We start from the raw sequence: 57,671 nt of genomic DNA, 5'->3' as shown, positions 1-57,671 counted from the left end.
CCCCTGATTCATATAGTGTCGTCGGTTTGATAGATACTGATAATCATTCTCATACCGTTCGCTAGCATTATATCAAGCTACTATTTTCCCCACAATGCACTTTTGGATACTGTCCTTTGCACAAATGCGCTATCGCGCACGCCAAAACGTCCGCGAAGGCATGGCGCTCCCTCCGCGGACGTCGGTACTCGACTCTCGACCAGCGTACCTCTGCGACAAAACAAACTCTGTCAGGAATGTATAATCAGCAGCCACAGCCACAGACTGCTCAGGGTGACCGCCAAGGTCGGTATGGTCAACAGCAAGCCGACCTTGAAGTAGTAGCCCCAGGTAATCTTGACGCCCTTGCGCGCCAGCACATGCAGCCAGAGCAGCGTCGCCAGCGAGCCGATCGGCGTAATCTTCGGCCCGAGATCCGAGCCGATGACATTAGCATAGATCAGCGCCTCGCGAATCGCGCCCTCCGTCCCGCTGCCCTGGATCGCTAATGCGCCTATCATGACAGTCGGCAGATTATTCATCACGGAGGAGAGGATCGCAGCTACGAAGCCCATCCCCATCGTGGCGACATAGAGTCCCTGATCTGCCAGCCAATCGAGCAGTCCGGTGAGCTGATCGGTCAGTCCGACGTTGCGCAGTCCGTAGACGACGACATACATGCCGATGGAGAAGACGACGATCGTCCATGGCGCCTCTCGCATGATCGCTCTCGTGTTGACCGCAGGACTGCCCTTGGCTGCGACGATGAACAGCAGCGCGACCAGCATAGCGACCATCGATACCGGGATGCCCGCGAACTCGCTCACAAGGTACGCGACGAGCAGGATGCCAAGGATGTACCACGAGAGGCGGAACAGCCGCCGATCCTTGATCGCTTCTGCCGGATGCTCAAGATCGCTCGTATCGTAGGCGTCCGGGATGCTGCGGCGGAACAGCAGGTAGAGCACGCCCAGGCTGGCCAGAATCGAGAATACATTGGGAATCGCCATCCGTCCGGCATACTCCAGGAAGCCGATGCCGAAGTAGTCGGCGGAGACGATATTGACGAGATTGCTGACGACGAGCGGCAGCGACGCCGTATCGGCGATAAAGCCGCAGGCGACGACAAACGGCAAGATCATTCGCATATCGAACCGCAGCGCCCGCACCATCGACAGTACGATCGGCGTCAGGATAAGCGCTGCCCCGTCGTTGGCGAACAACGCCGAGACGACAGCTCCGAGCAGGATGATATAGACGAACATGAGCCGTCCGCTGCCGCGCGCCAGCCGGGCCATATGCAGCGCAGCCCACTCAAAAAAGCCGATCTCGTCGAGGATCAGCGAGATCAGAATAATCGCCACGAACGTCAGGGTGGCATTCCAGACCATCAGGGTGACGTCCTGCACATCCTGGAAGCTGACGACCCCCAGCGCAAGCGCGAGTAGCGCTCCGCCGGCGGCCGGCCAGCCGATGCTCAACCCCTTGGGCTGCCAGATGACGATAGCGAGGGTGACGATAAATAAAAGCGACGCAACGATAAACATGATGCCTCCTGTACGTGTTAAGCAGCGGTCAATCGCAGACGGAAGCTGCCAGATGATGATCAAGCCAAGTTATTTTTGCTGCTTGCGAAGGCATGCGGGCAATTTGGAATAGAAATATTGGTCACCTATTCGAATACTAATCGGTGCCCATCAAAAAAGCCAGCTTTTTCTTTGCGTTGCGACAATAGCTAGGGTGATCCCCAGAAGAGCAAAAGAAGAGCCCTCCCTTAACGGACGGCCCTTCTTACGCTAACGGTCAGATATGATGCTTAGCGGGCAGAATCGGCTGATCTCCAATTCTAAAGGTCATTTGCGACACTTAGCCGATGAAAATCGACGGATGCCAGCTCTTTTGAGCTTCTAAGCAGCAAAATTGTTCCCCTCTCCCTATCTGCGACGCAACAGCAGCAATCCCGTAATAAGCGTGAACGCTACGAACGCCAGGAACGGAATTGTAATGAAGCCCAGCCAGTTGATGTACTGGGTGTTGCACGGCACGCCCTGCGCGCAGGGCTTGATCTCGGCCAGCCCCGGCACCTTCTGATGCAGATAGTGGTAGACGGATACGAGCATGCCGAGGATCGAGAGCGGCAATACGTAACGGCGCTGCCGGATATCGTCGCTGTAAGCGGCGATGCCCAGCACGAGCGCCAGCGGGTACATCAGGATTCGCTGATACCAACAGAGCTCGCAAGGAATATACCCGCGCACCTCGCTGAAGTATAGACTGCCGAGCATCGCCACCAGCGCGACGAGCCAGGCTAGATAGAGATTGTATGCTCTCATGCTCCTGCCTCCTACTGCTTCAGCTCATGCTCGATGGCTGTCTTGATCGCTTCGTAGTCAAAAGGGCTGCTGATAATAATGTTATTGATCATCACCGTTGGCGTCAGGCGGATATCGAAGCTGTCCACCAACGTCATATCGGTCTCCACGCGAGCGATCATCTCCGTCGAGCTCAGGTCACCGGCTAATTGGTTGGGATCGATGCCAGGCACCGTCGCCTCCGCCACCTCCAGCAGCTTCGCCTCGGTGATCCATTCGCTGTCGTGATCGGCTCCCGGCTGCTCGTCGAACAGCTTTTTGTGGAAGGCCCAGAACTGCTCCGGGTTCGACTGCCAGACCGACTCGCTCGCCAGAGCGCCGAGCAGCGACTCCTCGCCGTGGAACAACACATTGACATACGAGAAGTTGGCTTGTCCGCTCTCGATATAGTCCTCGAGCAGCTTGGGCCATACGCTCTCGCCCCACGCCTTGCAGGAAGGACACTTGTAATCGCCGAATTCGACGATCGTTACCTGGGCACTGGGATCGCCATAGACCGGCTGTCCTTCGATTGAGGGGGCTTCCTCGGCTCTCACGAAGTCGGCGCCGTTGTTGCTATTGGACTGGGCGATCACGAACCAGGCGACTGCAATGATGACGGCGAGCGCCGTGATGATGACTAATGCACGGGATTTTGGGGGCGTATTGGTGCGACTCATAATGCACTCCTTCCAAATGTTCACAAAGCTTCGTACTTCCTACCCTTTACATTAACATATGAGCATGAATTCATGCTACTATTGCTACTATCGAGCCCATAAAAAGACTCCTGCCCGCAGGCAGGAGCTAAAACCGATTATCCATGGAGCAAATGGCTCATCGTCTGCAGGAAGATCTGTTTGACATGCTCGTCGTCGAGCGAGTAATAGACCGTCTTGCCGTCCTTGCGCCGCTTGACGATCCTGACGTTGCGCAGATAGCGGAGCTGGTGCGACACGGCGGATTGCGCCATGCCCAGCACCTCGCACAGATCGTGCACGCACAGCTCGCGATCCAGCAGCGCATGGATCATCTTGACTCGCGTCGGATCGCCCAGCGCCTTGAACAGATCGGCCAGCTCCGTCGCCGTTTGCTCCTCTAGACGCTGCTCGCGCAGCGCCTCCAGGTTCGCTTCCGTACCCGAGCAAGCGGCCTCGCACTGTTCATCGATCGCCTTGTTCATCGCTCACACCACCTTCATAGTTCGTCTTCCTATTATATCAGAAAGATTACACTTAAGGCAGCGCCGCGTCAACCTCATACGACGCTAAGCATGAAACCGTAATAGAGCAATGCGGCAGCCAGCAGCGACCAGAGGAGCGCGCTGACCGCCTGCTTGCGCTTGACGGACAGGACGGCGGTCCAGACCAGCAGCGCGGCAGCCGCCCAGACCACAATAGACAAGAGACCAGGCGTCACGGCCAACTGAGCCTCTCTATCCATCGAACCGCCGCTAAACCACAGGTACAGACTCGATGCCGGTGTCGATTGCAGCGTATCGGAGACGTCGTGAGGCGCGGCTTGCTGGTTCATGAAGCCGGTCACAGTGAAGATGAGCAGCACGACGATACCCTCGACGCGCGCCCAGATCCGCGGCCGGAACGCAGCATCCGTCTGGAGGCGGCGCTTCACCCAGAAGCCATTGACGATGGCCATGAACGCTAACGGGAGGATGAGCACATGCTTGATCAGCAATGCTTGACCGTAAGGGATCTGCCAGGCGTTCACGTACTCCGGGGCGACGCCGAACATCAACACGAAGCCCGAGGCGAGGATGATTGCCATGCAGGCAGCCGCAAGCGGGTGATACCACTGGACGAAGCGCAGCCATCGGTCCGTCCCCGTCGCCCCAGCCCAGCCGGCCAGCAGCAGCGGACCCGCCCAGAGCGCGATCCCGATCAGATGCAGCGTCTGCGCGAGGATTCCCCATGTCCCATACAGCGATGCGACGTGGCTTGACCAGCCCTGGACGGTGATGAGGGTAAAGACGAGCAGCAGGATGAACTGCCGCAGTCCCGGACCAGGCTTCTTTTCATTGCGCAGGATCAAGATGGTGAGCAGCAGCGACAGGACGACGGTAATCAGATACGCCTTGCCCTCCGTGAAGCCGCTCAATACTTGTCTGAACGTCTCCCAGTACCCAACATCCTCGGCGAAAAAGCCGACAATCCGCAGTACCGGAAACAATGCGAAAAAACCAATGCCCAGCGACGCTCCCGCAATCAGACGAACGGGCAAACGGTCGATCGGCCGATCCCGCTCGGGCACGACGCCGAGCAGAACGTACCCGGCCACGATGGCTAGACAGGTGTAGAGGAACGGCTCTGCAATCCAGTACCACATCTATTGTTTCCTCCCGTTGCCTCCGTTGCGTTTGGCTCTGACGACGGAGAGAGTGCCCGCGATGATGCCGATGAGTGCGGCGCCGAGTCCAATCCATACCGCAGGGTTACTGCCCGAGGACTCTTTTTCCTTGTCTGCCTCTGCACCTTGGGACGGCTGTGTCTCATTGTTCGCAGGGGCAGCGTCTTGAGACGGCTCCGTGTCATGGTTCCCAGGGACCGCCTCCTCCTTCGTTTCCGGAGTCTGCTCTGCCGTCGTCGTATCCGGGGCCTGCTCTGCCGCAGGCGCTTCTTCCCGGACAGGCTCCTCAGCCGGCGCTTGTACTGGAGCATTCAGTGTAAAGCTATATTGGCTCTCGATCGGATGGCCGTCCTCGCCGACGATCTTCCAGGCCACGGTGTAGTCTCCGTTCGGCAGCGGATCGCTGAGCCCGCTGCGCAAATATTGGCCGTCGACCTCGATTGGTCCGATCGGCTGCTCCTCGCCGTTCAGCAGCAGCTTAAACGTGCTCAATGGCTCAACATCCGTGTTGAACTTCAGCTCGATGGCCGTGAGCTCCTCCGTCACCGTCGAATCCGGCTCCGGCGTGGCCGACGACAGTGTCGTATGCGCTTGCGCCATACCGAGCCCGAACAGTCCGCCCAGTAGGATCGTTACCGCGAAGAGCGCAAACATACGATAGGTTCGTTTCATTTCCTGATCTCACTCCTTCTTGGGTAAGCAACGCGTTTTATTATAGCAGATTTTAAGAGAGATGAACTACGACGATATTTCGAACATTCCAACACATGAACATTCGTTCACGCATTCGCATATGCTGTGCCAGGAAGCAGTCCGCTTCTCCGTCTTGGCTTGGACGCTTTATAGCCTACGGGCTGCCGGGGCAAGATAGAATTTGACAAGTTTTGCAGATGGGTATATCATATGAGCAAATGTTCATGTATTAATCGAAAGAAGGTGACTCGGGTGAACCAGTATCGCATCAAGGGCCTCTCCTGCGCCGGCTGCGCCCAACGCATCGAGGACGAGATCAAAGAGCTGGAGCATGGCGACGATACACGACTGAGCTACAACTCTGGCCGACTCACGGTCAATCCCCAAGTGTCGATGAAAGAAGTGAAACGCATCCTGAAGTCGGATGGCGCCTACATCGCAGCCACCCTCTCGCTCGACGAGTCCGCAGCAGCCAGCGAACATGGACATGCTGCATCTGGCACAGGTCATGGCCATAGCCACACTGACGATCATAACCACGCTCCTGGCAACGAGGACGGCGGACACTCGCATGGGAACGCCGGACATACTCATGGACACGCGCACGGGAACGCCGGACACTCGCACGCCCGTGCGCATGATGGGCACTCACACGGACACGCTCATACGCATGATAAAGGCGGACGCGCGCATGCCCATACACATGATGATGACGATGGGCACGGGCATGACCACAGCCATGAAGAAGGCGGCAACAACCGCATGCTGTGGCTGCTCGTCGCCTCCTCGGTCATCTACGTTGCCGCCTTGTTGCTCGACGGGACGCTCGAGCGCTGGGCCGTCATCCCGCTCTATCTCGCAGCGACCGCGATTAGCGGCTATACGACGTTCTGGCGCGGGCTGAAGAACCTGGCCCGCTTCAAGTTCACTATCGATACGCTGATGACGATCGCCCTGATCGGCGCGGTGGCGATCGGCGAGTGGAAGGAAGCGACGCTCGTCGCCATCCTGTTCGGACTGAATGAGCTGCTCGAGGGCTACGGCATGGAGCGCGCCCGCCGTTCGATGGAGTCGCTGCTGCAGGTCGCTCCCAAGGAAGCGATCCGCGTCGAGGATGGCCGCGAATCGGTCGTGCCGATCGCCTCTCTGCAGGCAGGCGATCTGGTGAAGATCAAGCCCGGCGAGAAGATCCCCTCCGACGGTGTAGTCGAGGACGGCAAGAGCTCGGTTAATGAGGCTGCCATCACCGGCGAGTCGCTGCCCGTCGAGAAGTCGGCAGGCGAGAGCGTCTACGGCGGCGCGATCAACAATGAAGGTCTGCTGTTCGTACGGATCACAAAGGCGTATGAGGACTCTTCGCTGGCCAAGATTCTGCATCTTGTACAGGAGGCGCAGGAGACCAAGACGCCGACCGAGCTGTTCATCAACCGCTTTGCCAGATACTACACGCCGCTCATCATGCTTGTAGCCCTGCTGGTCACTCTGGCCCCTCCTCTCCTATTCGACGGGGACTGGCAGACTTGGCTGTACCAAGGGTTGTCCGTCCTCATTGTCGGTTGCCCGTGCGCCCTTATCCTCTCCTCGCCAATCGCGATCGTCTCCGGGATTACCCGCAACGCGCGCAACGGCGTGCTCGTCAAGGGCGGCGTCTTCCTGGAGCAGCTCGGCAAGATCGATACGCTCGCATTCGACAAGACCGGCACGCTGACCAAGGGCGAGCCGCATGTCGCACGTACCGAGAGCTATGACGACGCCCGCTTCCTGACGATCGCCGGATCGATCGAGCAATCATCCTCGCATCCGCTCGCCAGGGCGATCATGCGCGAGGTATCTGCCCGTCAGACGAAGCTGTTCGCTCCGGAGGAACTGGAGACGCTGGGAGGTCGCGGCATCCGGGCCCGCGTCGACGGCGAGACCTACTGGCTCGGCAACGAGGAGAGCATCGCCCACATCGACATCCCGACTGAGGTGCGGAGCGCGATCGAGAGCTTCAAGCAGGAAGGCTTGACGCTCGTGCTGCTGGCGGATGAGCATCGCATACTCGGCATGTTCGGCATCGCCGACGAGATCCGGCCGGAGAGCCGCGGCGTCATCGCAGCCCTGCACAAGCTGGGCATCCGACGCACGGTCATGCTGACTGGCGACCATCGTCGCACCGCCGAGAAGGTTGCAGGCGCGGTCGGTGTCACCGACTACTATGGCAATCTGCTGCCTGAGGACAAGGTGACCCGGATCAAGGAGCTGGCTGCCAGCGGCCGCGTCGCCATGATCGGCGACGGCATCAATGACGCCCCGGCTCTCGCATCGGCGCAGCTCGGCATCGCGATGGGCAAGGGCACCGACAGCGCGATCGAGACAGCAGACATCGTGCTCATGCAGGACCATCTCGGCAAGCTGCCCGAGGCGGTATCGATCGCCCGTCGAGTCAATCGGATCATCCGCTTCAACATCGGCGTCTCGCTCGGACTGAAGCTGATCGCGTTGCTGCTGACGATCCCCGGCTGGCTTACACTCTGGATCGCCATCCTCTCGGATATGGGCGCGACCATCTTCGTCACGCTGGTCAGCCTGACGATCCTGATCCAGCTACGGCGGCCGGATGAACAGCGACATCTGGCCTGAGCTTGATGTCCGGTTCTCCCTACGCTCATCTGCAACAGCCCCGCCTTGGAGCGGGGCTGTTGCCTGTCTGACGGTTTACAGCAACGTCCATCCTGTGCTACATTTTGGACAACGAAATTAATTTAGAGGGAGGGCAAAAGGACATGTGGCATCATTATAACCTTGCAAGTCGTGAGCTTCGCTCCATGCAAAGTCTGTAGAATGAATACAGTGGTTCTTTGTATGGAGCGGCTTTCCTAACCGCTGAGCCTGGACGAGAAGCGTTCAACGTTCATTTATGCAGACTTTGCATCCTGTTCATCGAATTCAGGTGAAGGAGCGAAGTCTATGAAATATGTATCCGCAAACGATATCCTGCCGGAAGAGCTGCTGCTCGAGGTACAAAAATATGTCCAAGGCACCACCCTTTACATCCCCTCCCCCAAGCAACGCAAAAAAAAGTGGGGCGAGATGTCCGGGCAACGGGCTTATTTGAAGGAACGGAACGAACAGATTCGTCAGCAATTTCAACAAGGCAAGGATGTTGAAAAGCTGGCCGAAGCCTTTTTCCTGTCCCTGGACAGCATCAAAAAGATCGTCTACCGCAAACAGGTATGACGCAAAAGCCCGCGTGTGTCACGCGGGTTTGTTTCTTTTGTATTAAATTTTCATTAAATGAAATATTATCCAAGTGTTTACGTCTAATTAGTCTGAAGGAAAAATGATGCTGGCAAGAACCTGAAACCATCGTTTGGGAAGGAGAATGAATAATGAATAACACCATTCCAATGAAACACACTATGGTAATCCTCATGACAATTTCGATCTTGATGTTGCTAATCGGCTGTAAAACCAACAATGTGCCTGCTGAATCTATGGATCCAACACAAAACGGAGAAACGAAAACATTTAGTTATGATGGACTCAAACTTGAGGTAACAAACGTCTACGAAGTTCGAACCGAAAGCATGAACGATGATGGAGGCAATTCACTAGAATACAGTGTTTTTGTCTGCTATACCAGCGCAACGGTTACCGTAATATCCGCCGATATGAGCGATAGTAATCTCTCTGCCGATGGAAAGTCTCATCCAAATTGGGGGGTGCTTTTGGCATCTGGTGAACGTAAGGATATCGTGGACAACATGGATTCATTTCCTATCACCCCAGATATGCTCGGCATTTACAACCTCGAATCGAGCATGTATGTTTTGAAATTTGAGAACAAAAATGACTGAAAAACCTAACGAAAACTAGGGCGTGTTTGCATACTCGGAGGGTAGCAGATTGGGCTGAATTTTCGTTCCATGCAAGGAACTTTTGTGAAGGCGTACCGGGGGTACGGCAAGCAAAAGTGACGCCGCAGGGGGCGGAAAGGCGGTCTAAGATGCCCCTGAGCGGGTGTGCAAACACGCCCTAGGGTTATAATTGTTCTTTGCCTAGCATCACGCCCGTCATGCATTTAAACTTAGCCTAAAGAACAGGTCACCCTCAAAATGCCGTGACCGCGGGCTTTATTTGAGGGTAGCCTGATAGGAGGCAGAACATGAACACCCACTTAACATCGATTCAGCAACTATTCGAGGAGACCTTGCAGGACAACATGCTTGGCCTATATGTATACGGCTCGGTAGCGATGGACTGCTTCAATCCTGCACGCAGCGATATCGATCTGCTGATCGTCGTCAAGGAGCGTTTGAAGGATCACGATATAACCTCCTTGACGCAGCGACTGCTGGGGTTGCGCGACACGATGACGCCAGGCATCGAATGCAGCGTGATGCTTGAAGAGCACCTTTTCCGTCTCGTCCACCCGACGCCGTGCGAATATCACTTCTCGGACTATCACCTCGAACGGTATCGCTCCAATCCCGACTACCGTATCGTTCGTTACGAGGACCCCGATCTAGCGTCGCAGGTGACGATGGCCTATGTCAGAGGCCTGCCATTGTACGGCAAGCCTCTGGCCGAACGCTACCCTGCGCCGGATGAGCGGGCGTATCTCGCATCGATCCTCCACGACATCGAGGATGCCGACTCCGCGATCCTATCGAATTCGTTATACACCGTGCTGAATCTATGCCGCGTCCTTTATTATATAAGGGAAGGCGCGTTCGCCTCCAAAAAAGAAGGCGGCGAGTGGGCGCTGACGATGCTGCCCGCCAACTATCGCCCGATGGTGCAGATGTACGTAGATGCCTATACAGGCGCCAGTCCCGAGGAGAAGGCTGATCCCGCCCAGCTTACGGAGTTTGCTGCTTATATGCGTCGAGAGATCGATCATGCGCTGGAGTCGCGACGGTGACGCCCAGGTCAGTCCAGCCGCAATACACCTTGGGCTCCTTAACCTCCACCTGGCGCAGAATAGCCAAGTCGATGCGTTCTCCTTCTATCAATGTAACCTCTGTGATGATCGACGAGACGCCGCCCTTGAGCGAGCGCTCGCCTATGATCGTCGCCCCCCGGGGCAACCGACTCGAGGACCGATTGTCGGGTTGTTTCATTAAGCGTCGTTCGGGATGGATTGCTCAGCTGGCTCGCTCCTTTCCCTCGTCAGATCGCTGCGATCGCATCGCCGATCGACTGCTTGCCCGAGAGCAGGTCGTATGCCTGCCGATAGGTCGCAGGCGCTTCGAGGACGGCGGCGATCACGCCTGCCACATCCTCGCGCGGGATCGTGCCTCCAGCCGTCGCTGGCTCGATGCTGATCATCCCCGTGCCCGGCTCATCGGTCAGGCCGCCGGGGCGCAGGATCGTGTAGTCCAGCTTGCTGGCGGTCAGCAATCGGTCGGCATAATGCTTGGCGACGTAGTAAGGCCGGATCGACTCATGCCAGCGCTCGCGCTGCTCGGCTCCAAGCGCGCTCACCATGACGAAGCGCCGCACATCGGCTTGCTCGGCCGCCTCGATCAGCTTCACAGCGCCGTCGAGATCGATGAGCAACGTCTTGTCGTAGCCGGTCTTGGCCCCGGAGCCTGCCGTGAAGACGAGCGCGTCGCAGCCGCGAACCGCAGCAGCCAGCTCATCCACGCTAGCTTCGAGATCGGCGATGATACTCTCGACGCCCGACGCCCGATATCGCTCGGCCTGCTCCGGCTTGCGCACCATCGCGATCGGCGTATGCTTCCCGCCGGTTTTCAGCATCTCGATGAGCAGACGGCCGATCTGGCCGTTCGCCCCCGCTACTAGCACCTTCATGTACACCACAGCCCTTCATAGATTTTGGTACCGAAACCGAGGAAGTCCTCGGTGACTAATCCTGCCGCTCCATCCGTTAGCGCTGGCCGACAATTTCCCGGAAGAACGCATCTGTCGCCGCAATCGCCTGCTCCAGCGCATCCGTCGTCTCCGTAAAGGGGTGTCTGGCGCCGAAGGTGTGATCCGCTCCCTCCAGCTCCAGGAAGCGTTGCTGTGGGGCCGCCGCGCGCAGCGCTTCGAAGCCGTCGCGCAGACGCTGGGCGTCGCCCTTGCCCTGGATGAAGAGCATCGGCGTCGCCGCCTCCGCTGCCCGGGCAGGAATATCGAAGCGCTCCCGATGCCGGTCCAGATCCTCATAGAACACCGCTTCGATCGGCATCTCCTGCTTGGTGCGCGCATTGGCCACATATCCGACGCCCTCGCGCAGCACCTGCTCCCGGAATGCAGGTCCGAACAGATCGGCATGGCCGATCCCGTTCCAGGCGACGACACCGCGCAGTCGATCCGGGTGGTCCGCTGCGAAGATGACGCTGTTGCCGCCGCCCCGACTATGTCCCACGAGCAGCAGCTCCTCGCGTACCATCCGCTCGCTCAACGGCAGACGTCCGGCTGCAACTGCATCAACGACCGATGCCAGGTCCGCTTGTTCGCGGGAGTATGTGTTGCGACCGAATCGCTGGAGCTCGTCAAAATCCCGCGCTGCCACCCCGTTATGCGAGAAGTTGAAGGTCACCGCGACATAACCCAACGCCGCAAAACGCTTCGCGGTATAAGGGAAAAATCCCCAATCCTTGAAGCCCTTAAAACCGTGGACTAGAATGATGACGGGAAGCGGCTCGCTCGCACCTGCGGGCGTACCAGCATCACTTTCGGACGCGTACACATCTCCTCTAATGAGGACGTTTGGTTCGACTTGCAGCTCGAAGCGCCTCCGCTCCACCTTAGGCTCCTCCATCGTCTCCTCCTCCTCCTCCTCTGTCTTCTCTGGACTCGTCTGTCCTCCTGCTAGGTTACCATATTCCCCCAGGCCAAGCATAGCAATATGCAGGCGCATCTGACCTATCCGCTCGCCCCGTCCGCGCGCGCCACACTGCCGAGAGAGACGGTCCGGGTCGCGATATGCTCGCAGAACGTCGCGTCATGCTCTACGAACAGCAGCGTCGGCTGGTGCTCGAGCAGCAGCTCCTCGATCTGCATGCGGGAGATGACGTCGATATAGTTGAGCGGCTCATCCCACAGATGCAGATGCGCTTGCTCGCACAGACTGCCGGCGATCAGCACTTTTTTCTTCTGCCCTGCGCTTAGCTGGCGCATATCCTTTTCGAACTGGACGCGGGCAAAATCCAGCTTGCGCAAAATCGCCTTGAACAGACTCTCGTCGATGCCGAGACTACGCGCATAGTCCGTCAAATCTCCTGCCAGATGCGACGTATCTTGCGGCACATACGAGATGCGCAGCCGACTGCCGATATTCACTGTGCCGCTATGGTTGATTGGTTCGCCGAGGAGCAGCTTCAGCAGACTCGACTTGCCCGAGCCGTTCGGCCCCGTGAGCGCGATGCGATCGCCCTGCTGGATATCGAAGCGGATGTCCTCGCAGACGACTCGATCGCCGTAACGGATCGAGACGTCCAGCAGCTCGAGCAGCTGCGGCTTGTGATAGACGAGCTGCGTCAGCTTCAGACTGTCGGCGGTCTCAAGATTTTTGAGCAGCGACGACTTCTCCTCCAGCGCTGTCTGCTGGCGTCGCTCGATTGACTTGGAGCGCTTCATCATTTTGGCCGCCTTATGGCCGACATAGCCCTTATCGACCTTTATGCCGGAGTTGCGAGTGCCGTTTTTGGTCTTCTCGACCTCATGCGACCATTGATTGGTCCGCTTCGCCGCCTCCGACAGCCGCTTGACGTCCTTGCGGAGCCGCTCGTTTTCAGTCAGCTCGTACTGATCCTGTCGCTGCTTGTTGTCCCACCATGAGGAGAAATTACCCCGTTGCACGTCAATCGACGCGCGATTGATCGATAACACATGATCGACGCAGTTGTCCAGGAAGGCGCGGTCGTGCGAGACGAGGATAAAGCCGCGCTTGCTCCTCAAATAATCGCTGACGAGTCGTCGAGCGTGCAGATCGAGATGGTTGGTCGGCTCGTCGATCAGCAGGAATCGATGCTCCTGCAGGAACAGCGCCGCCAGCATCACCTTGGTCTGCTCGCCGCTCGAGAGTGTCTCAAACGGCCGGTAGAGGACATCGTCCGCGACCTGCAGCAGCGATAGCTCCCGCTCGAGCTGCCACTGCTGCGCCTCGGGGACGCGATCCAGCGCGACGTCGATGGTCAAGTATTCGGGATGCGGGATCGGATAAGGGAAATAATCGAACCCCGCGTCGGCACTGATCGTGCCGCTATATTCCAACTCGCCGAGCAGCAGCTTCAGGAACGTCGTTTTGCCGCGCCCGTTGCGGCCGACGAACCCGAGCTTCCAGTCCGTGTCGAGCTGAAAGCTCGCGTCCTCGAAGATCAGATCGTAGCTGCCGTCATAAGCAAAGGTTAAGTTGTTCACCTGGATTAAAGCCATACCTACCGCCTCCTGTTCCGAAATAAAAAGAGCCGCAAGAAGGCAAATACCTTCCTACAGCTCTATCCGGACACAGCAATGCAGAGACGACAGCTACACATCCTCAGTCGAGATGCCGACATGCGGCAATCGACGCAGACACAGAGCTATCAATGCAAAACTGACGGTTACGGTAGGAAGAAGACGTACCTTTCCTGCTTGCGGCATAACAAAACAGAGCCATGCTCTGTTAAGTAGCTGTCTTAGCAAGAAAGGTTTGACATCCGCTTCCACTCCGTTTCCTTTAAGTTAATGGTATCTTAACATAGGCTTAGGCTCATTTCAAGTCGATCACGGACCGCCGACAGCCTGGCACCCGACCAGGTTCATGCGCTCCATGGCCTAGTCCCTGTCTCACGCCCGATCCTGCAGCCAGCGCATCCGGTAGGCGTGCATGCCGACCTGCCCCAGCTCCTCCAGCAGGCCATAGTTGGCCCATGCGCCGATGACGGCGCCGATGCCCGGGAGCAGCTGCAGCATTTTGCGGAAGTCGATCGTATCCCGGTACTCCTGCTGCAGCTGACGCCAGTCGATCGCGTCCGCGCCGGCCTCGCCCTTGGGCAGCGCCTCTCGCCGGGCGGGCCACTCGCGGATTACCTCCAGCAGCCGCCGCTGCTTCTCCGGAGAGGAGAATGCGAGCTGGAACACATAGAGCACGAACAGCCGCTCCCGATAATCGCGCGTCGAATAGCCATACACATGAGCCAGCTCGAACAAGAACTTCACCTTGATGCCGATCAGCACCGGGAAGTCGACGAGTCCGAGCAGGATGCCTCCTGCACCGGTGCCTGCACCCTCGGCGGCGGCGATCTTCTTGTAGCGCGAGAGGAGCGCCTCGGCTTGCGTATCGCGGTCGGCCAGGCTGATGCGCCGCAGCGGCTCCTGCTTCGGGATATACTCCGCGGTGAACAGGCTCGTCTTGACGATGCCGCGCACCGAGGCGGTGAGCGCATCATGCACCCGCTCGGGGATGAGCCGGTTGATCCGCGTCGACAGCGACTTGGACGCCCGCTCAAAGACGCCGTGCGGCTTCAGCAGCTCTCGCTCCCAACGCTTGAGACGTTTGGCCGTCTGCTCCTCGTACAGTGTGTAAGCCATCGCAGCGGCACCTCCGTCGGGTTAACTGTGTGCGCCGGGGACGAGCAGCAGCTCCTCCAGCTCGCGCCGCTCCGGTCCGCTCGTCTCCATCATCCCGCCGAGCACTGTGGCCAGCCGCTCCCGACTCGCCGACTCGAGGAGCAGATCGAGCATGCGGACGAGCGCCCGCTTCTGCTCGGGATTGAGCCGGGTGAACATCCGCGGCTCGATGCGGTAGAGTGTCTTGATCACCTGCTCCAGCTCAGGCTTGCGCGACGCAGCCTCCGGCTCTTGAGTCTCATCCGGGAATGCCCCGGCCTCGGCCAGATCGGCGATGACCGCATCCGCCGAGCTGCGCAGGAACGGCTTGCGCTTGTCATGGATGAGCTGATTGATCGCCTCCATCAAGTACGTATACGGCTCGCTCTTGCGGCTGAGTCCAAAGCTTAGCTCCTGCTGACCGTACTGGTCTTGACTCATGAAGTCGAAGTGATCGAACAGCTTACTGCGGATATAGACGCTATGGTAGAAGGCATCGCCCTTGTTGTTGAACGTCGTCGGCTGCTTGTGTCGCTCCTGACGCGCCGAATCGAGAAAGTAGAGCCGCGAATACTCCTGGTTGATCCGCTCCTGCCAGCGAATAAAGGTGACATGGAACCGCGTCCGGCTCGGCTCATGCTCGAGCTCCATCCGCACTCGCTCGGCGACCAGCCGACTATAGTCGAGCGGTTCGCCATTCAACAGCAGCTCGAAGCCGCTGGCGGCATGCAGCTCCAGGAACCAGCCGAACTCGCGCGACAGATAATGCGCCAGATCCTCGGGCTCCAGCTCGCGGTGCAGATGCTCGAAGATAACCTCCGTCCCGGTCTGTGCCTCGGTTGCCGTCGGCTCGGTCGCCTCGTACGTGTCCAGTGTATCGGAGGCGATGCGGATCGTGTAGTTCATGTGCGTCAAGCCGTCGCTATACGTCGTCTTCCACGTCGCCTGCGAGGCGAAGCTATGGAACGTCAGACGGCCAATGCCGTTTTTGCCATGCATCGTCGAGCTTTTGCGGGGGCGGCTGCCGGGGTCGATCTGTTTCTCCGACTCGTAAAATATTTTGAACTTGTGCGCAAGCCCGGATCGCGGAATGCCATAGCCATTATCCTTGACGACGAGGCTCTCCGCCCCGCCCAGTTCATTGCGTCCGATCGACAGCTCGACCCGAGTGGCGCCGGCATCGAAGCCGTTCCAGACATACTCTGCTACCGACTGCAAGGCGTCGAACTTTTGCAACGTCCGTTTGATCCCTCTCGGCGTAATCTGCACCTTTTCCACTTTACGCCACTCCCCTCGATGGATATGTATTCGTACGTATAGTTTACCATACCAGGAAGGCGAATACCCCTAGTGAAAACGGGGAATTGCCGACAATTCGGCTGCGGGACGGCGTGGCGCCAAAGAGGGGCAGATTCAAGGCGAAACAGCCAGCATGGACAGCCGCGTAGATCAGGCGAATACAAAAAAACAGCCGCCAAGCTCGCGATAATAGCGGGCTTGGCGGCCGAATGCTGCTGATGCTTACTGCTCGTTTGCGAGCGTATCGCTGAGCACCATGCTCTCTGTACGCTCCAGCACATCCTCCAGCGTCAGGTCGGGATGATCGATCAGGATACCGTACCGGAGTCCGTCCTCATCCCAGCTCAAGTTGCGGATGACGTCCATATATTCCGCCTGATGGCCGCGTACGAGCTGCTGGTTGTCCAGCTTCGCATCCTCCGGCGTCGGAAACACGGTCAGCGTCAGCTCCGGGATGCCATCCTCTCCGATATAAGAGATCGAGACCTCTGTCCGCGTCAGCGCGCCGTCATAGACATGCCACTCGGCGATCGCGCTCTCCGCATCGGTCCCTTCCAGGACGAGGAACGGGCGTCCCAGCGCTGCCTCGGCTTCGGCGAGTGTGCCGGTGTAGGTCGGGAATTCGTCGCCGAGCGGCGTGACGACCACGTGCTCCGGCAGATCGACGACGAAGACCGACTCATCGAACTTGGGCTCCATCTCCAGCTTGGTATAGACAGTCTCCGAGCGAACATCGCCAGTCTGCGAGATCGCCTTGACGACAAACCAGCTCTTCGGATCGACCCAGAACTCCATATCTCCGAACAACGAGCCTGTATCGTTAGCCGTTACCTTCAGATGATGCGTAGCGAAGCCCGCGACCTTCTCCTCGCCGACGATCTGGTAGGTGTGGGTCTCCTTCAACCGCTCCAGCATGTGCAGCAGTTGCTCCCGCTGCGTCTGACCGCCCAGCCCTTCCAGGCCAGCCATATCTATAGCGTGTGCCTTATCGCTGCCTTCCTCGTAGCTGATCACTTGCTTGCCATCGTTCCAGGTGAACGATTTGCGACCGTCCTTATTCAGATCGGACATGACTATCGCGCGTCTGCCATCGGCATGGACATATTCCTCGAAGGCCATGTTCTCTGTCATCTCATCATTCATATAGAGCTTCATCTCGCCTTCGCCGATGTAGCTCAGCTTTTGCTCCTCCGACTGCATGACATGACCGATGATTTCCTCCGGTGTCGCACTCAGCTTATTCGTACATCCCGTCAGCAACAGCACCGCTGTCACAGGGATTAACAACCATTGGTTTAGATTCATAACGTATCGTCTCCTTTTCGTTCGGGTAATCGGCACGCGATTAGCGTACCGCGATTTTCGGCCGACCACAGTCGGATCGCGCCGCCGTGGCGCTCCACTAACAGCTTGGCAATGCTAAGACCAAGTCCCGAGCTGCCGCCCATCGTCCGCGAAGCCTCGCCTTGCACGAAGGGCTCGAAGATTGGCTGCTGCAGCGCCTCCGGGATGCCCTCGCCCTCGTTCTGGACGAGGATGACCGTGTTGCCAGCGCGCCATTGCTCAACCTCCGCACGATATACGGACCAGAGCGCCTCAGGCAAAGGCTGACCAGCAGCGCAGGCCGACAGCAGGATCTGGCCGCCGTTCGGCGTGTGGCGGATCGCATTGCTTGCGAGATTGTCCATGACGCGCATCATCTGCGTGACGTCGACGTCGTAGCTGCTCCCGTCCACGCGCTGATCGACCGTCAGCCGGATGCCCTTGCGGACGCTTGGTTCATCATAGCTCGACAGCAGCATCTCGAACAGCTCCTCGCCATCCGCCTCGACCAGATTTAGCCGATATCGATCCGCTTGCAGCGCAGCGTAGAGCGACAAGTCGTCGATCATCTGCTTCATGTGCCGCAGCTTGTCGCCGATAACCGCGCGATAGTCGGCCCGCTCCTCGGCAGACAGCGTGTCGTCAGCGAGCAGACGCTCGGCATAAGCCTGGATGGCCGCCAGCGGCGTCTTCAGGTCATGCGAGAGCGCAGCCAGCATCGTCTCCTTTTCCTGCTGCTGCTCGCGGACCGCCTGCTGCGACTGCTCAATCTTGTCTTGCATCGCTTCGAATCGTCGTTGCAGCTCGCCGATCTCGTCGCCTCGCGGTCGCTCGGAGACGAGCCGCCGCCCTTCGGCGAAGGCGTCCATCTGACGTTGCAGCTTGAGCAGCGGCAGGTTAAGCTTGCGATGCAGCAGTGCGTAGGCGCCGCCGAACAGTAGCAGCACGAAGGCTGTCAGCGATGCAGCGATCAGGACTGTCCTTTCCTGGACGCCGCTAAGCCAGACATCTCTGCGCAGAGTAACCTCATAAAATCCGGCCAGTTCGCCGCCCTTCTGCATGACGGGATGCTTGACCGTGTAGGTGGTCAAGTTTTTTTGGACTCGATTGACATCCCGATACAGCTGCGTCGCATCGAGTCGGGTGAGCCGGCCGGTGCTCTGATCCAGCGAGGAATAGAGCAGGATGCCGTCATAGCGGTACAGCCGTATACCGAGCGACGAGCTGGTGAGCGCCTCGACCGCCGCGTAGCGATCCTGCGATTGCAGGGTGTAATACCCGGGGTCCTCCAGCACGCCCGCCATCTCGTGCACCGTCTGCAGCAACTCCAGATGCTCCAGCAGGTCGCGCTCCTGGTCATAGGAGGAGATCAGGCTGTACAGCGCATAGAGGGCGAGCAGCGGCAACACCATGACGACGATGTAGCTGACGACGAGCCAATGCTTGATCTTCATAACGGCTCTCCGATAAACCGATAGCCCTCGCCCCACACCGTCTGGATAAAACGCGGCTGCCTCGTACTGTCCCTCAGCTTGGTGCGCAATGCCTGGATGTGGACCGTAACCGTGTGGTTGCCGGGTTCGTCCGTCTGCTGCCAGAGCTGCTCGTACAAGTTGCGCTTGGCGAAGATCTCAAACGGATGCTTCGCCATCAGCTGCAACACCTCCCATTCCTTGGGCGTCAACTGCACCTGCTCACCCGAGAGGGAGACGCTGCGTCGATTGAAGTCGATGCTCAGGCCATGCGCATACCGGATCGGCTCCAGCCCGCTCTGCTCGTGGCGGTACCGCCGATAACGCCGCAGGTGCGAGGCGATCCGGGCACTGAGCTCCTCCAGACTAAACGGCTTGGTCACGTAATCGTCGGCACCCAGCTCCAGCCCGCGTATCTTGCTCTCCTCCTCGGCCCGGGCGCTAAGGATGAGCAGCGGCACATCGGAGACCATCCGGATGCTCCGACAGAGCGAGTAACCATCGATCTCGGGCAGCATCAAGTCGACCAGCACCAGGTCGTATTCGGCCAGCTTGAAGTCCTCCCAGCCTTCCCGCCCCGTAGAAGCCCAAGCTACGCCATAGCCTTCCTTGCGCAGATGGTCGCACACGACTCGCGCGATATCCCGATCGTCCTCGACGAGCAGCAGTTTCGCCTGATCTGTCTCTCTCTCTTTCATAAGCGCCTCCCTCTCACATGCTTTATTCTAACGGCTCGCAGCCGTACGCTTCGAAACTTTATATTCCCTTGATACCTTGAGCGCCCTATGACGACCGAACCATTATTATCTTCCCTCAAAAGTATAGTCAAGGCGCCCCAAAAAGTGAAATGTGCCGGCACGCAACAAAAAAAGATACCCTCGCGCGGAGGGTATCCGTAGGTGTGGCTGTATGTGTGATCGAGATAAGCGTTGAGTCAGCGCTTAAGCGCGCAACGTCTTCAAAGCGCCGCTCCAGGCCAAAACCTGATCCAGCATGAGCGTAATATTCGTCTGATGCAGCTCTGCCGGCTTGAACACGCTGAAATTCTCGAAATCGGTGAAAAGCGACAGCGTCGGATGAACCCGGACATCGGCGACAAGCAGCTCGCCGAGGATGCCGCGCAGATGCTCTGCCGCGCGAGCGCCGCCGGTGCTGCCATAGCTGACGATGCCGGCTGCTTTGTTATGCCATGGCTCGCGGAGATAATCCAGCGCGTTTTTGAGAGCGCCAGTGATGCTGTGGTTGTACTCGGCGACGACGAAGACGAAGCCATCGAGGCTGTTGATCTTGTCGCTCCAGGCCGCGATGCCGGCTTCTTCGCCCGTTCCCTCGCCTAACAGCGGCAGCTTGTACTCTGCGATGTCGACAATCTCATAGTTAGCGTCGCCGCGTTGATCTGCGAGCGATTTGACCCATTCTCCTACCTGCGGGCTTACTCTTCCCTGACGGGTACTGCCGAGGATAATACCGATGTTCAGCTTTTGATCTGCCATAACGTATTCCACCCTTCTTAAAGTGTATGAATCGCCTGCGCATGTTCGCTTGCTGTCTAGTCACTGGTAATTATATCGCTAAGCAGTTGTCATGAGAAGTAGGCACATCTACCGACCTTAGTATACTAAGAGGTACCTTGGAGGCCTTGGAGTGCTTTTACGTGTCAGCATCGTTAGGCAGCATAATGCGGAAGCATGTGACAGATGCCACCTCTGTTGCCATGCTATCCGTGTCTACGCCCCATGAATGACAATATTGACGCTGCGGCTCTCTGGCCACCATTTGACCTCGAGGTTAAAGGCAGCGGTGAGCGTGCGAATCGGCACATAGGTTACATTGTCCCGCAGCACCGGCTCGTAGGCCGCGCCTGCCAGCTCGCCGTCGATCCACAGTCGCACCTGATCCGCATGACGAGGCTCGACCGCCTGCGGCTTCGTGCGAATAAGCACGCTCTTCGTCGCCGCGTCCCAGACGACCGGCTGCTTCGTCAACGCCGCGATCGCGCGGATCGGCACATGGACGCGGCCGTCGATCATGAGCGCCTTCATCGCCGGGTCCGACGCTGGCAGACCATTAATCGAGATGAGCGGCGTCGAGGCGGGCAACACCTCTAGCTCTCTCCCCGATCCACCTGCATCTAAATTTACGAAGAATAACGTTCCTTTTCCCGGTGGTATTGGCTGCAAGCTGCCATCTCTTTTCTTGCCAAAAGCAGGCATTGTGAACTGCAAGTCAAATCGACCAAATTGCGTTTTCCCTCTATGTACAACAAAGGCGAGATCGTCTGAGCTTGAGGCACTCTCTACCTCGGGGCTCCAAAGCAACTCGATTTCTTCCTCCTCTTCAAAGCTGACGTCTACCCCGACTGCCCGGACGGTTTGGCCAATCTGGACGTTTTTCGCCTCCAGTGTCAAGGTAGATTCAACGAATGGCAGGGACTTGAACTTCTCAAACATTCCTGTACTTGGCATGAGCAAATAGCCATCCTCTGAGCTAACGAGCATTTTGTGATCCCGAAACGATAGCGATAATTGATATTCTGAAGTCGTAATAATATCAAGACCACTAAAGAAAGTATCTATGTTACCCTTAGGAATAGGCTCGACAACGCCCTCCTCGGCAATCTCTTTCAGCATGGAACAAACCGCTTCAATGGACGTGTTGTCGGCCTCCCTAATACCGAACAACGGTTGAAACAGACGGTCGCTAATTGATTTAACTACAATTTGAATCGTATCCGGGCCACATTCCGTTAAAACCTTCTTTAACCGTTCTCCCCCTTCCGTGCTTTCAGCCGTATTCGATGCGTGCATGTTTGATAAAGGATAGGCAGTAAAAATAACAAGCACTAACAGTAATATAACCCTTGAACACCATCGACTGTTTTCTTGAACCCCTGTTCGTCTCATTTGGTTGGCTCCTTTGCTCGTGCTTCGGTCGCGCTATTTACGCCCCATGGATAACAATATTGACGCTGCGGCTCTCCGGCCACCATTTGACCTCAAGGTTAAAGGCGGCGGTAAGCGTGCGGATCGGCACGAAGGTTACATTATCCCGCAGCACCGGCTTGTAGGCCGCGCCTGCCAGCTCGCCGTCGATCCACAATCGCACCTGATCCGCATGACGAGGCTCGACCGCCTGCGGCTTCGTGCGGATAAGCACGCTCTTCGTCGCCGCGTCCCAGACGACCGGCTGCTTCGTCAGCGCTGCGATCGCGCGGATCGGCACATGGACGCGACCGTCGATCATGAGCGCCTTCATCGCCGGGTCCGACGCCGGCAGGCCATTGATCGAGATGAGCGGCGTCGAGGCGGGCTTCAGAGGGATAAGCTTTTGCCCGCTATAGGTGTAGGGAATGTTGTACTCGAACTGTCCCTCACCCGGCAGGATCGGCTGCAATACACCCGTCTCATCTTTGCCAAAAGCCGGCATAACGAACGTCGTATCCAGTCGACCATACCGTGTTTCTGTTTTGTGCACAACAAAGCTTTTTGCAACCGTCAATCCTGAGGCGTCTGTTTGTGTGGTGAGCCATATGAGCTCGACCGGCTGCGTCGCCTCCTCGTTAATGTTGACGCCTGTGAGACGAATCGTCTTGCCGATCTCCAATTGATCGTTATCGACTGTCAGCGACTGCTCGGGGAATTCCAGTCCGGACAAAGACTCCGAGATCGACGGGTCAGCCACCACTAGACGAGTGTGATCCTCCTTGTTGACCGCCAACTCTCCCTTGTTCGTCCACGTGATCTCGAAATAAAAGCCAGACGCCATCTCGATGGCGTAGCCCCAGAAAAATCGGTCCTTTATCTCCGGCGGCAGATGCACTTCTTTGGCTGTATTGGAAATTTGCTTTAAATAGCTGCAAACCAGGCGAAGCTGCTCGCGGTCCTCGGCGCGTTTTTGCAGCAGGGGCTGAAACAACCGGTCTCCCTGTCGTTTATTGACATATGTGATCCGGTTCGGCTCGCAAGCCGCAGCTTCCTCCTTGAATTGCCGGACAAACCCGTCGCTTTGGTCTCCACTTTCCTGTGCATGCACCGGTATGCCCACGAAGCTAAGTAGCATCAATCCTGTAGCGATGAGCATTTTGGTTCGAGTAAAGCGGGATGCATGCTCCATTTTACAACTCCTCCGCTATTTTCCATTGTTCTCCCCAGTTATACAACGCAATCGCGACGAAAAAGTTGCGGTGGCGATCTAACGGACATATTTGCACCATAAAAGGCCGATATTCGTCGTTTGTGATTTTTAACGGACAAATGTGCACCATACAAAAAAAGAAGCGGATCGCATCAAGATGCGCCGCTTCGAAAGGAACTGCAAAGCCATTGCAGTTAGTGCTTACCCAAAATGCTCAACAATGCTCAACTACATCCAACTAAAAACAACCGCACTACTAAAACCGTACAACTACAATTACTACTACAACCCAACCGTGCTACTCAACTTGCTAGAAAACAAGTGTTGCCGTCGATTACTGAACGGCCTTCTTCCAGTCGGCGGCGAACTTCTCCAGTCCCTGATCGGTGAGCGGGTGTTTGGAGATTTGCTCAATGACCGAGAATGGAATGGTGGCGATGTGCGCGCCTGCCATAGCGACACGCGTCACATGGTCCGGATGACGGACGGAAGCGGCGATGATCTGCGTATCCAGGTTATGTACCCGGAACAGCTCCGCTACCTTGCTCACCAGTTGCACGCCATCCTCGGAGATGTCGTCGAGGCGACCGAGGAACGGCGATACGTAGGTAGCGCCGGCACGCGCTGCGAGCAGCGCCTGGTTGACGGTGAAGATAAGCGTAACGTTTGTTTTGACGCCTTTCTTGGCAAGGTAGCGGCAAGCCTCCAGCCCGGCCAGCGTCATTGGCAGCTTGATCGTGATGTTGTTGTCGTGGTTGTTGATCTTGATCAGCTCATCCGCTTGGGCGATCATCTCCTCCGCCGTCTCGGCGTCAGGCGTTACCTCGGCGGAGACGGACTCGACGTCCGGCACGGCCTGCAGGATCTCCTCGATGCGATCCTCGAATTTGATGCCCTCCTTGGCGACCAGCGAAGGGTTCGTGGTTACGCCAGAGAGCACGCCGATTTTGTGAGCCTTCTGAATGTCTGTCAGGTTAGCCGAATCGATAAAAAATTTCACGCGCAACAACCTCCATAGATGTGAGTGATGGTACGATACTTGAAGCGAAATCTTCTAAACGGTATTGCCTTGCCAGAGCTGCGTCAGACTAGGTTCGTCAGGCCAACTGTCCAGCCGCGACCGGCAGAGACGCCTGCTCCTCCTCGATCTCGCCCGGCCACCAGCGGAAGCCGTCAGCCGCCAGCAGCGCATGCGCCGCCTCCGGTCCGGTAGAGCCTGCCGGATACTGGTGCAACGGCACCTCGTCGGCAGCAAAAGCTTCAAGGATCGGCTGCACCCATTGCCAGGACAGCTCGACCTCGTCCCAGTGGGCGAAGAAGGTCGGATCGCCTGCGATCGCATCATGAATCAGGCTCTCGTAAGCCTCCGGCAGCTCGGCCGATTGCTCGTGGAAGTTGATGCGGATCGGCTTCTGCTCGCTCTTCTCCTTCGGATCGCGGGTGTTCAACTGCAGCGTGATGCCTTCCTCCGGACCGATGTCGAAGATGAGCAGATTTGGCAGCTTGGCGGTCTGCGACGGCTTCGCGGATTGCTGGAGCGGGTCCTTGAACTCGACGACAATACGCGTAGCCTTCTCGTTCATACGCTTGCCGGTGCGGATGTAGAACGGCACACCCCGCCAGAAGTAATCGTCGATCTGCAGCTTGGCCGCGATGAACGTATCGTTGCGGGAGCTGGCCTCAATGCCCGGCTCTTCGGTATAGCCGACAACCGGCTGGCCCTTGAGCGTGCCGGCGGCGTATTGGCCGCGTACGATCTGCGTACCCAGCTCGCTGCGGGACAGCGGCTCGAGCGCCTCCATCACCTTGCGCTTCTTGAATCGCACCTGCTCGGCAGTACTGCCCTTGGCCAGTTGGCTGGTCAGCATCATCAAGAGCTGCAGCATATGGTTCTGGAACATATCCCGGATCGCGCCGGACTGATCGTAGTATGCGGCGCGCGTCTCGACGCCAACCGTCTCGCTAGCCGTAATCTGCACGTTGGCGATATACCGGTTGGACCAGAGCGCATGGAGCACCGGATTGTTCTGCTGCAGCACCTCGAGCTTCTGCACCATCGGCTTGCCGAGGTAGTGGTCGATCCGATAGATCTCATCCTCGGCGAACGTCTCGCTGAGCTTGGCGTTGAGCGCTCTGGCGGATGCCAGGTCGTAGCCAAAAGGCTTCTCGATGACGAGCCGTTTCCAACCCGCCGCCTGCCCGAGACCGCTCGTCTTGATGTTCTCGGCGATCGGTCCGAAAAACTCCGGTCCCACCGAAAGATAGAACAGACGATTATGCGCCGAGCCCATCGCCGCCTCGCGCTCTTCGACAAACGCCAGCAAGCTACGGTAGTCCTCCGGCTGCCCAACATCCAGCACACGGTAATGGAAGGTCTGCACAAATCGCTCGACCTCTGCCGGGCTCCCTCCGTGACGTCTGGAGAAATCCTGGAGCGACTGTTTGACATTGGCACGGAACACCTCGTCCGGCACCTCTCTGCGTCCCAGCCCGATTAGCGTAAATGCGCTCGGCAGCTTGCGGTCGAGAAACAAGTTATATAAGGCGGGATAAATTTTGCGCTTGGCCAAGTCGCCAGTCGCCCCGAATAACACAAACGTAGTCGGTTCCATCGTCCTCTCCCTTTCCTGCAGAGCTTAGGCATAAACGAGTCAAGCCGCAGCCATCCTGATGGCTATGAAAAACGCTTTCCTGACGCAAGCTCTGGTATGATTGTCGTAAGTCCACTATAATACGAATATGATGTATACATGTAATCAATATATTATACAGGAGCTATAGACCACATCTATGATTAATAATTATGAGCTATACAAGGTGTTCTATCTCGCTGCCAAGACAGGAAGTCTCAGCCAGGCTGCCAAGGCGCTGTATCTGACCCAGCCGAGCGTCAGCCACGCCATCAAGCAGCTCGAGGCGAGCTTCGGCTTGCCGCTGTTCAATCGAACAGCTAAAGGCGTCACGTTGACCCAAGAGGGTGCCACCCTCTACTCCTATATCGAGCAATCGCAGATCCTGATCTCGCTCGCTGAGGAGAAGATGGCCGCGCTCAAAAATCTTGACAGCGGCGAATTGCGAATCGGCGGCAGCGACTCGCTGTTCAAGCATTATCTGTTGCCCCATCTCGAGCAGTTCCACGCCCGTTATCCCGGCATCCGGCTCCATCTTAACCACGGGACGACGCCGGAGACGATCGCCTTCCTGAAGGAGGGCCGGATCGACCTGGGCGTCGTGCGGATGCCAATCGTCGACCCGCTGCTGGACGTGACGAGCAGCTTCCAGCTGCAGGATTGCTTCGTCGCCGGCGCCCGTTATGACGAGCTGCGGGACCAGGTGCTGTCGCTGGAGATGCTCATGGATTATCCGATCATCCTGTTCTCCCGCAACAGCCGGGTGCGGGTCAACATTACCGAGCTGGTGCAGAGTTACGGCTATAATCTGAAGCCGGACATCGAGGTCGGCAGCGTCGATCTGCTGATCGAATGCGCCCGCCGCGGTCTCGGCATCTCCTATGTGACGCGCGAGTTTGTCTCCCGCGAGCTCGAGGAGGGCTCACTGTTCGAGGTGAAGCTCGATGTTCCGATCCCGCCATCCCAGGTCGGTCTGATGACGATGCGCAACATGCCGGTCTCGATCACGGCGAGCAAGTTCATCGAGCTGGTGCAATAAGTCGTTTCTCGGTCATGGGTTCCTGCTCCCTTGGACAAAGTATGACTTTCCATGCCCCTCTCCTCCCTGGAAAAGGCAAAGGCTCGATGACTATCGAGCCTGGTCCACGTCCTGGTCGCCGCTACGCTGGACAAAGGGCTCGCCTCAGGCCTACTGCGCCTGTGACGAGCCCTTCTTGTTGTGTCTACTCCCGAATCGATCCCGGACGACGCCGGTACGTCCGGACTTTACTGCGCCGTCGGCAGCTTGACCGTCACCCGGTACGATACTCCAGCCTCGAGCCCGCGGAGCACGCCGTCCGGGACCAGCTGGCCGTCCAGATATACCTCGATCGCAGCGACGTTCGCATCGCGGCGGTAATCGACGTCGATGGTCGCTCCCCGGAAGCTGCGCGTCACGCGCGCCTCGCTCCACTCGGCCGGCAGCTGCGGCTGCACGCGCAGTCCGCCCGGCACGCCTTGCAAGCCAAACAACCCATCGATCAGACAGCGGTAAACCCACGGCACGGTGCCGGTATTGAACAGCTGGCTGGAACGCCCTGCCGTGTGCGGATATTGGCGGTAAGCGCCGCGGTAGTAGTTCGGAATGAAGATCGGCATCTGCCCGCGTTGTCTCAGATCTGCCTCGTCTGGTCCCGGCAGCATCTTGCGGAGTACCCGATACGCCCGATCCCGCTCCCCTGTTACATACAGCGCATAGATGTAGAACGCCGAAGCGTGGTTGTAGACGGCTCCGTTCTCGGCGCTGCCCGGATGCTTCTGGGTGACGCGTCCGACATCCTCGCGCATCGCGGTGAACGATGGCGCTAGCTTCTCCACGCCATATGGCGTCTCCAGTTGCTCCTCGACGGCGCGGATCAGACGCTGCGCCTTCTCTTCGTCCGCCGCGCCGCTCATGAGCGACCAGCTCTGCGGATTGATATAGATCCGGCCCTCCGTATCCGAGCTGACCCCAAATACGACATTGTCGTCGGTGATGCCGCGCGCATACCAGTCGCCGTCCCACAGATAGCGGTTGGCAACGGTGTTGGTCTGCTCCGCCAGCTCGCGGAAAGTCGCGGCCTCGCCCGACCGCCCGTGGCGCTCGCTGATGCCGGCCCATACGTTGAACCCGTAGGCGGATGCGATCGTCAGCCAGCCCGAGACGCCCTTGCCTTTGTGCCCGACCATATTCATCGGATCGCACCAGTCGCCTTGATTGATATAGTTGAGCCCCCGCTCGTCCCTGGCTTCGGCTAGCCAATGCATGGCGCGCGTCACATGCTCGAATACCGAGGCCTGCTCCTCCGAGTCGGCAAAACCGATCTGCTCGTCAAGGATGGTGTAATCGTCCGTCTCGTCGAGGTACGCGTCCAGACAGATCGGCAGCCAGACGCAGTGGTCCATATGGGGCACCTGATTAATATATTTCAGCTCGGCATCCGGGTGCAGGATGATGCCGTCAGGCATCGCGCCGCTCGCCTCCTGCTGTCGCAGCGCAGTGAGGAAGGCGGCTCGCGCCGTGTCCGGCTTGATGTAGCTCATACCCATATTGTCCTGCAGGTAGTTGCGCGTCTGCGGGTCTGTCGTCAGCCGGTTCGTCTGACCGTGATAGTACATCTGGCGCGGCAGCCATTCGTTGACGAGGTTGTCCAGCGCGGCATCCGGGGTCTGGATCGACAGACTGCCTCGCCCCTCTGCCACATAATCCGCATATGCCGCCGCGGCTGCGTCAAAGCCAACCTTCCCCGATTCATCCTGCCCATAGTAGCGTTCCCGGATGTCGGCAATCTCCCGCTCGGTCCGGGCCGGTCCGAACAGGAAGCGATAGCGCTCCTCCGCCTCCGGCTGGAGCGAGAGGCGATATTGCAGCGCAGCTACCGGCGTCTCGTAGCGCGCTTCTCCGCAGGCCAGGCGCTCCTCGGCGACGGCAGACGGCAGCATGAGGCCGCCTTCGCCCTCGAACTGCTCCTGATTGACCTCCCAGGCGTCCGGCCGGCGATCCGGCAGCAGGTAGGTTTTGTCCTTCAGCGTCTTGATCTTTGGATAATCATCCACCTTCTGATACGGGGTCACCGAGGAGCATACGATGCCTTGCAGCTGATCGTTGTACTCGCCGGATTGATTCATCCAGGACATGTAGCCTACCGTAAAGTATGGATAAAGACTCAGCTTGCGCGCGCGTCCGCTCAGATTGCGCACCTTGACCTCCCACATCTCGACCGGCTCGCGCACTGGCAACGTGAGGCGCAGCTCGATCTCGACTCCAAGCGCGCGGACCGTCCAGTAGAGATCATGCTTGCCGGCGGCAAATACGTAATGCTCGGCAGGCTTGCGCACCGGCTCATACGGGGCGGAGAACACCTCTCCCGTCTCCTCGTCCTTGATATAGACGAAGCGCCCCGGATGATGGGCATAATAAGGCTGCTCCGGCTGCATGAACGTTTTGGCTTCCAGATTGGGGGCATGCGAGTACTTGGCCGGTTCGGGCTGCATGAACTGGGCCACCGCATACCCTCGGCAATTCATATGGATCATCATCGTCTCGTTCCAGAGAAATCCCGAGGCTTTGGGCATCGCTGTCGGACTGTACAATTGGTAGTACTCGCGGTCTTCTGTCGGTTGGACCAACATCGTTAATTTCCTCCTCCTAACATGTCTCTATGTATTTTCGAACCCCTCCATTATAGCATGGTGCAAGAGCCTTGAAAAAAGGGGGCTGATCAGCCAGCTCGCACGATCTGACGACGACGCTCGCGACGATCGGATCGGATATGTGTCCGTTTGTCGACCATCATCCCGAGCTGCGCGGCGCCCTTTGTCGAAGTACCCCGTAGAGCTGCACGTTGAAGTAACAACGTTGACAGCCCTTTATTACGGGCATATAATTGTCAAGACAACTATTATGAGGAGCAGGTGAATCGAATGACGCATGAGGACGATCTGTTAAAGGATTCGCTTGGCTTCCAACTGGGCGTGACTTACCGCAAGCTGGTCCATGCCTTCCAGCAGCAGCTGAAGGCGTACGATATCACGACCGAGCAATGGTCGGTCTTGTACCAGGTGTACCGGGAAGACGGCATCATCCAGAAGTCGATCGCCGAGCGGCTCTATAAGGATAGACCGACGACGACCCGCCTGCTCGGGCAACTCGAGAGCAAGGGCTGGATTAGTCGCAGCCCCGGACTGACTGACAAACGTTCGGTAACGGTTCGCGTTACGCCTTCCGGGGCCGCGCTCGTCCGAGCTACTTACCCGCTCGAGCGCCAATTGATGGCCGATATGCGGACGAGTCTTGGCCAAGAGACTTACGAGGAACTGCTGGCGTTGCTGCGAGAGACGTATCAGCACGCCCAACAATTAACCGATAGAGAGTAGGCGAATTGCACTTGGGACCACATCACGAACAGCCTCGCAACCTTTGGACAGCAGCCTTTATCGGATTGACAACCAGCTTTTTCCTGCTATTTCTGAATCTACAAATGCTCCTTGCCGCTTTTCCCGCCTATGTACAGGAACGGTTCGACGCCGATGATATAACCGTCAGTCTGATGACGAGCGTCTTCGCCGCCAGTGCCATCGCTTCGCGCTTCCTCACCGCCTGGCTGCTGCGACGGATCGACCGGCGCCATCTGCTGCTGGTCTCGATCGCCCTGGCGGTAATCTTCACTGCCCTGTATGCCTCGGCTTGGTCGATCGACTCGCTGCTGTTATGGCGTATTGGCTTCGGGATCGGCTTTGGGATGGCCAGCACGATTATTCCTACGCTTGTCTCCGCAGTTATCCCCGGCAACCGGATCGGCGAGGGGATCGCTTATTTCGGTCTATCGACCAGTCTGGCGATGTCCATTGGTCCATTGACGGGACTTAATATACTGGATGCTTACGGCTTCCCGACACTCGTCTGGCTCGGCACAGGCGTCGCTATGCTGATCCTTCCGGTGCTGCTCCTGACACGGGCGCTCCCTGCGTTGCAGCCCGCAGTCGCGCATATCCGCGCTGGAAGCGCGCCGCGACCACCCTTTCCCCGGCAGATCGCGATTCCGGCGCTGCTCAATTTGCTGCTTGGCTTTACGTACAGCGGCTTGCTCAGCTTCATTGCGCTTTATGGCATGTCGGCAGGGCTTCCGCAAGCGGGATTGTTTTTCCTGTTCAACGTTGTCGCCATTCTGATCGTCCGGCCTCTGGCAGGGAGATGGTTTGATCGTCGCGGTCCAGTCGTCGTGCTGATCCCCGCTGCGCTCAGTCTCGGGGGCGGTCTGCTCGTCCTCTCTTACGCGACGACGATGCCGATGCTGACCGCAGCAGCGCTGCTCTACGGAGCCGGCTTCGGCTCGATACAGCCGACGCTTCAGGCCTGGATGCTGCGCGTCTCGCGTCCCGAGCAGCAAGGCACCGCCAACAGCATGTTTTACAACTCGGCAGATCTGGGTATCGCCATCGGGTCCTTTGCGCTCGGCGCGCTGGCCTCGGTGTCGGACTACGGGATCATGTATCGCTGCTCCGCCGCCTTGTCCCTTCTCTTCCTCTTGGCTGTTCTCTATGCCAGAAGACCCGTCGCCGCCGTTGCAACATCGCCATCCATCGATAATTAAGACGAGCCCTCCGCAGCTCCCACCCGGTCATCGCCAAGCAACCCCCGGAAGCGCCATTGCGGTGCCTCCAGGGGTTGCTCTACTATTGTACTTTGGTCTTCCTTGCTTACCTCCGCGAGCCTGACGAGCTTACAACGCCATAACGGCCCAGCAGCTTCTTGCCCAGCCAGCCGACCAAGCGATCCGTGACAAAGCCCATCAGCCCGAGGCAGATCAGACCTACGAAAATCCAGTCCGTGCGGAAGAACAGGCGAGAATTCCAGATCAGGTAGCCGATGCCTTCATTGGCCGCTATCATCTCCGCGCCGATAATCGCCATATACGAGGTACCCATCGCGATACGAACCCCCGTAAACATATAGGGTGTCGTTGCGGGAATGACGACATGCAGCAAGATCTGCCACTCCGATGCGCCCATGCTGCGAGCGGAGCGGACTTTGTCTTCCTCCAGTGAGAGAACCCCTGTCAAGGTGTTCATCATAACGATGAAGAGCGTCGCGTACAGGATAAGCGCGATCTTCGACTGCTCGCCGATGCCGAACCAGACCAGGAAGAGCGTGATGAAGGCAATCGGCGGTATAAAGCGGATGAAGTTCAGGAACGGCTCGGCGATCGCCCGAATCGGCGCCACTCTGCCGATGATCAGACCAGCGGGAATCGCAATCAGGCTGCCAAGCGACCAGCCAACCAGGACGCGAAAGAAGCTGATGCCGATATCGTTGAGGAGCGATCCGCTCTCCATCAATTCCTTCGCCCCAAGCCAGGTATCCCTAATCCCGGGAATGACATCCGGCCCATAGACCCAAGCGCCGAGCTGCCAGACGGCAAGCACTAATAGCCAGAGGATCAGGATGGGCAGACCCTTGACGAGCCGCCCGCTCCAGCCCGGATTGTTATTTGCTGATTTCACGGATATGCGCCTCCCTCAAGCGTAGCTTCGAAGTGGGATTGGATGCGCCGTTGCAATGATTGGAATTGCGGAAGCGTCGCATCCCGAGGATAGTCCAGCGGCACCTCGTAGATATCCGTAATCCTCGAGTTGGGACCTGGCGACATTACGGCGATACGCTGTCCCAGCAGGAGCGCTTCCTGAATGTCATGCGTAACGAAGATGACGGTTTTATCCGTCTCTCGCCAGATTTGGCCCAGCTCCTTTTGCATCGTGCGTCTCGTCATCGCATCGAGTGCGCCGAACGGCTCATCCATCAGTAGAATCTCCGGATCGTTAGCCAGTACGCGGGCCAGTTGAACACGCTGCTTCATCCCGCCGGACAATTCGCGAGGGAACTTGCTCTCGTGTCCGGACAAGCCGACCATCCGGATGAAGCGATCGGAGACGCGATGGCGTTCCTGCCGCGGCATCTTTTTCATCTTCAAGCCGAACTCCACATTCTGGCGAACCGTAAGCCATGGGAACAATGAGGAATCCGCCTGTTGGAAGACGACTGCCCGATCGCTTCCCGGCCTGTCAACCTCGACTTGGCCGACGCGCAGAAGACCTGCCGTTTTGGCTACGAAGCCCGCGATAATATTGAGCAGCGTCGACTTGCCGCACCCGCTCGGACCAAGCAACACGAAAAACTCTCCGCCTTTGACAATCAAATCCACATCTTTAATAATGTAATGCAGCGCACTCTGATTTCCGCTGCCATAGCTTTTATCCAAATGTTCGATCGTAATCGTGCCTGCCTGCGCAACTGCTCGTGTCATATCGCAATCCCCCTACTTGCCGTAGTCAACCCGTTCAGGAACCGCCTGTTTGAGACTATCCAGGTTAAGCTTCTCTGTCAGATCAAAGTCATCCTTAATAATTCCGGCAGCTATCATATATGCTTTTTGGTTGCTCAAGCTATCGAATGACGCCTGGGAGAAGCCGATCTTCCAGTTAATGGTCGCCAGGTCTCGTAATGTAGCTTCCTTGGGCTGCTTGGTTTCCTTGAATAGAATCTCGGCGGTCTCTTCCGGGTGGTCGCTTGCGTACTGCGAAGCCTCATCCAGGGCGCGCAGGAAGTTGGATAACGCTTCAGGCTGATCCCCGATGAGGGTGTTGGTAGCCACAACAGCCCCGCCGATCCGGACATGCGTCTGGGACATATCTGTCAGCACGTGTACGCCTTCGAGCGCTTCAAGCTTATCGATCAGCGCAGCGCCTACGGCCCAGGTTGCGTCGATCTCGCCCTTCTTCAGCGCGATGTAAGCTTCGTCGAAGCCGCCTTGCCCGATCTGTTCGGTGTCGTCGACGGACACGCCATTGGTTTTGAGATATTCGTCCCACAGGTACGGAAGGAATGTTCCGCGCAGCGTACTGAGCTTTTTGTTTTTCAGATCGGCTGCCTCCTGTATATCATTCTGGACATACAGCTTCCATTGCGCCGCCGACGCATCGGTATTTGTCCCGGTCGCAGCGATGATTGAATAGTCGCCTTTGCTCACTGCATTCAATATCGGGAAGTCAGCCCCCCATGCGATATCGGATTGCTTGATAAACAGCGAATTGATCCCTTCGGCCGGCGTAGCGAATGTGAGAATCTCCGCATCGATGCCATACTTCTCGAAGAGTCCCTTGCTCTTGGCAACACGGAACACCGGGTTGGTCGCCGTATCGGCAATGACCAGATGGACAGGTTCTGACGAAGCGTCCACGGACCTCTCCCCGTACTTACGATCGGCGCAGCCTGTAGCGATGATTGTGATCAGTATAAGCAAGAACAGCAGACTGCTTAAGTAACGGAAGGTTTGGTTACGAGACATAGTTACTCCTCCTAGCTATTAACAGATGATGAGGCACACTGCATTATGATGGATTGTCCGGTTTTTCATCCACGCTGGCGACGCAGAATGCCCCCTCGTCAAGCGAAATCGTCGTACCCGCGACCTTGACAGCGGAGAGTACGCCTCTCGCGGCGGCTCCAGGTACCCGATAATCGGCAAGGTCAACGGCTTCGATGGCTTGTTCGAGCGGCTTCTCCAGCTGCGGCACCCATTCATAAGGGACGCGATACGCACGGTATACCATATTGGCATTCGTCTTGTTCTTGTATGGAGAGATGTACTCCCAGACCAACTCATGCTCCCGCGTCACCTCGAACAGACGACCGTCCGCGCCTTCGGTAATTAGTGTATTGCCGTTGGGCAGTCGCTGCGCGGAGCTGATATACGGGCTGTAGAAGCGGTAAGAATCGAGCGGCTGTAAGTAGCCGGCCTCGGTAGGCGTATACTGCCAGACGATCTCCAGCGTCACAGGATCGATCTCCAGCACTCGCGAATGATCGCGGACCGCGTTCTTCTGACCATAAGGCGAAGCAGGATTAGGCAAGCCATAGCCCCCCCAACCACCGTTGTCGAAGACGAGCAGATTGCCCTCGCCTGGCAGTCCGCGCGGGATGATATGGGCATGATGCTGGCCGATAATCCAGCCGAGATGTCTCACCTCAGGTTTGGAGAAGTCCGGACCGATCTGCCAGACAATCTTGCCACTGCGCCGATCGGTAATCGCGATAATATTGGACTCTCGTGCGTCCCAGATGACATTGTCCGGATGGAATCGCTCGTCTCCGCCGTCATACCATCGATTGGGGCCAACCCAGGATACGGAATTAATGTGCATCCAGTCACCGCCGGTATTGCCGCCGAAGCGACGGCCGTTCGGATCGCGGAACAGCACATTTTTCGCTGCCTCGTCGAAGCCCAGCTCTGCGAAATGGTCGCTTATCGCCCATTCCCACAGGATGTTGCCTTGCCAGTCGACCTCGATAATGACATCGTCGAGCAACACCTTATCCGAAATCTCCGGCTGGTTCACATTGCGATGTACAAGCAGGAGTGTACGTCCGCGGTCTGTGAGTGGCTGCTGGCCTGGCGCATAATAGCCGACCGGACTGCCTTCCCGCTGGTGATCGTGATGGGCGCGCGCCATCCATTGCGGCTCGTTGTCCGGATCTTCGATGAATTCATAGCGATTGAAGCGCCAGACGATACGCCCCTCCCAGTCCACCTGAACCAGGTCAACCTCATCCTGGAATCCATACTTCGGGTCTCGAGCCTGTGTATGTCCTGTCACATATCCGCCCGGCAAAATTTTGTTCGGGAAGCCGCGCAGCCCCTCCCACAGATGAACTTCCTTGCCGCTCATATCGATCAGCAGCGCACCTATGTCAGCGGCTTGAAAAATCGTATACCCACTCCAGGCCTTTTCAGGCCGATAGACCGTTGTTCCCGTCGGATAAATTGTTGGATGACCCATGTCAAATCCTCCCTTTGTTAAAAAACTGTCAATAGCTCAAATAAGTGTTCCTCGATCTCTTTGCAGCGTTTTCCGCATCTTCCTCGGCAGTACTGCCTACATCGACTCGATTAGCTTGCTTCTCGTTTTGACGGGCGCGTGCCAGGACACGGTCGGAGAATTGATCCAGCCGTCCGATGATCTGTTGAAAAATCGCCTTCTGCACCGTCAACTCAGACTCGGTCAACCCACCGAACAGCAACTCGATGCATAGCGGACCTACATCCCGATTGCGAGCCAGCAGCGCTCTTCCCTCATCGGTGATGCCAAGCATCACGGTTCTGCGATCCTCAAGTGCTCGCCGCCGGATCGCGAAGTTTTTTTTCTCCAGCTTGTCGCACAATGCCGTTATTGCTCCGGAAGTCAAATCCAGCTCCTCCGTCAAGTCGCTCAACTTCTGTTCCCCATCGCGAAGCGTCTTCTGGAGGATCAGCAAGCCGGGCAGGGCAATACCCTCGACCGTAATTTTGTCCCGTTCCTTGACAAACTTACGTACCATTTTGCGAAAATACCAATCGATTTCTTCCATCTGTCTCCATTCGTTAATGGCCATAACGTTGGAAAACGTCCCTCCTTTCGCGCGTCGACAAAAAAAGACCCCAACATTCTCCGTGAAAGGAGAGGTTGCGGCCTTTGGTATGTCCAATCAGCTACGATATTACTTCAACGCTCAATTAATGAACGTTGAAGGATGTTGAAACGATCTTAAACCAATTATTCATAGTTGTCAAGTATGCTTTAATGATTAGCTTCGGTTGAGTTGGGTATAAACCCCTCGCACCTTGCCCATGCTAGGGCTATGAAACCAATCATTCCCTTCGAACCGGTCCGCGCCGAGACCATCCCGCTCGGCAGCGAATGGACCCACCAATTGAAATGGGACGGCGTGCGCATCCTCGCTTATCGGGAATCGGGGACTACTCGTCTGTTCAACCGGCAGCTGCGCGAGCGGACCGGACAATACCCCGAGCTGCTCGCACCGCTGCTTGATGCCGAGAGCTACATCGTGGACGGGGAAGTCGTCGCGCTCGCCCCGGATGGCAAGCCTTCCTTCCACGAGGTGATGCGCCGCGACGGCATCCGGCGGCTGGATCGTGTACCGCAGCTGGTGCGGGAGGTGCCTGTCTTCTATATGGTGTTCGATCTGCTTGAGCTGGACGGCGTCGCGCTGACGCAGCTGCCGCTTACCGAGCGCATGCAGAGGCTTGAGGCCCGACTGCTCCCTTCGTCGACGGTGCAGCTCGTGCAGTCTCAGACCGACGGCGCTGCTCTGTTCGAGGTTGTGCGCGAGCATGGGCTCGAAGGCATCGTCAGCAAACGACTCGATAGCGCCTACCCGCAAGGCGGCAAGGATGAGCGCTGGGTGAAGGTCAAAAATTATGGCGATATTATCGCCGTCATCGGAGGCTACACGACGCGCGACAATACCGTCAATGCGCTGCTTGCCGGAGTTTATCATGAAGGTCAGCTTCGGTTTATCGGCAAGGTCGGCACCGGCAAGCTCACGAGGGCGGACTGGCGTCATCTGACGACGACGCTTGCGACGATCGGATCGGATACGTGTCCGTTTGTCGACCACCACCCGGAGCTGCGCGGCGCCAGTTGGGTACAGCCGCTTTTGACCGCCAAGATTCGTTTTACAGAGTGGCGCTGGCAGGAAGGTCGTACGATGCGGCACCCGAGCTTGCAAGCCTTTGTCGAAGTACCCCCGGAGAGCTGCACGTTGAAGTAATGACGTTGACAGCTCTTTTTTTACGAGCGCTCAATAATTAATGACATTAATCATTAATGGCATTTATTAATTAATTAATCCATCCTTTCACTTATTTCCCGGCCCCGTCTGCAGCGGGTCTAGCTGCTCCCGACTTGACAGCTCGCTTCAATCGCCCAATCCCCCATAGGAGCAACGGGATCAAGATCAGATGGATCATCGAGTAGCTCGCCCACACTTCCTTGATCGCCTCGGCGACATATACGCTATTGATGTACGTGTTCCACGAGACGATGAGGATCAGCGCTGCCAGCGGGTAGATGAGCGGGCGATAGCTGCCGAGGCCGAATACCGTCTGCATGCCGGTGAGCAGTCCGAACATCATCAGCGAGGTTTTGATAAAAAAGGTCAATACCCACAATGTGATCAGGACGACTTCGATGCGCTGGAGGAATCCGCCGATATTGATCGTCTTGGCGAGGACAAACGCCGGAAAGGTACTGTTCGCTGATTGCTCGATGCCGAGGATGAGCAAGCTGAGCAAGACGATTGTCGCCAGCAGCATGCCGCCTGCCACAGTGCCAAGTACGATTCCCTTGCCTGCCTTCGACGAATCGGCCGCCATGGGCAAAAACACCAGCATGATGATTAACTCTTGGAACATAGCTGTGCGCAGGCCAGATGTCACAATGGGGATAGCTCCGCCTTCCCACATCGGCAGGATGTATTGCCATTCTACTTGAGGCAGCAAGGTTACGATTAGCACGAACGCAAACAAAATAATCCACGGCAGCATCAATTCCACCACGCGGCCCAAAATAATCATCCCCAGCCTGGCGCACATCACCGAAGCAATCAAGAAGAGCAATTCAATGGCTTGTATCGGCGTTTCTCTCATCAGCTCGCTGGTGAAGAAAAATCCAAGGTTGCCGAGAAGCGTGCCGCACAAGATCAAAAAGTAAAAAAGATACAGTAAAGAAACGACAGTGCCGATCCATTTGCCGAATGCGGACTCGATGATCTGAAACAGATTTTTACCCGGATATAGCTTGGCCAGCTTCAAATAGAAAAAGGCCATTGCCGCATTCACTGCCGTCATGAGCAGAGCGGCCATCCAGGCATCCTCCCTCACCGTCCCGACCAGCCCAGCCGGGATGACCAGGATGGAAGTGCCAACGGTCAGGCCAAAGGTCAGGATGAAATATTGGTAGCCGCTCAGCTTGTTCTTGTCCGCTTGATGATTGCCCATAAGAGGGCACCTCCTCTCAACGTAGACTAAGACATCATGCGGGAGATCGGCCCAATAACGGTGCGTATCCAGTTGAGCGGCTTGGGCATTGGCCAGCCCATCCATTCGCCAAACATCGCGACGAGCGCCAGCGCCCAGCAGCCTCCAAAGACGACCCATTCCTTTTTGCGCTGCATCTTCTTAATCGATGGCCATTCCGCTAGCGGGATAAACAGGACCATAAACGTAATCAGCATGCTCCAATTCATTTATTCATGCACCTCACTTCTTAACGGCTGGCCGATCGAACCGATCCGACGCAGGGAGACATGGGGCTCAATCGAAATTTGGACCTGTCGAAATTTATCCGACCAGTGATCGCGATACTTGTTCCATTGCTTCGGATACTTGCGATGCAGCGCCTCTCCAAAACCGAACACATCCGTGCCGTACTTCTCGCGAATCGTATTAATACTCTGCAGCGTGAGGACTCTCATCGCTTCCTTGAGCTCTATTTCTATGAGACGGAAGGACTCCTCCTGAGTCAGGTCAATGGAGCATTGCACCGCCTCCAGATCGGCGTCAATCTGAAAGTCCACCCAAAACTCCGGCTCTCCCTCCTGATTTAGTTTCACACGAATATGTGCCGATGACTGATTGATGCTGATGCCTACGATTCCGGGCTTATGCTTCGGACATTTGACATAACCAACTGTCGTATGAACATTCCTCAGAAGATAATTAATCGACTTGCTGGTTGACTCGTCTGCCCAGCCTACCAGCTTGTCGCCTTTGAACAAGGCAAGCCCTGCATGGCGAAGCTGCGCTTTAGGTTTCACCGAGTGAAGATTGCTAACGGTCTTCCCTTGCTGCTTGTCGCCCGAGATTTCGACACCCGACATAACTGGATTTGCGCCATCGCGACTTAGCTCTGTGACGAATTGCTGGAGCGTAACCTTGCCCGTCGCCGCCCATTGCTTGTTGGAGACCAGAATGGACGAATAAAGCGAGTTGGCCGGAATATGCTCGAAGGGCGTCAGCACTTGCAGGACGTCTGCCGCTTTTCCGCCTTGCGTAACGGCAAGATAGAAGTCGGTGCGAAACTCGCTGTTGCGCGAGATGTAGTCAAGCACGTCGCTAAGTCCATCCCGCGCCAACGCTTCGCCAAAAATAAGAACCCTCATATGAGATAGATACAGCTTGCGAGGGGCCTGGCTCAAAATACGTTGCAGCGCGTCGGGAATCGTTTGGCCGGGCGCGCTGTAGACAATAACTGGCGATGCGCCGACCGAGCCGCGCTGCAATCCGATCTCGGACGGGTTGATCACTTGCGCCGTCACCATGTAGCCTTTATCATCTTTGTCGATGCCAAGAGCCATGATGACAGCCAGTTCATTGAGTTCCTTACGGCTCCAGCAACCAGGCAGGATCGCCAGACCCAAGATAATCGGTATCAGGATGAGTCGATTGACGGTCATTGCTCTCCCCCTCCCTTCTGCTGCAGTCGCTTGACCATCGGTTGTGTCAGTCGGACGAGCGTATCCTTCTGAAACCTCAGGCGAAAAGGCGCAAGCGAGGTCATGTACGGCACGCCTAGCGACTCCAGCTGACACAGATGAAGCGCGAGCATGATGAGCGCGATGATCATCCCGTACAAGCCGAAGGTTGCCGCAATCGCCATCATCCCGAACCGAAGCAGTCGGATCGAGATCGCCATATTAAAGGCTGGAAGCGCAAAATTGGCAATCGCAGTCAACGCGACGACGATGACCATTGCTGCCGAGACGAACCCCGCTTCTACCGCTGCTTGACCGATAACGATCGTACCGACGATGGATACGGATTGGCCGATCGACTTGGGCAGACGTATGCCGGCCTCGCGGAGAATCTCGAAGGTCACCTCCATGACCAAAGCCTCGACAAATGCGGGAAAGGGCACACCCTCCCGTTGTCCGATCAAGGACATCAACAAATTCGCCGGTATCATTTCCTGGTGGAACGTCGTTATGGCAATATAAAACGAAGGCGTGAGCAAGGAGATAGCAAAACAAAAGTAGCGCAGCAGCCGAACCAGACTGCCAAAATCGCCGCGTTGATTGTAATCCTCGGCAGACTGGAAAAACTGCATGAACAACGCCGGCACAATGAGTACAAATGGCGTCCCGTCCACAAAAATCGCAATCCGGCCCTCAAGTAAATTGGCCGCAATCGTATCTGGCCGCTCCGAATTGCACACCGTCGGAAATGGACTGTACTGATGATCCTGAATCATCTCTTCAATGTAATTGCTCTCCAACACCTTTTCGAGCTTCATTTTTTGCAGCCTGCGGCGAAGCTCGGCCAAAACCTCGTGGTCGACTTTATCTTCCAGGTACATAATCGCCGTATCGGTCCTGGTGGCTGTGCCTAGCGTAAAGGCGTCTATTCGCAAAGAAGGGTTCTTTATACGTCTCCGCACGAGAGCCAGATTGTCTGACAGCGATTCTGTAAAGCCCTCGCGCGGGCCGCGTACGACAGCCTCGGATGTCGGCTCCTGGACGCTTCGCTTATTCAGATCGCCGGTTTCGATACAAAGTGTACGATTCAGGCCTTCAATAAAGATGATCGTGAATCCCGAGAGCAGCAGATGCACGATCTGCCGAAGCTCTTGCCCCTCGGACAGATAGCCGCTGGTAAGGGTAGGCTGCTTCAGGCGGGCGTATACGCCTTCCGCATCAAGTATGCAGCCCTCGGCAAGTATAGGGTCATAATGGATCGCTTCGAGCAGCGGCCGAGGGTCTGCTAGTCCTTCAACATAGATAAACCAACTGTCGATGCCGCCGAGCCGGGCAGAACGGTAGACGATATCGGGACTGTCTCCGAGCAACCCCTTCATATCCTCGATAAATGTCGTCGGTCTTACCAGATCGTGTGGATGGTCTTGTACTGTCATCGTATTCACCCCGGGCTCTAGCTCGTTTCCTAATAGCATGCCCGAAAAAAAAGCATTAATGAAAAGAAAGCCAGCGTTGTCCGCGCAATAGAAAAAACCGTACGGCAAGCCGTACGGCATAAAGCGACTGTTAGTTGTCTGATGCTTCCGAATCGGAAGCTTTATCCGGGTTGTTGATACCCAGCTTGAGCGTTACACTCAAGATTTGATGATTGTCAGATTCATTTATGTACCAACGATGATCTCCATGATCAACCGGCTCTGACATGCCATCGATTAAATTGGCGCGTATCTGCAGCCATCCTCCAATAGTGTCCACATTCTCGCTGTTCTCGAACGAGAGGCCGAAGCGTTCTTCCAGCACGCTGAGCAAAACGCGGCCATTAATGAGGTATTCGTCAGGCGCTTGTTCGGCGATATCCTCGACTTCATCCTCGTCGAACTCATCCCGGATCTCCCCGACGATCTCCTCCAGAATGTCCTCCATCGTAATAATGCCTGCCGTGCCGCCGTATTCATCGATAACCAAAGCCATATGAACCCCGTTTTTTTGCATCTTCACGAGGGCGTCGTGCAACGGCGTTGTTTCATGGATGACGTAAATGTCATGAATATGTTCCTTCAGGCTTTGCAATCGGTTCATGGCGATATGCGTCACCAGCTCCTTGGCATTCAGGAAGCCGATGATATTGTCTTTATCCAGGTCTTCAGTAACCGGATAGCGCGTATACCGGTGTTCGTCCGTCAGCTGCAAAAACTGCTCCGGAGACATCTCGGCATCGACGACGATAATTTGCGTCCGCGGCACCATAACATCTTTAGCTACCCGCTCGTCAAATGCAAAAATATTTTGCATATAGGCAAGCTCGGTCTGATTGATCTCTCCGCTCTGATAGCTTTGCGTCATAATGATCTTCAGTTCCTCTTCCGAATGGGCTTGCTCATGTCCGGCCGGCTTCACGCCAACCATCCGCAGCAGCACCTGCGCCGAGCCGTTAAGCAGCCAGATCAGCGGGAACAGGACCCTGCCGAAGGCGACTAGTGGGCGCGACATCATCAGCGTCATCCGTTCGGCGAACTGGATCGCCAGCGTCTTGGGCGCGAGCTCCCCGATCACCACATGCAGGAAGGTCATGATCGACAATGCTAGGGCGTAAGAGATAAATGTGCTTACCGCGTCCGGAACGCCCCATTCGTCGAACAGCGGGTGGAGCATGCGCTCTACCGTCGGTTCACCGAGCAGACCCAATCCCAGAGCGGTAACCGTAATCCCGAGCTGACAGGCAGATAGATAGTAGTCCAGATTAGTGACAATCCGTTTGGCAGCGATGGCCTTTTTGTTTCCTTCCGCTACAAGTTGATCGATGCGACTCATTCTCACTTTGACAACTGCAAATTCGGAGCCGACAAAAAAAGCGGTCAAGCCAATCAAGATTGCTACTAAAACCAGATTAATGTATATGTCCAATTAGTTCCCTCAACGCGAGGGTTTCACCTCCGCAAATTTTAAAATGTCTGCGCTTAAGTTGGATTCCATCTCATCCGATGCGACGTCGATGCTAAAGCTAACCTCCGGTGCAACTTCCCAATGGGCACACCTCCGATTTCTGATCAGGATGAGTACATTATATATGCTTTTGGTCTATAGTGACAACTTTTCGCATATTGGGCAATATCTATACGTGTCAAATGTATGCAAGGTCCTCAGTTAGTTAGTTAGACTGTCCGCTCGCCGCTCCCTAGCTGCTCTAGCCATTGCAGACATGCGCGAGCCCGCAGCCGCCAGCTGTTGCCCAGCGCATAACGCCGTCTCGCGGACGCATCGCCTGGCGCTTCCAGCCGATACCGGATCTGCGCGAGCACTGCGCTGCGATCGGCACCGATCTCGACCATCTCCCCCATCTCCCGGCACTCGGGAAGATCGGTAGAGACGACTGGTTTCCCGGCAGCCAGATATTCATACACCTTGACCGGATTGGCCGCGAGCGTCGCCGGCTGTGGCAGGAAGGGCACCAGACAGACGTCGAGATGCGCCAGATACGCTGACAACTGCCCGTGCTGGCGCAGGCCGAGATAATGGACCCCCGCCATGCCTGACAGCTCGCAGCGGCGGCCCAGCGTCGCGCCGATGATGACGAGCTCTGCACCGACGCCTCGTCTGCCCGCGATGCTCGCCAGCAGACCCGCATCGACCCAAGGCGCCCACGCTCCGATATACCCGACGAGCGGCCGTCCTGCCCGCGGCAAGTCCCTCGGTCTAGCCGGAGGATGTGCCCGGCCAGCGGACAGATGGAGTCCCATATCCTCGTCATAGCCGTTGCGCAGCAGCAGCCGGGGCTTGCCGGGGTAGCGGGACCCCAGGCGGCGATCTAGTCTTGCCGAGGAACACACGATGCCGTCTGCCGCGTTCGCCATGGCCTCCTCCTGCGGATACCACTGCGGGAAGTCATCGGCGCAATCGTAGACGATTCGGTCCGCCTCATAACGATGCAGTTGAGAGACCATCCCCGGCCAGCCGCACCAAAGGATCAACTCGTCAGCCTCGGTGCGCACTCGAGCGTAGTCCTGGCGCAGCCACCGCTCGTGGTCCTTGACGATGTACAAGTCCGGCTCCCCGGGCCATGCCATGACCTTTGCCCCCTTCTGCACCGTGCGATTGCAATAGTAGACGCGGCAGCCGTGACGGGCGAACTGCTTCATCAGCTGCTGCGGACGCTGGGTCATCCAGTCCCAATCGAGCAACGGCGGAAAAATAATCGTTCGCATACACGGATTCCTCCCTTTCCACATATACCTATAACAACTACTCAAAGAGCAGGAGAGCTGACTATGCGGGTATTGCTGCTGGATGCGCAGCGGCTGGCGTCTCGACAGGCCATCGAGCAACGGCTGAGCAACGCAAAAGGCTGGATGGTCCTCGCGGCCGATGACGAGCCGGGCGGCTTCCTCGCATCGCAACTCGCAGAGCTGCAGGATCCCTTTTGTGTCATCTTACGCGGGACAGACCGGATTGGCGAGGGCTTTGCGGCATTCATCGAGGCCTGGCTATCGCACACCTCCCCTGTCTCGCCCGGACTAGCGCTGCGGACCGCCGCCGACAGCGAGCCAATCCCGGTCGTCTGGCGGGTGAGCGCCATCCGCCAAGCCGGATTGACCCCCCCGTCAGCTCTACCCTGGCGTTCACTCATCTTGACGGAGCTCTATGGCAGATTGGGCGGCAAGCTGACCTGGGACATCCGCAGCGCCGGACAGCTGTTCAGTATCGGCAGACCGGCAGGCGGCTCCGAATCGCGAGCATTGGCCCGGATCGGCGCCATGCTGTCAGCCGCGCCGCTGCCAGCCCGATCATCGGCCCCGCCTCGCATCAGCATTGTCCTCTGCGCCTACAACGACGCCCCTTATCTGCCGTTGGCGCTCCGCAGCGTAGTCGTCCAAGACGTCACAGACTGGCAGCTCATCCTCGTCGATGACGGCTCCGAGGATGAGACGACCCGCCTGCTCGAGGGCTACCGGGATGACCCGCGCATCCAGATCATCCGACATGAGTCCAACCGTGGCAAGAGTGCCGCTCTCAACACTGCGCTCTCTGTCGTCGCAGCGCCGTGGGTGCTCGAACTCGATGCTGACGATTGGCTCGACCCAGGGGCGTTGACGAGCTTGCTCCGACATGCCAAAGCCGCCTCCGAAGAGACGGCCCTGATCTATGGCGCATATGAGGAATGGCGCGAGACGCGGAGCGGCGGGCTGCGCTACGCCGGCAGACGGTCGCACGCTCCGCATCGTCGCCAACTTCTCGGGACCGGCTACCCGGTTGCGCCTCGACTGTACCGTACCGCATTGGTGCGGGAGGTTGGCGGCTGGCCTGTCGACGATCCGCATGGCGGCCGGCTCTACGAGGACTTCCGGATGCTGCTCTTGCTCGGTCGTCGCTATCGTCTGCTCGATTGCGGCGAATGCTGTTACCATCGGCGCTGGCGACGCACCGGCATCAGCGCTCGCCATCGGGAGCAGTTCGTCGCTTGGGCAGACTGGCTGGCTGAGCGAGAGAGGCTAGGCTGCAGGCAAGCGGAAGTACGTGGCGTTATCGAGTAGGAGCGTCAAGCGCTCTATCGGCTCGATGTAGGAAGGGTTCTCCGCATCAATCGTGCAGAAGCCCGGACCCGCAGCGACGAGGATACCTTCGACGAATTGATTGGGCAGGAAAGCCTCTATTTGGCTGCCGATGCGCGACTCCAAAAATTCATAAAGATTCATACGATACCAGCCTCCTGTTGCACTGGGGATATGGTGAGAATCGAGCGAATCGGAACAAGCACTTCATCTCCGGATGCTTCGACGATCAGGACGAAATCAGTGCCCACCAGTGTCAGGACACCAGTAATAGCGCCTGCCTCGACCGAAATGTTGACCTCTTGACCAACCAGCGACTCCAGAAATGCGATGACCTGGGGATCAGTTGCGTCGCCAGGCAAGCCTTGTGGACCTTGAAGACCTTGCGGACCTTGCAGTCCTTGCAAGCCCTGGATGCCTTGCGGACCGGCTGGACCGGGCAATCCCTGGATGCCCTGTGGCCCGATAGGACCTTGGGGTCCGACTGGCCCTTGAGGACCGACCGGACCTCGGTGACCTATGTGTCCGCGGACGCCTTTGCACGGTTTATGAAGATGATGTTTTTTCTTTTTGCACACAACCGACGTTTTATGTTTCAGTCCATGGCCATGACTCTTCCGTTTCGGCTTGCTGTGAGAGGAACAGCCCTTTTTGACGATTTTGACGACAACCTTCTTTTTGCGTGTACAGGTTTTCTTGGCCGGCTTGCAGAGTAATGTTCTCGCATATGCCATAAGATTATACACACCTCTTCCCTTCTAGTGATAGTCATATTGTATGTCTACGCTGCCTTGCGGCAACGGGGACAAACGCTCAAATATCTCGCTAGTTACAGCATCGTTATACTGGGACATGCAATCGCGATCGTAACGCTTCGATAATAAGACGATATCGCATCGCCCAGCTCTGCTGCCGAAGCCAGCGATCATTGGCTTCAACGTCAAACTTTGTCGCGTCCGAGAGTACCTGCGGCAGCAGTCGTTTCCAATCCTGCAGTCCTCTGCCGATCCAGACATGGGGCACTTGACGCACCTCAGGCAGATCGGTCGAGAGCACCTTTTTGCCGCTCGCCAAATATTCGTACATCTTGACCGGGTTGGCAGCGATCGTAATCTCGTTGATCTTGAAAGGGATCAGACAAGCATCAAAGAAATACAAATAGTCCGGCAGCTCTTCATAGGTTCGGTAGCCGACATAGTGAAGATTGCCAATCGACCGATCCACCTGGGCCGCATATTCGACGCCCACGATAACAAAATTGATGGCAGGATAGTGGCGCGCCAACTGGTGGATGAGCGACTGGTCCACCCAATGGGCCCAGGCGCCGACAAAACCGGCGATCGGTCCACGCAAGCCTTGCAGCTCCGCAGGCTTGGGCGGCGCAGCACGACGATGCCGCCGGAAATGGTCGAGATCGCAGCCATTGGGGACAAGCAACGACGGCGTATCCGGATAGCTGCGCGCGATCTGACGCTGTAACGCTCTGGCGCTTGTCACCACCATGTCCGCACGCTTGACCATCAAATCCAGATAAGGCGCCCATTCCGGAATATCATCCACATAATCATAAACGACCAGGTCGGGCTGGTATTGATCGACATAGGCGTACAGTTTGGACCAAGATACCCAGATCATGATTCGTCTACCCTGCTGTTTGAGCTCGGGAATCTTGGTGCGGATAAAAGCGATGTTGTCCTGAACCAGATTGAGATTATCCTGCAAGGCCACAATTTCGCTACCGGGCAGCTGCGTCTTGTTGCAATAATAGACCTCGTGCCCGTGGCGAGCGAATTGCTCCATCAACTGCTGCGGACGCTGCTTCATCCAGTTCCAGTCAATCGTCGGCGGATAGATGATGACCGGCGGTCCCTCCCCAGGCACCGATGGCAGCGCTGGCTGCAATGGCAGGAACATCGGCTGGATATCCTTAAATTCCAGATTGACAGAGCTCATGGATTCCCTCCTCCACTATATTGTCGATAGATGCGCTCCAGTTGGTCCGTACACGTCCTCAGATCATAGGCCCTGGCGATAATCTGAGGCCCTGCAGCCGCCAAGACATCCCGAGCGGCCGTATCACGTGCGAGCTGCTCCAACTGGTCGATCAGCGCTTCGTCCTGGAGCTGAGCGAACCCGCTTACTGCCCCGAGGATCAAGTCATGTGTCTGCTCCGAGATCGGACCGGCAAAGCCGTCGCGCATCCCGTAGACCGCGGTGCCGCAAGCCATCGCCTCCATCGCCGCGCGTCCGCAAGCCATCACCAGATCGGCTCCATTCATATAGCTGGACACATCCTGACGATGACCAGCGATCAGGATCCGCAGACCGTCGTTCAGATGGACTCGCATCGCCTCGTTCACCTGCTCCTCCACTTCATCCGCATGATCGCCCGAGCCGACGATGATCAGGTTCAACCCGCCCAGGCGCTGCGCGAGGCGTCCGGCACATCGAATCACCTGCACGACAGCTTGCTGCTTGCCATCCGCCAACCGACACACTGTGGCGAGCGTGAAGGTATATGGCGCCAAACTGTGACGAAGCCGCCAGGCTCGGTTCTTCTCCGCAGATGCTGAGGCAAAGGCAGCCATATCGATGCCATTGGGGATGACGATAACTTTCTCGGGATGCGCCGCCGATCGCAGCAATTGTTTGCTTACCCGCTCATCGACGGCGATGATCCTACGAACCTGCTCGCTCGTGGTATAACCGGTGGGCGAGCGATCGAGGCCAAAGTCATAAGCACCGTGTACAGTGACGATGTAGGGCTTCGGAATGCGGCTGACAAGCTCTGCGCCCTTGATGATCGCCGCAAACGGATGGGCATGGATCATATCCGGGTCGAAGGCACGCACCACCGCGTCAAGATCAAGCTTCTCGTCCCATAGGTCAAAATGGAAACTTCCCTGCGTCGCACGGATCTGTGCCCGCAGCTCGGGCGTTATGGAAGCAGCCGCCAGCCGGATCTCGTAGCCGCGTCGGAGCAGCTCATTGATCTGCGTAATGATATGCGTCTCTAGTCCGCCAGCGATGAGGTTATCGGCGAGCAGTAGTATCTTCAAGCGTCGATCCCCCCGGTTATGGCAGCGCCTGGAGGATCTCCGCCACACGCCGCTCATACGTATGATATTTGTGGACATGCTTCATGCCTTGCTCGGCGATGCGGGCCCGCGCCTCGTCGCGGGGCAAATAATACTTCATAAGCTCCACCGTCTCTCTGTAGCTCGACGAGGCGACCAGATGCTTGTGATCCTCAAACATTGAGCTGATTGCCTTCGTTCGCTGGGTGAGTAGGAAGCCGCCGCAGCCCAGCACCTCAAAGGTGCGCATCGACTGCATCGTCGCCGAGTCGACGATCGAATGCAAGCCCAGGACGATCTTGGCCGAGCTGTACAGAGGACCTGTGCATTCGTGGGCTAGATATCCTTTGTTGACCCTGTCGGGTAACGTGTAAGCGTGCGAGGGATTGCGCCAGTCCATCCCGTACACGGCAAGGTTGGCGCTGCGGTCGATGAAGGGCTGGATGATATAGCGATATGCAGCGACACGCTCAGGGAAAACATTGTAATTGTTGCCGATATGAACGGCATCGAGCATCGCCAGCTCTGGCTCTACGGGATAACGGTAGTAGTAATCAGGATCGATCGCGAAGGGGATGCAAATCGCCCGATGTCCGTTTCGCTTGTAGTTGTCCAGCATCTCCACGCATGGCGTCAGGCTTAGCACCGATCGAGCCGCCCATGTCATCGCCATGACTGCGTTGGCGACAGGGTCCTCGATCGCCCAGTAGATATGGGGGATCGCGGTCTGCTCGAGGATCGGGAAAATGATGTCTTGGTGCGCAACACCCGAGTCGGTGAATAGATAGTCCGGCTTGAAGGCGTCGATCTTCCGGCGCAGACCGTCCGCCGTCTGCTCGGGTACCTCCAGTCGGTCTGTTTGCCAGCCGTGCTTCTCAAAACCCGGCTGCATCCCATACTTGATGATGGGCGCCGGGTTCGTGAACAAAATCTTCACATCGAAGCCTCCTTTGGGATCGGGACCCTCTACGAAGAGGGATAAGTGCTATATCCTATTCCGGCCGCCGCTGACGGCAACGGCAGACGCCTGACCACACCAAAAACACGGTGGCGCAACCGTATGGTTGCGCCGCCGTGTCATGGATCAATGCTATAAACGCTAAAAACGTCCCGAGCGGAAAATCGCGAAAATAAGCCACATAAACAGAAGCAATGCGATGATGGCGCCGATCTCGATCACCGGGATGCGCCACAGCATCGTGTCGGAATTGCTAAGCGCCGAGCCGATGATGAGGCCGACCATAACAATGCTCAACGAGAGCAGGACGATGCTAAAGGATAGGCGGTTGCTGATCCGGTCCATCTTTTTCATCAGATCCTCGACCTGCGGGGATGCGACCTCGATGCGCAGCTTGCCGCGACGCAGTAAAGCCGACACCTGCTTCAAACTGAGCGGAACCTCGCTCAGCATATCCAGATAATCGGGCAGATCCTCCGCCCAGTTTTTCAGCATCTGACGTGGACTAAGCCGCTCAAGCAGCAGTTTTTTGCCGAAGGGCTCGGCCACGTCGAACACGCTGAAGCCAGGATGCAGCGCAGACACGACGCCTTCCATCGTCAGCAGGCTCTTGCCTAGCAGCGTCATCTCGGCCGGCAGCCGGATCCGATGCTGGAAGGCGACGGCGAACAGATCGTTGACAGCCTCGCCCAGACTGACCTGATTGAGCGGCACTTTGTAATATTTATCCCGCAGCAGATCGACATCGGCATAGAGCTGCTCCTGGTCTGCCTCCTCAGGAATGACGCCCATATGCGAGATCGCCCGGATGAGACCTTTGGTGCTCTGATTGCGCAGCGCGATGACGAGCGATGCGAAATTTTTCTTCATCGCTGGCGAGAGGCGCCCCACCATGCCGAAGTCGAGCAACGCCAGATCGCCATTGGGCAGCGCCAATACGTTGCCGGGATGCGGGTCACCGTGGAAGAGACCTTCCATGAGCACTTGATGAAGGATGACGGTCGCGAACCTTTCGGCCAGCTTGGCCCGGTCAAGCCCGGCCTCGTCCAGCAATTGATGCTGGCTTAGCTTGATCCCTTCGATGTAGGCCATCGTCAGCACGCGCTTGGTCGAATAGTCCCAATGCACCTCCGGCACGCGAATATGCTTCAGACTCTTGGCCTGCTCGACGAAACGCTCGGTGTTGCGCGCCTCCGTCGTATAGTCCATCTCGCCGCGCAGCGCCTTGGCCAGCTCGTCGATAATATCGCGCACCCGATAATTGCGCGCCCACTCCAGTCTGTGCTCGGCCATCCGCGCCAGATCGGCGAGGATCTCCAGATCCGTCTCAACGGAGCTATGTATATTGGGCCGCTGCACCTTCACGGCTACCTGCGTGCCATCCTTCAGCTCGGCATGGTATACCTGTCCGATCGAGGCCGAGGCGATGGGCAGCTCGGGGAAGGAGCGGAAGAGCTGATCGATCGGCGCGCCCAGCTCCTCCGCGAGGATCGCCGCTGCCTCGGCATATCCAAACGGCGGCACATGATCCTGCAGATGCTCCAGCTCCGCCAGGATGTCCGCTGGCAGCAAGTCAGGCCGCGTACTGGCGATCTGCCCCAGCTTGACGAAGGTCGGACCCAGCTCCTCAAGCAACAGCCTGATCCGCTCGCCGATGCTCTTGCTATGGAGCTCCCTGCCCTCCTCTCGCTTTCGGAACGTCAGCTTGTCGCTGATCCCCATCTCCTGGGAGACATATCCCAGGCCGTTGCGCGCAAAGGCCGCGGCAATCGTTCGGTAGCGCTGCAAATGACGTATCCGCTTGCCTGCACTCATCGCCAGACCTCCTCTGTCAATGCTCGGTGTTCAGCTTGATCTCCAGCGCTTCGATACGCTGCTCCAGACGTTCGACTTCCTCCCGGGTAGCCAGTCCGCCCTCTTTGAGCAGAGCCTGCACTCGCTCGCGGGCAGCGGCTTCGATGCGATCGCGCACTTCGTCGCCGCGCTTCACCAGATCGTCGACCAGATCCTTGGACTCCGCCCGACTCACCTCGCCCTTGCGGACCAGCTCCTCGACCGTCTTTTCCACCTGCTCCTTGCCTGTCAGCACCAGACCCAATCCTAGCGATAACGCTTTGCCCAATGTGTCTCTCATGACTTCCAGCTCCTTCTCCATATCAGATGGGATGCAACTCTTCTCATCATGCGGCAATAAACGACCTTTCATTCCTAAATCGTAGCACCGGCCCAGGGACCCGTCAAGCAACAGCGCTATGACGATGCGGGCGACAGCCGCTCTCGCTAAGCCCTCAACAAAAAAACTCCCGCCCACTAAGGGCCGGAGGTCTGGAGTCCGGTGGCTTGACGGGGGCCGGACAACCACAGGCTGCGAACAATCAGAAGCTGTTCCAGACGATCGCCTCTTCGAGCGGCAGACGGCCGGAAGGACGAGCTGGCGTGAGCGCCTTGCCAACCGTGATCAGCATAATCGGCACATAGCGAGCCGGCACCTGGAATGCCTCGACGAACTTGGCCGCGTCGTATCCGCCGATCGGGCAAGAGTCAAGACCGCTGGCTCTGGCGGCGAGCATCAGCTGCATCGCAGCCAGCGACGCGTTGCGGATCGCTTCGTCGCGCGCCAGCGTCGGCACGTGGGCATACGCCCCTTCGATCTGGCCGATCAGCGTCTGCTTAATCTCCTCAGACATCGCGCCGGCAGCAACCGCTGCGCTATAGACCGGGTCGGCGTTGCGGTTAGCCTCGAGATCGCCGAGCACGGCGAAGACAACCGACGATTCGACGATCTGCTTTTGACCGTATGCGATCGGCAGCAGCTTCTCCTTGGCAGCCTGATCGACGATCGCGACGAATTTCCAATGCTGCAGATTCCAAGCCGACGGCGCTTGCTGGGCGACGGCGAGGAGATCCTTGATCTCTTGCTCGCTCAGCTTGTAGGAAGGATCATAGGTCTTGACCGAGTGGCGCTCGCGGGCCACGGTGAAGAAATCAGTTTGAGTTGAAATAGTCATAAGGATCAGCTCCTGTATAATGAATGGATTGGGTGTAACAACAGCTCCAGATTGCGCATTCAGGCGCTTCTATGGATGTGAGTATATAACATTTTTTAAGTAACTTCAACTGTAATTTTTCGCTGCCTGACCAAGTAAAAGCAAAAAAACCAGCCTGCATGGTGCAGAGCTGGTTTTTTCGAGGCCAATGGTCATGCTACTGTTGCAACGCACTTTCGTCCATGTAGAAAATCTCCCACAGATGGCCGTCCGGGTCCTGGAAGCTGCGCGTATACATGAAGCCGTGGTCGATCGGCGCCTTCGGCTCCGTCCCTCCGGCAGCCAACGCCTTGTCGGCGAGCTCATCCACATGCGCGCGGCTATCCGTCTCAAGCGCGAGGATCACCTCTGCTGTAGTCTGTGTATCGGCAATCTCCTTGCTGATAAAGGTCCGGAAAAATTCCTCCGTCAGCAGCATCGCATAGATACTGTCGCTGATGACCAGACAGGCTGCTTTCTCGTCCGTAAACTGCGCATTAAACGAATAGCCAAGCGAATCGAAAAAAGCGATCGAGCGGTTCAGGTCTTTCACAGGCAGGTTGACACAAATCTGTCGCGTCGGAATGGACAAGCGGCTTCACCTCTTCTTCGGTATATAGACGAGCTAGCGCTCATGAATTCAGTATACCAGAAGGGACCTGCTGCGATTCTCTTCGATTGCTATCTATCGTCCTGGACATCGTAGATCAGGTGACCAGGCGGCAGCTCGACAGGTCGGAAGCCGGTCATTTGCGACGGTCGATACGCGATCGCGTCGTCGCTGGCTGCCAACACGAGGTTGGTCACCTCGTCGGCTGCCGCATGCTCCGGAGCCAGCACCAACGTCTGGTCAAAGCAGGTCGCCGCCGTCGTATGGATTGCCTGTACTCGCCGATCGCCGCGCTTGCGGCCTGCCAGATTCATCAGCAGCAGGCCGCCACCACGCATCTGCCTGCGCGCCAGCTCAAAAAACGACAGCGAGGTTAAGCTGCGCGGCGTCCCCCGCGCCGAGAAGGCATCGACGATCACCGCATCCAGGCTGGCGGGCTCAAGCCGACCAAGCAGCTCCCTGCCGTCGCCAATCTCAGGCTCGGGTCCGTCATAACCGAACATCTCCCGACTGAGCGCTGCGAGACGGGCGTCCAGCTCGGCGGTCCGTAACCGCACCTCGGGCTGCCGAGCGTAATAGCCTGCGATCGTGCCGATGCCATGCCCGATCATGTAGAGGTCGCGCAGCCGCTCCTCCCGTCCGCCCAGTAGCTCGATCAGGACGCGCGGATAAGCCAGGACGACCCGCTCGGGATCGTCCAGATCGAGTACGCCCTGCTCCGCCTCGTCTGCGAACTGAAGCACCCGGTATCGCCCCTGACGCCCCTCCGCATAGCCTCTCTCCAACACGCGCAGCTCGTGATGCGCCGTCCGCTCTCGCCAGATCTCTTGCATCGTCAGTCCACGATCAGGCGTGGAAGTCGGTGCCCGATACGACAGCCTGCACATAGCCGGCACGGACGGCAAAGTCTCCGAAATGCTCGCCCTCCTGCCGCTCACGGGCATAACGCGCGATGATCGGCTTGAGCTCGGCCAGAATCTCTTCCTCGTTAATATTCTCGCGATACATCTTGTTGAGCCGATCGCCGTTGAAGCTGGCGCCCAGGTACAGGTTGTACCGGCCCGGCGCCTTGCCGATGAAGCCGATCTCGCCGAGGCTGGCGCGGGCGCAACCATTCGGACAGCCAGTCATGCGGATGACGATCTCTTGCTCCTGCAGTCCCTCGTCCGCCAGGATCGTCTCCAGCTTGCCCAGCAGCGTCGGCAGGTAACGCTCGGACTCTGCCATCGCCAGTCCGCAGGTCGGCAGGGCGACGCAGGCCATCGAGTTGCGACGCAGCGCCGAGCTCGCCAGCCCGCTCGTCAGCCCGTATTGCTCGGCAAGCTGATCGATCTTGCGCTTGCTCTGCCCGCTCACATTGCCGATGATGATATTCTGATTGCCTGTGATCCGGTAGTCGCCCTTATGAACCTTGGCGATCTCGCGCAGCCCCGTCATAAGCAAGTGGCCTTGCTCGTCGTCGGCGATCCGTCCGTTCTGGATAAACAGCGTCAGATGCCACTTGCCGTTGCTGCCCTTCACCCAACCGTAGCGATCGCCGTTATGGTCGAACCGATAATCCCGAGCCGGCTCGAGCGACCAGCCGAGACGACGATGCAGCTCGTCCTTGAACCATTCGATGCCGCGGTCGTCGATCGTATACTTGAAGCGCGCATGCTTGCGGACGGAGCGATCGCCATAGTCCCGCTGGATCGTCACCGTCTTCTCGGCGACGTCGATCGCTTGCTCCGGCGTGCAGAAGCCGATGACCCGACCGAGCTGCGGATAAGTAGCGGTATCGCCATGCGTCATCCCCATGCCGCCGCCGGCCGTCACGTTAAAGCCCAGCAGCTTGCCGTTATCGACGATCGCGATGAAGCCAAGATCCTGGGAGTAAACGTCAACGTCATTAGCTGGCGGTACGGCGATGCCGATCTTGAACTTGCGGGGCAGATAGACGTTTTTGTAGATCGGCTCCTGCTCTACGCTCTCCTGGCTGTCGATAATCTTCTCGCCGTCGAGCCACAGCTCGTGGTAGGCGCGGGATTGCGGCAGCAGATGCTCGCTGATCCGGTCAGCCCACTTGTATACCTCGCCGTGCACCTCCGACTGGTACGGATTCGGGTTGCACATGACGTTGCGGTTTACGTCGCCGCAGGCAGCATAGGTGGTGAGCAGTGTCTCATTGATCGTCTTGACGGTCGCCTTCATGTTCCACTTAATGATGCCGTGCAGTTGGATCGATTGGCGTGTCGTCAGGCGGATCGTGCCGTTCGCATACGTTTGCGCGAGCTCGTCGAGCACGAGCCATTGCTGCGGCGTGACGACGCCGCCCGCGGCGCGGATGCGCAGCATGAACTGGTAGGCTGGCTCAAGCTTTTGCTTGGCGCGCTCATTGCGCAGATCGCGGTCGTCCTGCATATAGCTGCCGTGATGCTTCATGAGGCGGTTGTCATCCTCGGGAATCGAGGCAGTGACGCGGTCCTCGAGCGTGGCGTTAAGCGAGCCGCGCAGGTAGTTGCTGTTTATTTTAATATGCTCCACGTCGCTTGGCGGCGCGTCTTTTGGAGCGTAAGGGTCCTTGGACATAGCTGGCAAACCTCGCTTTCCTGTGTATCAATAAGTGTAGGATTAATAAATGTCCCGTTGGTAACGGCGCTGCTGCACCAGATCGGTCAGATAAGCAGACGCCTCTTCAGAGGACATGCCGCCCTCCTGCTCGATAATCTCGGTCAACGTCAGATGGACGTCATGCGCCATCCGCTTCTCGTCGCCGCAGACGTAGACGTAAGCGCCGTTCTTCAGCCATTGCCACAGCTCGGCCGCTTGCTCCTTCATCCGATGCTGGACGTAGATCTTCTCCTCCTGATCGCGGGAGAATGCCACATCGAGTCGGGTCAACGTGCCGTTCTTCAGCCATTGCTGCCACTCAACCTGGTACAGGAAGTCCGTATGGAAATGCTGATCGCCGAAGAATAGCCACGATTGGCCTGCGTCTCCGTTCTCCTCGCGCTCCTGCAGGAAGGCGCGGAACGGTGCGACGCCAGTGCCTGGTCCGATCAGGATGATCGGCGTGTCGCCGTCTTGCGGCAGCTTGAAGTTCGGATTCTGATGGATATAGACAGGCAGACTGTCGCCAGCCGCCGCCCGTTCAGCGCATTGCACCGAGCAGACGCCGTAGCGGCTGCGGCCATGGGCATCGTAACGCACCGTCCGGATTGTCAGATGCACCTCATCCGGATTAGCCTTGCAGGAGCTCGAGATCGAGTACAGCCGCGGCGGCATCTTGCGCAGCACGCCAGCGAACTGACGGGCCGGCAGCCCGAGCGGACCAAAGTCCTGCGTCACATCGAGCAGATCGCGACCAGAGAGATACGCCTTCAGCTCCTCCTCGCTCGCTACAAGTCTGCGCAGCGATTCGCTCGTCGACAGCTCGGCCAGCTTAGTCAGCAGCGGCTTGGTCAGGACGGTAATCTCGTAATGCCGGGTCAGCGCCTCATGCAGCGTGCGTTCGTCGCCATCCTTGTTGATCGCCACCAGCTCGTCGGCTTGCCAGCCGTTCTCGCGGATGAGCAGCTCGACCAGCTCGGGATGGTTTTCCGGATAGATGCCGAGCGCGTCGCCCGGCTCGTAGGTCAGGTTGGATCCTTCGAGCGACAGCTCGATATGGCGCGTCTCCTGATTAGATCCGCGGCCGTTCAGATTGAGATTCTCGAGGATCTCGGCTGCGAACGGGTGCGTCCGCGAGTACCCCGGCGCATCGGCGACAGCCGTCGCTGCGGCCGCCTCCTGGGCAGCCGGACTGTCTGCGCCCGCCTGCGCTCCTCCCTTGAGCGACTCTGACACCTCCCGGAACCAGGCTGCTGCCGTATCGTCATAGTCGACATCGCAGTCGGCGCGCGACGCCAGACGCTCGCCGCCCAGCTCCTCCAGCCGCTTGTCGAAGTCCTTGCCGGTCTGGCAGAACAGCTCGTAGGACGTGTCGCCCAGTCCGAGTACAGCGAATTTCAGCTGCTCAAGCTTCGGTGCGCGCTTGCTGTGCAAGAATTCGTAGAATGGCAGCGCCGCATCCGGCGGGTCGCCCTCGCCGTGCGTGCTGACCAGAATCAACAGATGAGTCAGCTTCTTCAGCGCATTGGGCTTAAAGTCGCGCATCGAGGTCAGCGTCACGACCTGACCTTGCTCCTCGAGCGTACGCGCCAGGTTCTGCGCCAGACGCTGGGCATTGCCCGTCTGCGAGCCGTACAGTACGGTGACTTCCTTGGGCGCTGGGGGCGCCGCCGGGACGACAGCTGCCTGCGGCGCTACCGCCAATGCGGCTGCCGGGGCGGCGCTTGGCGCTGCCGGCGCTTCTGCCAGCGGCGAGGCTGCCAGAT

52 protein-coding genes are annotated in these 57,671 nt (G+C 57.6%); 9 read left to right on the top strand and 43 right to left on the bottom strand.

Annotated elements, in window-relative coordinates; genetic code table 11:
- Nucleotides 1-230 precede the first annotated feature (230 nt).
- From PA598K_RS02110 to PA598K_RS02085, 6 genes are all read right to left on the bottom strand, one after another.
- Entirely contained in the window at nt 231-1,559 is a 1,329-nt protein-coding gene (locus PA598K_RS02110) for an arsenic transporter (RefSeq protein WP_260405229.1), read from the bottom strand.
- Nucleotides 1,560-1,913: 354 nt separating this feature from the next.
- A complete protein-coding gene (locus PA598K_RS02105; RefSeq protein WP_128655257.1) occupies nt 1,914-2,312 on the bottom strand; it encodes a disulfide oxidoreductase in 399 nt (132 codons plus the stop codon).
- A gap of 11 nt (nt 2,313-2,323) precedes the next feature.
- Complete coding sequence (locus tag PA598K_RS02100) at nt 2,324-3,010, bottom strand: DsbA family protein (RefSeq protein WP_128655256.1); 687 nt, start codon at nt 3,008-3,010, stop codon at nt 2,324-2,326.
- Nucleotides 3,011-3,147: 137 nt separating this feature from the next.
- On the bottom strand, nt 3,148-3,513 hold the full coding sequence (locus tag PA598K_RS02095) for an ArsR/SmtB family transcription factor (RefSeq protein WP_128655255.1): 366 nt from the start codon (nt 3,511-3,513) through the stop codon (nt 3,148-3,150).
- Nucleotides 3,514-3,587: 74 nt separating this feature from the next.
- Entirely contained in the window at nt 3,588-4,673 is a 1,086-nt protein-coding gene (locus PA598K_RS02090) for a copper resistance D family protein (protein ID WP_128655254.1), read from the bottom strand.
- Entirely contained in the window at nt 4,674-5,366 is a 693-nt protein-coding gene (locus PA598K_RS02085) for a copper resistance CopC family protein (protein ID WP_128655253.1), read from the bottom strand.
- A gap of 231 nt (nt 5,367-5,597) precedes the next feature.
- On the opposite strand from PA598K_RS02085, the gene PA598K_RS02080 reads away from it, so the two are divergent.
- From PA598K_RS02080 to PA598K_RS02065, 4 genes are all read left to right on the top strand, one after another.
- Complete coding sequence (locus PA598K_RS02080) at nt 5,598-8,009, top strand: heavy metal translocating P-type ATPase (protein ID WP_128655252.1); 2,412 nt, start codon at nt 5,598-5,600, stop codon at nt 8,007-8,009.
- Between the two features lie 327 nt (nt 8,010-8,336).
- Nucleotides 8,337-8,606, top strand: coding sequence for a CD3324 family protein (locus tag PA598K_RS02075; protein WP_128655251.1), 270 nt, complete (start codon nt 8,337-8,339; stop codon nt 8,604-8,606).
- A gap of 152 nt (nt 8,607-8,758) precedes the next feature.
- Nucleotides 8,759-9,226, top strand: a complete 468-nt coding sequence (locus tag PA598K_RS02070) for a hypothetical protein (RefSeq protein ID WP_128655250.1) — start codon at nt 8,759-8,761, stop codon at nt 9,224-9,226.
- A 308-nt stretch (nt 9,227-9,534) separates the two neighbouring features.
- Nucleotides 9,535-10,293, top strand: a complete 759-nt coding sequence (locus tag PA598K_RS02065; protein WP_128655249.1) for an aminoglycoside adenylyltransferase domain-containing protein — start codon at nt 9,535-9,537, stop codon at nt 10,291-10,293.
- Between the two features lie 248 nt (nt 10,294-10,541).
- Here PA598K_RS02065 and PA598K_RS02060 read toward each other — a convergent pair whose 3' ends face one another.
- The 13 genes from PA598K_RS02060 to zwf all read right to left on the bottom strand — a co-directional run bounded on the left by PA598K_RS02060 (nt 10,542) and on the right by zwf (nt 25,752).
- The gene (locus PA598K_RS02060) at nt 10,542-11,186 is read right to left on the bottom strand and encodes an SDR family oxidoreductase (RefSeq protein WP_128655248.1); all 645 of its coding nucleotides are present in this window, start codon (nt 11,184-11,186) and stop codon (nt 10,542-10,544) included.
- A 76-nt stretch (nt 11,187-11,262) separates the two neighbouring features.
- On the bottom strand, nt 11,263-12,141 hold the full coding sequence (locus PA598K_RS02055; RefSeq protein ID WP_128655247.1) for an alpha/beta hydrolase family protein: 879 nt from the start codon (nt 12,139-12,141) through the stop codon (nt 11,263-11,265).
- Nucleotides 12,142-12,245: 104 nt separating this feature from the next.
- Complete coding sequence (locus tag PA598K_RS02050; protein ID WP_128655246.1) at nt 12,246-13,757, bottom strand: Lsa family ABC-F type ribosomal protection protein; 1,512 nt, start codon at nt 13,755-13,757, stop codon at nt 12,246-12,248.
- A gap of 393 nt (nt 13,758-14,150) precedes the next feature.
- Nucleotides 14,151-14,894, bottom strand: a complete 744-nt coding sequence (locus PA598K_RS02045; protein ID WP_128655245.1) for an EcsC family protein — start codon at nt 14,892-14,894, stop codon at nt 14,151-14,153.
- A gap of 21 nt (nt 14,895-14,915) precedes the next feature.
- Nucleotides 14,916-16,190, bottom strand: coding sequence for an ATP-binding protein (locus tag PA598K_RS02040; protein ID WP_185601440.1), 1,275 nt, complete (start codon nt 16,188-16,190; stop codon nt 14,916-14,918).
- 243 nt (nt 16,191-16,433) lie between these two features.
- Nucleotides 16,434-17,516 carry a LolA family protein gene (locus tag PA598K_RS02035; protein ID WP_128655243.1) on the bottom strand — a complete coding sequence of 361 codons (1,083 nt, stop codon included), beginning with the start codon at nt 17,514-17,516 and terminating at the stop codon, nt 16,434-16,436.
- A complete protein-coding gene (locus PA598K_RS02030; protein ID WP_128655242.1) occupies nt 17,513-18,988 on the bottom strand; it encodes a HAMP domain-containing sensor histidine kinase in 1,476 nt (491 codons plus the stop codon). The genes PA598K_RS02035 and PA598K_RS02030 overlap by 4 nt, the downstream gene beginning before the upstream one ends.
- Complete coding sequence (locus tag PA598K_RS02025; RefSeq protein ID WP_128655241.1) at nt 18,985-19,704, bottom strand: response regulator transcription factor; 720 nt, start codon at nt 19,702-19,704, stop codon at nt 18,985-18,987. The genes PA598K_RS02030 and PA598K_RS02025 overlap by 4 nt, the downstream gene beginning before the upstream one ends.
- Before the next feature lie 243 nt (nt 19,705-19,947).
- The gene (locus PA598K_RS02020; protein WP_128655240.1) at nt 19,948-20,499 is read right to left on the bottom strand and encodes an NADPH-dependent FMN reductase; all 552 of its coding nucleotides are present in this window, start codon (nt 20,497-20,499) and stop codon (nt 19,948-19,950) included.
- A 234-nt stretch (nt 20,500-20,733) separates the two neighbouring features.
- Nucleotides 20,734-21,909, bottom strand: coding sequence for a copper amine oxidase N-terminal domain-containing protein (locus PA598K_RS02015; protein ID WP_128655239.1), 1,176 nt, complete (start codon nt 21,907-21,909; stop codon nt 20,734-20,736).
- 37 nt (nt 21,910-21,946) lie between these two features.
- Nucleotides 21,947-23,119: a copper amine oxidase N-terminal domain-containing protein gene (locus PA598K_RS02010; RefSeq protein ID WP_128655238.1), complete on the bottom strand. Its 1,173-nt coding sequence runs from the start codon at nt 23,117-23,119 to the stop codon at nt 21,947-21,949.
- 355 nt (nt 23,120-23,474) lie between these two features.
- Entirely contained in the window at nt 23,475-24,140 is a 666-nt protein-coding gene (fsa, locus tag PA598K_RS02005) for a fructose-6-phosphate aldolase (protein ID WP_128655237.1), read from the bottom strand.
- A 97-nt stretch (nt 24,141-24,237) separates the two neighbouring features.
- On the bottom strand, nt 24,238-25,752 hold the full coding sequence (gene zwf / locus PA598K_RS02000) for a glucose-6-phosphate dehydrogenase (protein WP_128655236.1): 1,515 nt from the start codon (nt 25,750-25,752) through the stop codon (nt 24,238-24,240).
- A 178-nt stretch (nt 25,753-25,930) separates the two neighbouring features.
- Between zwf and PA598K_RS01995 the strand changes: the two genes are divergently transcribed.
- Entirely contained in the window at nt 25,931-26,809 is an 879-nt protein-coding gene (locus tag PA598K_RS01995; protein WP_128655235.1) for a LysR family transcriptional regulator, read from the top strand.
- 227 nt (nt 26,810-27,036) lie between these two features.
- Here PA598K_RS01995 and PA598K_RS01990 read toward each other — a convergent pair whose 3' ends face one another.
- The gene (locus PA598K_RS01990) at nt 27,037-29,418 is read right to left on the bottom strand and encodes a GH36-type glycosyl hydrolase domain-containing protein (protein WP_128655293.1); all 2,382 of its coding nucleotides are present in this window, start codon (nt 29,416-29,418) and stop codon (nt 27,037-27,039) included.
- A gap of 294 nt (nt 29,419-29,712) precedes the next feature.
- On the opposite strand from PA598K_RS01990, the gene PA598K_RS01985 reads away from it, so the two are divergent.
- Nucleotides 29,713-30,165, top strand: coding sequence for a MarR family winged helix-turn-helix transcriptional regulator (locus PA598K_RS01985; protein WP_128655234.1), 453 nt, complete (start codon nt 29,713-29,715; stop codon nt 30,163-30,165).
- A 65-nt stretch (nt 30,166-30,230) separates the two neighbouring features.
- Complete coding sequence (locus PA598K_RS01980; protein ID WP_260405221.1) at nt 30,231-31,382, top strand: MFS transporter; 1,152 nt, start codon at nt 30,231-30,233, stop codon at nt 31,380-31,382.
- Between the two features lie 106 nt (nt 31,383-31,488).
- Here PA598K_RS01980 and PA598K_RS01975 read toward each other — a convergent pair whose 3' ends face one another.
- From PA598K_RS01975 to PA598K_RS01955, 5 genes are read right to left on the bottom strand one after another with little or no spacing between them, the layout of a single operon-like run.
- A complete protein-coding gene (locus tag PA598K_RS01975) occupies nt 31,489-32,241 on the bottom strand; it encodes an ABC transporter permease (RefSeq protein WP_376739031.1) in 753 nt (250 codons plus the stop codon).
- Between the two features lie 47 nt (nt 32,242-32,288).
- Nucleotides 32,289-33,092, bottom strand: coding sequence for an ABC transporter ATP-binding protein (locus PA598K_RS01970; protein ID WP_128655232.1), 804 nt, complete (start codon nt 33,090-33,092; stop codon nt 32,289-32,291).
- A 12-nt stretch (nt 33,093-33,104) separates the two neighbouring features.
- Nucleotides 33,105-34,133: an ABC transporter substrate-binding protein gene (locus PA598K_RS01965; protein WP_128655231.1), complete on the bottom strand. Its 1,029-nt coding sequence runs from the start codon at nt 34,131-34,133 to the stop codon at nt 33,105-33,107.
- Between the two features lie 43 nt (nt 34,134-34,176).
- Nucleotides 34,177-35,625, bottom strand: a complete 1,449-nt coding sequence (locus tag PA598K_RS01960; RefSeq protein WP_128655230.1) for an aryl-sulfate sulfotransferase — start codon at nt 35,623-35,625, stop codon at nt 34,177-34,179.
- Between the two features lie 28 nt (nt 35,626-35,653).
- Nucleotides 35,654-36,217, bottom strand: a complete 564-nt coding sequence (locus PA598K_RS01955; RefSeq protein WP_128655291.1) for a MarR family winged helix-turn-helix transcriptional regulator — start codon at nt 36,215-36,217, stop codon at nt 35,654-35,656.
- A gap of 246 nt (nt 36,218-36,463) precedes the next feature.
- Here PA598K_RS01955 and PA598K_RS01950 point away from each other — a divergent pair, with 246 nt between their 5' ends.
- The gene (locus PA598K_RS01950; RefSeq protein WP_128655229.1) at nt 36,464-37,396 is read left to right on the top strand and encodes an ATP-dependent DNA ligase; all 933 of its coding nucleotides are present in this window, start codon (nt 36,464-36,466) and stop codon (nt 37,394-37,396) included.
- A gap of 91 nt (nt 37,397-37,487) precedes the next feature.
- Here the strand turns inward: PA598K_RS01950 and PA598K_RS01945 are convergent, their stop codons facing one another.
- The 6 genes from PA598K_RS01945 to PA598K_RS01920 form a co-directional block, all read right to left on the bottom strand.
- Nucleotides 37,488-38,624: a GerAB/ArcD/ProY family transporter gene (locus PA598K_RS01945; RefSeq protein WP_128655228.1), complete on the bottom strand. Its 1,137-nt coding sequence runs from the start codon at nt 38,622-38,624 to the stop codon at nt 37,488-37,490.
- 26 nt (nt 38,625-38,650) lie between these two features.
- Complete coding sequence (locus PA598K_RS01940; RefSeq protein ID WP_128655227.1) at nt 38,651-38,872, bottom strand: hypothetical protein; 222 nt, start codon at nt 38,870-38,872, stop codon at nt 38,651-38,653.
- Nucleotides 38,873-40,081, bottom strand: coding sequence for a Ger(x)C family spore germination protein (locus tag PA598K_RS01935; RefSeq protein WP_128655226.1), 1,209 nt, complete (start codon nt 40,079-40,081; stop codon nt 38,873-38,875).
- The gene (locus PA598K_RS01930) at nt 40,078-41,535 is read right to left on the bottom strand and encodes a spore germination protein (protein WP_128655225.1); all 1,458 of its coding nucleotides are present in this window, start codon (nt 41,533-41,535) and stop codon (nt 40,078-40,080) included. The genes PA598K_RS01935 and PA598K_RS01930 overlap by 4 nt, the downstream gene beginning before the upstream one ends.
- 130 nt (nt 41,536-41,665) lie before the next feature.
- Nucleotides 41,666-43,003, bottom strand: a complete 1,338-nt coding sequence (locus tag PA598K_RS01925; protein WP_128655224.1) for a hemolysin family protein — start codon at nt 43,001-43,003, stop codon at nt 41,666-41,668.
- A gap of 248 nt (nt 43,004-43,251) precedes the next feature.
- Complete coding sequence (locus tag PA598K_RS01920; protein ID WP_185601438.1) at nt 43,252-44,301, bottom strand: glycosyltransferase; 1,050 nt, start codon at nt 44,299-44,301, stop codon at nt 43,252-43,254.
- A gap of 63 nt (nt 44,302-44,364) precedes the next feature.
- Between PA598K_RS01920 and PA598K_RS01915 the strand changes: the two genes are divergently transcribed.
- Complete coding sequence (locus PA598K_RS01915) at nt 44,365-45,627, top strand: glycosyltransferase family 2 protein (RefSeq protein ID WP_185601436.1); 1,263 nt, start codon at nt 44,365-44,367, stop codon at nt 45,625-45,627.
- On the opposite strand, the gene PA598K_RS01910 is transcribed toward PA598K_RS01915, so the two are convergent.
- From PA598K_RS01910 to PA598K_RS01855, 12 genes are all read right to left on the bottom strand, one after another.
- Entirely contained in the window at nt 45,586-45,789 is a 204-nt protein-coding gene (locus tag PA598K_RS01910) for a hypothetical protein (protein WP_128655221.1), read from the bottom strand. The genes PA598K_RS01915 and PA598K_RS01910 overlap by 42 nt on opposite strands.
- Nucleotides 45,786-46,391, bottom strand: a complete 606-nt coding sequence (locus PA598K_RS38745) for a DUF2642 domain-containing protein (protein WP_148091912.1) — start codon at nt 46,389-46,391, stop codon at nt 45,786-45,788. Before PA598K_RS38745 ends, PA598K_RS01910 begins: the two co-directional genes overlap by 4 nt.
- Before the next feature lie 94 nt (nt 46,392-46,485).
- Nucleotides 46,486-47,598, bottom strand: a complete 1,113-nt coding sequence (locus PA598K_RS01900; RefSeq protein WP_128655219.1) for a glycosyltransferase — start codon at nt 47,596-47,598, stop codon at nt 46,486-46,488.
- Complete coding sequence (locus PA598K_RS01895) at nt 47,595-48,704, bottom strand: glycosyltransferase family 4 protein (protein ID WP_185601434.1); 1,110 nt, start codon at nt 48,702-48,704, stop codon at nt 47,595-47,597. The genes PA598K_RS01900 and PA598K_RS01895 overlap by 4 nt, the downstream gene beginning before the upstream one ends.
- A gap of 16 nt (nt 48,705-48,720) precedes the next feature.
- Entirely contained in the window at nt 48,721-49,659 is a 939-nt protein-coding gene (locus PA598K_RS01890; protein ID WP_128655217.1) for a CgeB family protein, read from the bottom strand.
- 162 nt (nt 49,660-49,821) lie between these two features.
- Complete coding sequence (locus PA598K_RS01885; protein WP_128655216.1) at nt 49,822-51,495, bottom strand: AarF/UbiB family protein; 1,674 nt, start codon at nt 51,493-51,495, stop codon at nt 49,822-49,824.
- A gap of 16 nt (nt 51,496-51,511) precedes the next feature.
- On the bottom strand, nt 51,512-51,814 hold the full coding sequence (locus PA598K_RS01880; protein WP_128655215.1) for a phasin family protein: 303 nt from the start codon (nt 51,812-51,814) through the stop codon (nt 51,512-51,514).
- A 241-nt stretch (nt 51,815-52,055) separates the two neighbouring features.
- A complete protein-coding gene (locus PA598K_RS01875; protein ID WP_128655214.1) occupies nt 52,056-52,688 on the bottom strand; it encodes a nitroreductase family protein in 633 nt (210 codons plus the stop codon).
- Between the two features lie 196 nt (nt 52,689-52,884).
- Nucleotides 52,885-53,298 carry a VOC family protein gene (locus tag PA598K_RS01870; protein WP_128655213.1) on the bottom strand — a complete coding sequence of 138 codons (414 nt, stop codon included), beginning with the start codon at nt 53,296-53,298 and terminating at the stop codon, nt 52,885-52,887.
- A gap of 89 nt (nt 53,299-53,387) precedes the next feature.
- Nucleotides 53,388-54,149, bottom strand: a complete 762-nt coding sequence (locus PA598K_RS01865; protein ID WP_128655212.1) for a spermidine synthase — start codon at nt 54,147-54,149, stop codon at nt 53,388-53,390.
- Between the two features lie 13 nt (nt 54,150-54,162).
- The gene (gene cysI, locus PA598K_RS01860; RefSeq protein ID WP_128655211.1) at nt 54,163-55,884 is read right to left on the bottom strand and encodes an assimilatory sulfite reductase (NADPH) hemoprotein subunit; all 1,722 of its coding nucleotides are present in this window, start codon (nt 55,882-55,884) and stop codon (nt 54,163-54,165) included.
- A 42-nt stretch (nt 55,885-55,926) separates the two neighbouring features.
- The coding region (locus tag PA598K_RS01855; RefSeq protein WP_128655290.1) for an assimilatory sulfite reductase (NADPH) flavoprotein subunit at nt 55,927-57,671 on the bottom strand (1,745 nt) is incomplete at its 5' end.

It is taken from the genome of Paenibacillus sp. 598K, assembly GCF_003851045.1.
Lineage (GTDB): Bacteria > Bacillota > Bacilli > Paenibacillales > Paenibacillaceae > Paenibacillus_D.
Note: the sequence above shows the minus strand (reverse complement) of the source record. Positions and strands in the feature narration are given on the sequence as shown.

What these genes read in the sequence shown, in the direction of transcription:
- PA598K_RS01920 (WP_185601438.1), bottom strand. Translation starts at nt 44,301, where the DNA reads ATGCGAACGATTATTTTTCCGCCGTTGCTCGATTGGGACTGGATGACC.
- PA598K_RS02010 (WP_128655238.1), bottom strand. Translation starts at nt 23,119, where the DNA reads ATGGAGCATGCATCCCGCTTTACTCGAACCAAAATGCTCATCGCTACA.
- PA598K_RS02070 (WP_128655250.1), top strand. Translation starts at nt 8,759, where the DNA reads ATGAATAACACCATTCCAATGAAACACACTATGGTAATCCTCATGACA.
- PA598K_RS02080 (WP_128655252.1), top strand. Translation starts at nt 5,598, where the DNA reads ATGAGCAAATGTTCATGTATTAATCGAAAGAAGGTGACTCGGGTGAAC.
- PA598K_RS02035 (WP_128655243.1), bottom strand. Translation starts at nt 17,516, where the DNA reads ATGAATCTAAACCAATGGTTGTTAATCCCTGTGACAGCGGTGCTGTTG.
- cysI (WP_128655211.1), bottom strand. Translation starts at nt 55,884, where the DNA reads ATGTCCAAGGACCCTTACGCTCCAAAAGACGCGCCGCCAAGCGACGTG.
- PA598K_RS02030 (WP_128655242.1), bottom strand. Translation starts at nt 18,988, where the DNA reads ATGAAGATCAAGCATTGGCTCGTCGTCAGCTACATCGTCGTCATGGTG.
- PA598K_RS02050 (WP_128655246.1), bottom strand. Translation starts at nt 13,757, where the DNA reads ATGGCTTTAATCCAGGTGAACAACTTAACCTTTGCTTATGACGGCAGC.
- PA598K_RS01995 (WP_128655235.1), top strand. Translation starts at nt 25,931, where the DNA reads ATGATTAATAATTATGAGCTATACAAGGTGTTCTATCTCGCTGCCAAG.
- PA598K_RS01965 (WP_128655231.1), bottom strand. Translation starts at nt 34,133, where the DNA reads ATGTCTCGTAACCAAACCTTCCGTTACTTAAGCAGTCTGCTGTTCTTG.
- PA598K_RS01950 (WP_128655229.1), top strand. Translation starts at nt 36,464, where the DNA reads ATGAAACCAATCATTCCCTTCGAACCGGTCCGCGCCGAGACCATCCCG.
- PA598K_RS01955 (WP_128655291.1), bottom strand. Translation starts at nt 36,217, where the DNA reads ATGGCCATTAACGAATGGAGACAGATGGAAGAAATCGATTGGTATTTT.
- PA598K_RS02060 (WP_128655248.1), bottom strand. Translation starts at nt 11,186, where the DNA reads ATGAAGGTGCTAGTAGCGGGGGCGAACGGCCAGATCGGCCGTCTGCTC.
- PA598K_RS02020 (WP_128655240.1), bottom strand. Translation starts at nt 20,499, where the DNA reads ATGGCAGATCAAAAGCTGAACATCGGTATTATCCTCGGCAGTACCCGT.
- PA598K_RS02095 (WP_128655255.1), bottom strand. Translation starts at nt 3,513, where the DNA reads ATGAACAAGGCGATCGATGAACAGTGCGAGGCCGCTTGCTCGGGTACG.
- PA598K_RS01960 (WP_128655230.1), bottom strand. Translation starts at nt 35,625, where the DNA reads ATGGGTCATCCAACAATTTATCCGACGGGAACAACGGTCTATCGGCCT.
- PA598K_RS01910 (WP_128655221.1), bottom strand. Translation starts at nt 45,789, where the DNA reads ATGAATCTTTATGAATTTTTGGAGTCGCGCATCGGCAGCCAAATAGAG.
- PA598K_RS02065 (WP_128655249.1), top strand. Translation starts at nt 9,535, where the DNA reads ATGAACACCCACTTAACATCGATTCAGCAACTATTCGAGGAGACCTTG.
- PA598K_RS01865 (WP_128655212.1), bottom strand. Translation starts at nt 54,149, where the DNA reads ATGCAAGAGATCTGGCGAGAGCGGACGGCGCATCACGAGCTGCGCGTG.
- PA598K_RS02055 (WP_128655247.1), bottom strand. Translation starts at nt 12,141, where the DNA reads ATGGAGGAGCCTAAGGTGGAGCGGAGGCGCTTCGAGCTGCAAGTCGAA.
- PA598K_RS02075 (WP_128655251.1), top strand. Translation starts at nt 8,337, where the DNA reads ATGAAATATGTATCCGCAAACGATATCCTGCCGGAAGAGCTGCTGCTC.
- PA598K_RS02090 (WP_128655254.1), bottom strand. Translation starts at nt 4,673, where the DNA reads ATGTGGTACTGGATTGCAGAGCCGTTCCTCTACACCTGTCTAGCCATC.
- PA598K_RS02025 (WP_128655241.1), bottom strand. Translation starts at nt 19,704, where the DNA reads ATGAAAGAGAGAGAGACAGATCAGGCGAAACTGCTGCTCGTCGAGGAC.
- PA598K_RS02015 (WP_128655239.1), bottom strand. Translation starts at nt 21,909, where the DNA reads ATGAGACGAACAGGGGTTCAAGAAAACAGTCGATGGTGTTCAAGGGTT.
- PA598K_RS02105 (WP_128655257.1), bottom strand. Translation starts at nt 2,312, where the DNA reads ATGAGAGCATACAATCTCTATCTAGCCTGGCTCGTCGCGCTGGTGGCG.
- PA598K_RS02100 (WP_128655256.1), bottom strand. Translation starts at nt 3,010, where the DNA reads ATGAGTCGCACCAATACGCCCCCAAAATCCCGTGCATTAGTCATCATC.
- PA598K_RS01945 (WP_128655228.1), bottom strand. Translation starts at nt 38,624, where the DNA reads ATGGGCAATCATCAAGCGGACAAGAACAAGCTGAGCGGCTACCAATAT.
- PA598K_RS01970 (WP_128655232.1), bottom strand. Translation starts at nt 33,092, where the DNA reads ATGACACGAGCAGTTGCGCAGGCAGGCACGATTACGATCGAACATTTG.
- PA598K_RS01880 (WP_128655215.1), bottom strand. Translation starts at nt 51,814, where the DNA reads ATGAGAGACACATTGGGCAAAGCGTTATCGCTAGGATTGGGTCTGGTG.
- PA598K_RS01875 (WP_128655214.1), bottom strand. Translation starts at nt 52,688, where the DNA reads ATGACTATTTCAACTCAAACTGATTTCTTCACCGTGGCCCGCGAGCGC.
- PA598K_RS02085 (WP_128655253.1), bottom strand. Translation starts at nt 5,366, where the DNA reads ATGAAACGAACCTATCGTATGTTTGCGCTCTTCGCGGTAACGATCCTA.
- PA598K_RS01940 (WP_128655227.1), bottom strand. Translation starts at nt 38,872, where the DNA reads ATGAATTGGAGCATGCTGATTACGTTTATGGTCCTGTTTATCCCGCTA.
- PA598K_RS01900 (WP_128655219.1), bottom strand. Translation starts at nt 47,598, where the DNA reads ATGAGCTCTGTCAATCTGGAATTTAAGGATATCCAGCCGATGTTCCTG.
- zwf (WP_128655236.1), bottom strand. Translation starts at nt 25,752, where the DNA reads ATGGAACCGACTACGTTTGTGTTATTCGGGGCGACTGGCGACTTGGCC.
- PA598K_RS01930 (WP_128655225.1), bottom strand. Translation starts at nt 41,535, where the DNA reads ATGACAGTACAAGACCATCCACACGATCTGGTAAGACCGACGACATTT.
- PA598K_RS01985 (WP_128655234.1), top strand. Translation starts at nt 29,713, where the DNA reads ATGACGCATGAGGACGATCTGTTAAAGGATTCGCTTGGCTTCCAACTG.
- PA598K_RS02045 (WP_128655245.1), bottom strand. Translation starts at nt 14,894, where the DNA reads ATGGCTTACACACTGTACGAGGAGCAGACGGCCAAACGTCTCAAGCGT.
- PA598K_RS01935 (WP_128655226.1), bottom strand. Translation starts at nt 40,081, where the DNA reads ATGACCGTCAATCGACTCATCCTGATACCGATTATCTTGGGTCTGGCG.
- PA598K_RS01915 (WP_185601436.1), top strand. Translation starts at nt 44,365, where the DNA reads ATGCGGGTATTGCTGCTGGATGCGCAGCGGCTGGCGTCTCGACAGGCC.
- PA598K_RS01885 (WP_128655216.1), bottom strand. Translation starts at nt 51,495, where the DNA reads ATGAGTGCAGGCAAGCGGATACGTCATTTGCAGCGCTACCGAACGATT.